Raw genomic sequence first — 57,671 nt, forward strand, 5'->3', positions numbered from 1 at the left:
ATATTTGCACGTGTAAATTCCATCATTTCTGATGCCATATCAACGTCACGAATACGTGATTCTGCAGCCTGAAGATTTTCAGATGCATTATCAAGATTTTTTATTGTATGGCTTAATCTATTTTGATTAGCCCCTAAATTTGAGCGAGCTGCAGATACACTCTCAATTGCAGTGTTTACCAATGCAATATCAGCATCGAATGAAGTACCAGTTGCTGTAACACCATCAACGCCTAAATCAGCTGCTGAAAATCCACCACTTGGTGAAGTTATAGTTAAATTAAGTTGTTGACCTGAGTTTGCACCAATTTGGAAATCAGAATCAAAGTTACCATCTAACAGTTTTTTACCGTTAAACTCTGTGCGATCTGCAATTCCAGTCAATTCAGCATTAAGTTCAGTTAACTCTTCCTGAATTGCTTCTAAATCTTCAGTTTCCAAAGTTCCTTCGTTACCTGCCTGCACGATTAATTCTCTTTGTCTTTGAAGGATAGCATGAGTTTCATTCAATGCACCTTCAGCTGTTTGAATAAGAGAAATTCCGTCTTGAGCATTTCTTGATGCCTGATCAAGCCCACGGATCTGTCCACGCATTTTTTCAGAAATTGATAGACCTGCAGCATCGTCACCAGCACGGTTAATACGAAGACCTGAAGATAGTTTCTCCATTGCATTTCCTGCTGAGTTAACGTTCATGCCCATTTGACGGTGTGCATTCATCGCGTTTAAATTGTGATTAATAATCATTGTTATTTTCCTCCTTGAGTATACCCATTCACTTCCTTGTGAACGGTAAGTTTTATAGCAAGTCTCAAAGGTCGGCCGCCCTGTAATTCCTGCTTACACTAGTTATATCGGCTGTGGGTCGAAATATTTAACTATATTTTGCACTAATAAAAATATCCGCTTAGTAAAAGCGGATTAGTCCTTAGAAAATAACTTTGTAATATCTATAATATTGTTGGCTGCTGTGTTTTCCTCCTGAATGGCAAGAAAGATTTCTTTCCTATGTATATCAATATGCTTTGGTGCATCGATACCCAGTTTGACCTGATCCCCCTGCACTGAAAGCACAGTGATTTCGATGTCATCTCCAATCCTGATTGCTTCGCCTGTTTTTCTTGTCAGCACTAACATCGAATCACCCCTTTACGGCAGCCGCTGAGACTGGCTGTTTTCTAGAGTAGTCGTTAAGAATAATCTGCTTAGCTTTCTTGTTAGTCAGGTTAAAGACAATCGGCGCCTGGAGATTGGCTGTTGATTCATTGAATGGATCTCTCACTGTTAAAATGACATAGACCATCGAATCTTCAGGCTTTTTAAGTTCGAGTGCATGTGTCACTGCATCATCGAGTTTGATTTCATACCCTTTAAAGAATGAAAACGGATTGCTTATGATAAATCCGAGTGAAGAAGTGTTCACAGATTGAAGAACGAAAAAAACATCATTATCTTCAAATGATAAAACCGTAAATTGTTTTTCGTCTTCAAAACCCGGAATTCCTTTTTCAAAATGCCAGATATCTTTTTCGTTCAGTTCGACTTCACCATGGTACTTTGTTTGAATCTTCATGGAACAAACAGCTCCTATTTTAAATTTCCTGGTTCACGACGCTGAATCTGATTGAGTTCAGCTGTTGCATATGAATTTTTACTTCCTGTGGTGTGTAATTGATTCTTGGTTTTTGTGCGCGTGTATTGTTTTCAACTCCGCCTTCTGTGAACTGAATATCTGTGGTACTAGGTCGATAATCCATTTTAACGCTGAATGGCGGCGGGACAAATCCAATGTTAAATGATGGCGGTGGGCCTTCGTAGTTTCTTTTTGCGATGGCCTTAATAGGGTCACCACCATTTTCAATTTTCATGAGTTCATCGCCTTCGGATGCTACTCGCTGCATACCTTTCAAGACATCCTGATTACCTTCTGCTGCCCACTCGCGAATGCGTCGGGAAATCGGTTTGATATCCATGGAAGCCCATGCTTCAGTCTGATCAATCGTGAGCCAGCCTTTGGTTGTTGTGATGCTCATTTTAGAAGGGGTCTGCTTTAGATCAAGTACTGCCTGTGGCTGTTCGATCTGTTGCTGACCCCGAGGTGATTCCATGCCGATTTTAGCTTGTGTCTGATCAATCAGTATCTGAGGAATTTTCATTGGTTATTCCTCCTTTTTATCTAAGGAAATCCATGAGTGACGGCTGGATGATACGAGAACCTACGCTTAATGCTGCACGATGTACACTTTCCTGAACCTTCATATCAGTAATCACTTTTTCAAAGTCGATGTCTTCATTGTCAGACATAACTCTTGTTGAAATGACTTCCTGCTCGCTGACCCGTGATTCCATCAGTTCGATACGGTTGTAACGGGCACCGAGTGATGAGCGTTCGTTGGAGAGGTTAGTCATATGAGTGTCCATGTTTGTCAGGAAATTATTAATGTCGTCGCCTGTTGAGTTCTCATTCTCAAGTGTTGAGATAATATCATCAATATCATCAAACATTTCTTGCGAGAATACCGATGTTCCATCAATATTCACTTTAATGTGAACACCTTTAGAAAGTTCAATTTCAACAGCTTCATCGTTTTCAGGATAAACACCACCTGCTACATCAAGTGGTTTTGATGTTGTATTTGTTCCATTGAACAAATACTTATCACCAAACTTTGTATTGCCAATCTCTTCAATATGCTCTTTTAATTGCTCAATTTCAGCTTTTGTTGCTTTCCGTTGTTCTGCATCATAAGTGTCGTTTGACGTTTGAACGAGCAGTTCGCGAAGACGCTGCATTGCCTGATTTGCCTTATCAAGCGATGTATCTGCGTTTTCAACCCAGTTGTAGGCTTCAGAGAAGTTTCTTTTATACTGCTCGACTTCTGTTAAGTTACGACGGTATAATACACCCTTCATCGCAACAACCGGATCATCAGAGGGGCGTGAGATTTTCTTCTGAGTTGCAATCTGCTCCTGATATTTAGCCATATCATTATAACTGTTCGATAAGTTGCGAAGCATATTTCCCGCAAGCATTGATTGTGTTACGCGCATAGATTATTCACTCCTTTTATCTGCCGACTAGTCCCATGCCGTTAATAATTTTATCTAACATTTCATCGACCATTGTGATGTTACGAGCAGCTGCGTTGTAAGCGTGCTGGAACTGAATCATATTGGTCATTTCTTCATCTAATGAAACAGAACTGACTGATTGGCGTTTTTGATTTACTGATTCACGAAGGACTTCACTGTTTCCTGAAAGACGGTTTGCCTGAAGTGCCTCTACACCAAGTCCGCCAATTACACCTTCATAGAATGAGTTCATAGAGGCGGTTCCGATTAATGTCTGATCCAGATCATAAGTTGTTGGCGTATCAAAACCTTCTAAGGTAACTTGATCTCCGTCCATCACCCAGTTTTGAATATTAGAAAGGTTAATTGCGTTTTTACCATCACCAGCGTTGACATCACCATTTGCAGAAACAGTTGTTGATGCAGCAATTTCTTTTGAAGTTAAACCTGTCATTTCAATGAGCTTAGACGCCCCTACATGTTCTTTTCCGATGTCAGTAGTAAAGTTGGAAGTATCAAAAAAATCTTTCCCTGAGGCATTCTCAAGATCAATACCCATATTGTGGATATCATTAAAAGTATTGGCAAACGTATAAGCCAGTTTGTCCAATTCATCTAACATATTAGGATAGATACCTTCCTCCACCTCAGCACCAGTTCCATCTTCATACTTGTAGCCATAAGACTCAATCAACCCACGAATTTCCCCGCGTGAAAAGATAACATTCCCATTCTCATCAGCAATATCTAACTTCTTGCTTGAGATCTTGTTGCCTTCACTCGTAAAGATATAAAGACTTTGCACACTATCAGCTACCGATGTAGAAAGCTTATCTCCACCGGCATCCGTTCCAAGCTGGTAATAGTTGTCTTTGGATACAAGAATCTCTTCTTTACCATTCGCTCCGACAATACTGATATTATAAAGACCTTCTGCTTCATCAGCAGGATCTCCTTCAGATTGAGTAGTTGTTACTTTAATATCGATATAACCTGAAAGCTCATCTACCAGATTATCACGACGGTCATAGAGATCGTTCGGAACGTTCCCGTGTGGTTCAACGTCTCCAATCTGACCGTTAATATCTGCTATCTGTTCTAACAGGGAGTTAACGCTATCTAGTGAAACCTTAATTTCATTACCGATATTGCTTTTGATCTGTGTGAGTGAGTCATTGAGGTAATGGAATGTGTCTACCACTGACTGTCCCCGTTCAAGTACAACATTTCTTGCTCCATCGTTTTCAGGATAAACCGAAAGATCCTGAAGCGACTGCCAAAACTCTCCCATAACTGCCCCAAGTCCGTTAGACGTTGGCTCGTTAATGATGTTTTCCATTTCGCTCAGTGCGGCAGAACGAGAATCCCAATAACCCAACTTGTTATTTTCCTGACGAAATTGAATGTCCAGAAAGTTATCACGTACACGCTGGATGGAATTCGCTTCAACCCCTGTACCCATTTGTCCAGGGATTTGCGGCTGATTCATTGCTGCTGGAGCGAATGGCGTTGTTGTGCCAAAATTCACACGTTGTCTTGAATAACCGGGCGTATTGGCGTTAGCGATATTATGTCCTGTTGTGTGCAGCGCACTTTGCTGAGTGAACAGTGCACGCTTTGCTGTTTCTAGCCCCATGAAAGTTGAACGCATCTTTTATCTCCCCTTTGTTATGCCTGCGAATCAAACATTGATCTGGCAGGTTTGTCGTCATCATCCTGATTGGTTTTTGAATAGTTCATTGAGTCCGGCTGTGGCATTAGCAGGTCGAGGTTCAGTGAGACAAGCTGCATGGATTGAGTTAACAGGTCCTGATTTAATTCGTTTACTGCTTTTAGATCCAGTACAACTTGCAACAACTCATCCTTTTCTGACTGAACATCCTCATTCGTCACCATCTGCTGACGCTTATTTTCTAACGCACTAATCGCCTGGATATGCTTCTGCTCATCTTTAATCAGCTGATTTAACTGATCAAGATTATTTTCTTTGATCACAGCTGTTTTTTGATGTGCAAGCTCAAGCAGGCTTCTATGCAATTTGGTTTGTTGTTGTAAGATTGTTTTAATTGATTGCTCGGGCATGTGAGTCCCCCATTTTGTAGCGAAGATGAGGGACAGTCCCGGGTCTTCGCTCTTTTGTGAAGAATTGAAGTGCCGGGACTGTCCCGGGTCTTCAATCATTGTCACGTTATATATCGGACAAATTTTGCATTATTAAAGGTTTATGAGTATACGTTAATGATCAGCCCTTGAATTTCTCCAATCGTGCCGAGGATATCAAGACCTTTTTTCTCTTTGTCGAGTACCTGGTTTGTGAGGTCAATCAATTTTGAATCGATTTCTTTAACGATTTTGTATACCTTTGTGCGTCCTCTTCGATTGAAGCCTCTCTGATCTTCAAGTTGAAGGCCGTTATTAACTGCTTCTTCCATGAACTTTTTGACGAGACCTTTATACTTGCGGAGGTCTTCTACTGTTCTGGAATCTGAAAGTTTTTTTCCCTGGTCTTCTATTTCAGCGCTCATTGCAGTCAATTTATCGATTAAAGTAGTAGTACGTTTCTTGGAGATGACATCCTGAAAAGAGACAGATTCTTTTGCGACCTGTTCTTTCTTTTGAGTTTTATTTGTCTCAGTTGTTCTGCCTACGCGTTGTACATCCATAAAGTATCCCTCCGCTGTGAAGAGTCAAGTCTTCGCTTTAAAAAATGGAGGAGCAGATTATCTACTCCTCCATTGATTGTAACATTATTGAAGCAGCTGCAGAATGCCCTGCGGCAGCTGGTTGGCCTGTGCAAGCATTGCCTGCCCTGCCTGGTTTAAGATGTTATTTCTTGTAAACTGTGACATTTCTTTTGCCATGTCGAGGTCACGAATACGTGATTCGGCTGCTGTTAGGTTTTCGTTAGCAGATTGAAGGTTAGACACTGTGTGCTCCAGGCGGTTCTGAAAAGCACCTAAATTACTTCGAGCTTTAGAGACAGTTTCGATAGCTTCTGAAATTGTCGTAATAGCACTTTGAGCGCCACTAGTAGTTTCTAAAGAAATATTTGAAGCTCCTGATCCTGTCCCGCTTGATAAGTTAAGTTCATTTGCTCCCATACGATCAAGGCTTATTTGAATATTTTCTCCATCATTAGCACCGATCTGCAGCATCACTTCAAGAGAAGTTACTCCTGAAGCTCCCGACACACCATTGAGCAGCTCTTTACTGTTAAACTGAGTGTTTTCTGCAATTCTATCAACTTCTTCAATTAATGCATCTATTTCATCCTGAACTGCTTCTCTATCAGAATCTTCTAGAGTGCCATTAGAAGCCTGTACTGCAAGTTCCCTCATACGCTGAAGAATGTCATGTGTAGAAGCCAATGCACCCTCCGCAGTCTGAATCAAAGAAACCCCATCCAACGCATTTCGCTCAGCCATCTCCAACCCACGAATCTGTGATCTCATCTTCTCAGAAATCGCAAGACCTGCTGCGTCATCTGCTGCACGGTTAATGCGTAGACCTGATGAAAGCTTTTCAAGACTTTTCGATGTGTCATTCATTGTTTGGTTTAAGTTTCTGTATGCGTTTAACGCCTGAATGTTGTGGTTAATTCTCATAATTTATTTCCCCGCTTCCATTTTGTTTGGTGAGTGGTCTTTCTCTTCTACCATGACGTGCTGTTCGTAAGGGTTTGCTTTAGACGGACGAGGCTTTGTTGTCTGGTTTGCTTTTGTAGCCTGATTCCAGGAGTCGCTGATTTCCTTCAGAAGCGTCAGCACTTCCTCAGCCTTCCCGGCATCCTTCTTCAGATTCGCCATCACAATCTCATCCGCCATAAAGTTATACACAGCATCCAATTGATCAGCGATAATACCACTTTCGTAGTTCAGCCCTGCCCCGAGGCGGTGAAGAATATCGTTCACTCTCTGGTATGACTGGTTGGCTTCTATATAATTCTGTTCTTTCGTATCCTGAATCGCTTTTTCGAGTTTCGTAATCGCTGCTTCATAAAGTAAGGAAGTCAGCTCCTGAGGTGATTTCTGATATAAAAGTTCTTTTGATAAAAAGTTCATCGTTTCCCCTCCTGCTACTCTATTTATCGGGGAAAATGGAAAATGATTAATAGGTAATTTTTCATTTATATAAAAAAGTCCGGACGTGTGTGTTTTCCACGTCCGGACTTTTGAAGACCAGGGACTGTCCCCTGCCTTCAGTACTGCTTCTCCATCTCCTCAATCAGCAGCAGGATCTCTGCAATCACTGCGTAAAGCTGTGGAGGGATGGTGTCCCCCAGATCAATGTCCAAGAGGTCAGCGAGCAGGCTGTTGTCTTCTTCAAGGTGAATATTGTGTTGTTTGGCAAGCTCCAGTATTTTTTCCGCAAGTGCGCCGCTTCCCTGGGCTACGATATGCGGGGAGTCGTCCTTTTCGTCATAGCGGATGACTGCAGCTGTCGGGCCGCTGATTTTCCGTTTTGCGGCTGGATTAAAATAATGTGGTCTCATACTGAAAAATCATATCCCTTCTCAGTCATGATTGGCACTGCCTTCTCCTGAAGTTCAGCTTCTTCCGGCTGATCTTCTTTTGTCAGACGGTCGAACTGAAGCTGCTGCACCTGATAACCGATCTGTTCAAGACGGTCTTTTGCCAGGTCAGTGATCGGTGCCATTTTAGCTTCAAAGCCTTCCTGGTCGTTTTTCATTTTAATAGAAAGATTACGTTCAGATACATTCAGCGATACACCGATCTCACCCATTTTTTTCGTATCAAAGAGGAAGTAAAGATTACAGTTTTCCCAGTCAATCTTCTGACTGCTGTTTTTCGACTGCATGTAGACTTTAAAATTCTCCACTTTTTCCTGCAGAATAAATGGAAGTGTCATGACCATGCTCTGCAAACCATTCGTATCGGTTTTACTGAGCAGCTGCTGACCGATCAGCTGGTTCATGGACTGATCCGCTTTCCCTTCCTGACTCATTTTCAGAAGCATCGCTTTTAGCGTTGAAGCCATCTGTTCATTTCCTGACCCGCGAAGCAGTGAATGAGCCTGCTCATTCTCAAATGTCATACCCATTGAACGGACATGTTCATACGCATGGCGCGCTGACGGTTCGTTGTGAAGCATCTGCATAGACTGCTGGAGCTGCATTGCCGTTGTTCGCTGCTGGGATGCAGGCTCAAGCTGCATGATTTCTTTTGAGACGAAATGCTGTACTTTGACATCAGAAGGCTTGAATTCAATTTTCTCCATCATTGATTTAACTTCAGATGTGATCCTTGCAGCCTGCGCAACTTCTCCACGTGCTAAAAGCTTTGACGCTTCAGCCAGCTGACCGCTTGCTTTCAGCAGATTTTTCTCTGTCTGCATATTTGTATGAAGCATAAAGTCACCTTTTAAAATAGCCTGATCGAGCATTTTAATCGTGGCTTCAAGAAGTGGTTTTGTCTGCTGAACGGCAGCCTGTTTCGGCTGGTTTGCAGCAAACTCAATCTGACTCAGGTTGCGGCTGATGTCTTTCTGGATATTTTTAAAATCAAGCGCGGCCTGAGATAGACGCTCACTGATTCTCGTCACAATAACGTCCCGTGACTGCATGGGAATTTGAGAAATCAGTTCATCAGACAGCTGGTACTGTTCCGAAGCAGCTTTTAAAGGATAAGCAGCTGAAGCCTGCTGGATTCCCTGCATCATTTCCTGTCGCGCCTGAAGCTCCTGTCCATTTTGGATAAACTGTTCCGCCTTCGCAGCTGATTGCTGAAGCGCCTGTTTCGTCTGTGGATCAAAGTCAGCCTGATCGCTCAGCTTTGCAAAAGATTCTACAACTGCTTTTACATCCGGAGATTTACGGATCGATGTTTTCGCTTCTTGAATCATCAGCGCCTTTGATTGATCCACTGGCTGACTTTCAACGACAGGTTTTACGAGTGAATCAAGCTTTACAGCATTGTCCAGAAATTTCGTTGCCTGCTGGTTATTTGCAAGTAATGCCGGAAAGTTCTTCTGCAACTGCGCAGCAAGTTCTTTTACATTGCCACCTGCATCAAACTGTTTGAGCAGCGACTGAACCTGTTCCGGTGCTGCTTTCATCAGTAATTGAAGTGCCTGTGTCAGTTGCTGTCTGGCTGCGCTCTCGATTTGACTTGTGCTGTGCTGACGTCCTGCAGTGATCTCAACGCCGGCACTTTTTAAAAGTGCTGATACTGCTTCACTGATTGGAGGTCCGTGCAAAGCAGAATGGATCGCAGTCAGTTTATTTGCTGTGATTGACAGATTTTTTGAGACAGCTGCCTGAATCGTTTCAAGCTTTTGACTGGACGGGGCATCAGTTTTAGATAAAAAGTTCCTAAGTGCCTGCATGACTTCTTTGTTAACAGGGACGCCTTTTTCCATTAAATGATTGACCGCCACTTTCAGCTCAGGTGTTAAAGGTTTTCCATCATTCAGTTTCACAAGATCTGGTTGTTGCTGAGACTGCTGAGGATTCTGCTGCACCTGACGAACGACTGGCATACCATCTTTCGTACCTGTTACTTCAAGTGATACGCGCCCATTAGCTGGCAGCTCGCCTTCTGTCTTTACTTTAACTTCCTGACCTTTAACCTGAAGCGTTGCCTCACCGTTGCCTTTGCTTTTCACATTAGCAGAAAATAAGTCACCTTGTTTCAGCGCTACTTCTTTCTGGCTACCTGACTGACTGCTCACCGCTGGATCCATTTTAATTTGCACGATTCATACACCTCCGTTTATACATAAAAAATTGCCCATCGAATGAGCAATTTTTTATCAGTTCTGTCTGAAGAATTTCAACAGGTTCTCAGCCGTCTGAGTAGCATCCGGTTTGTACGTGCCATTCTCAACAGATGCCTTCAGCTGATCAATTCTCTCCTGCCGGCCTTCCTGGATTTTATTTAAGCTTTGCATTTCCTTTGCTTCTGATGAAATCTCAACCTTATCAGCCTTTTTTTGCTTCTGTAGTTCTGTCTGCTCTACTTTAGCTTCCTGGCGTTTATAAGGATTGATTGGATTTTGATGAAAAGGATTAATTTTCAAAGCTCTCACCTGCTTTCCTTTATCGATATTAGTGTGTTACCCATTATATCGGCAGGCTGAACAAAAATTAAAGACGCAGGGGAAATTTAGAATAAAAGTCCCATGCGTCTGATGCTTATTTATTGCGGTTTGAAAGGTAAGTTTTCTTATTGCTGTTTGCTACTGCTTCACGAAATTCCATATTCGCTTCATGCTGCGCCAGGTCAGTTTTGATGTTATCTGTACATGATTTACAGATCTTCCCCTGAATAATCAGCGTACCGCAATTATCACACGGATAACCAAGCCCCGGGAATTGTGCCGGATGGAGTCTGCGCTTACGAACCCACTTGTGAAGCAGTCCCGCTGACGCTCCGGTAGCTTCAGTGATACGGTTAATCGATGCTGCCCTGTTTTCACGCTGTCTCAAAAAACGGTACACTACCTCAAACAAATCCTCTTCTTCTTTATGACACTTCGGGCATACATCACGTAAGCCGTTGTAGTTAAAGATTGCATTACACTTAGGACAATTTTTTAATTCTGCCATGTTTATGTCCTCCTCAGTTGTTTTCTTTAGTATAAATCGAATGAGGAATAAATGGAAGATAATATGTAGGTCTTTTTATTTAGACAATGAAACTTTGTCACCAGTTCGACCTTAAATCATCTTCCAATCGTTAAAGATCTTACTTCACCCGCTCCGGATTTTTTCAACACACTGGCAGCTCTTCTGATTGTTGTACCGGTTGTGTAGAGGTCATCAATGAGCAAAATGTTTTCTCCATTTAATACTTTTTCAGTCTGAAATGGATTTTCTCCTTTATGACGTGCAGCTTTCTGTTTTTTTGCCTGAGAAATTTCAGTATCAATTCTCTTTAAGAGATTCTCATATGAAATTCCCGCACATTCTAGCAGCGCTTCTGTCTGATTAAAACCTCTTTCTTTTAACCGTAAAGAACTGACTGGCAAAGGGATGATGATAGATTTTTTATAAAGCTTAATGTGTTCAATTAATTCCTGTCTGAAGCACCCCGCAAGCGCATAATCCCCGTTATATTTAAAGCGCTTGATGAGCTCTTTCAACGAATCATTGTATTCATAGATTGAATGATTAGAGATCAGTACGTCTGAGTAGTTAGGATGCTTTGCCCACATTTCACAGTCGCCGCAAACACCGTCCGCATTCATTGAGCGCGAACATATAGTGCAACGTGGGTCCTCAATTTCCACAAACGTACTGCGGCAATCCACACAAAACGGATCCTCCACCCTTTTAAAAATCAAGTCACTCCAGCCGACCTCTTCGAATATCCTGGCGTGACAATACAGGCACCTCATTTCAAATACCCCAGCTTCTGCGCTTCCTTATTCATCAGCACAATATGCCGCTGCGCTTTCACGATCGCATCAGTCAGTCCGGTATGAAAAAGTGTCACATCGCCGTGAGGTTTTGCCGGATCGCGTCCAACACGGCCAGCGATCTGCACAAGCGCAGCTTCAGTAAATACAGGATCACCGGCACCCACAACCGCCACCTCCACACCCGGAAACGTAACCCCTCTCTCTAAAATAGTCGTTGTCAGCATAACCTGGTGCCTGCCTTCCCGAAACGCCTGCACCTTCTGCCCGCGATCTGGATCAGCTGAGTGAACGAACGGCACATCAAGCAAATCCGCATAAATCTCCATCGATTCAATGTCAGGCATAAAGACAAGCGCCTTCGGGTGTATAGTGAGCCATTTTAAAAGGATCGGATCAACTTTCTTTTTGAGCAATGACTTACGCCAATTACCAAGCCATTTCGTTTTCGGAACAGGTAAAGGATGACCGTGGAATCTTGCAGGAATTTTAACTGTCTGATCCGTTTTAATTTTGCGGGAGGGTGTGGCGCTGAGGTAAATGAGTGTGGAATTCTTCTTGCGGGCATGCTGCGCAGCTTTTTGGAGAGCGTGGTCTGCAGCATACGGAAAAGCATCAACTTCATCAATGATCATCACGTCAAACGCTTCTCTAAACCTGATCAGCTGGTGGGTGGTTGCGATGGTGACGTGGGCATGCGGCAGACGATCTTCACTGCCACCGTAGAGGGATTCAATTTCTGAAGTGGGAAAAGCGCGTTTTAATCGCGGGGCCAGCTCCTGCACAACATCACGGCGGGGTGTAGCAATACATACGCGTAATGCGTGTTGAAGTGCATTTTCAATCGCTGGAAACAGTATCTCAGTCTTCCCGGCACCGCACACTGCGTGGATGAGGATGGATCGCTTTGAGTCAATGGATTGGATGAGAGCAGCTGATGCTCTTTGTTGCGGAGGTGACAAGCTGCCTTGCCACTGAAGAATTGGTGCTGCGGGCGGCTCTTTTTGAAATGGTGACGCGTTCCATAACACGATCCGCTCACACTCAGACGCTTTCCCCATCTGAATGCAGTTGCGGCAATAGGTACATAACCTTCCGCATTTACCGCATGCGTGAGTCGCAAACAGGTAGCGCTTGGTGTTACTACATCTATTGCATCTGAATTTTTCTACTGCCGGGATCATGGTGATTTCGTTCTGGCATTGTTCAAGCGGAAATACGTTGAGGACTTCGCATAGGAGAAACTGTCTTCCGGAGAGGAATTGCTGGGGAGTGATCATTGCGTGGACTCCTTTTATGTGGTTTTTAGATACTGGGTAGTGCCCGGGTTTTCGCCCGGGTCTACCTTCTTCACCGGCTGGGTACTTAGAGCAGGGTCAGACCCTCTACTACTTTTTCATCCACCCAAGACCCATCGACCCTTCGCCTAGGTGCGTGCCGATCACTGGTCCAAAGTGGCTGATGCGGAATGAAACGTTTGGCAGTTCGCTGCTAATCTCATTTTTCCATGCAATGGCTTCTTCTTCGCGGTTGGCATGGATAATGACTGCCTGAACTTCTTCGTATTTCTGTGCATCTTCTTTTAATAGGTCAACAATCCGCTTCATTGCTTTTTTACGGGTACGGATTTTTTCAAACGGTTCAATCTGTGTGTCTACAAAGTGCAGGAGTGGCTTTACCTGAAGGAGACTTCCGATAATCGCCTGGGCGTTTGACAATCTCCCTCCGCGCTGAAGGTGACTCAGGTTATCTACCATAAAGTACGCGCGCGTTGTTTCCTTCAGCTCGTTTAAACGCGTCATAATCTCCTCGGCACCGGCGCCATTTTTAGCCATAGCCGCTGCTTCAATCACAAACATTCCCTGAACCATGCAGGCAATCTCAGAGTCAAATGCGTACACGTTTATATTATCAACCATCTCACCGGCCTGAACCGCCCCGGCGTATGTACCGCTGATCCCGCTTGATAAATGGATCGTAACCACTTCATCGTGTTCCTGACCAAGCTCTTCAAATAACGTAGCAAATGTTCCCACTGCCGGCTGCGACGTTTTAGGCAGGTCATTGCCTTTACGGACTTCTTCATAAAACTCATCCGTCGTCAGATCAACCTCTTCCTCATACGTCTTGCCATTCATGATGACACAAAGCGGCACCATACGAATATCATACATCTCACGCAGCTCCACCGGCACATAAGCCGTACTGTCAGTAACCACTGCCGTTCTCATTGAATCATCCTATCTATTTTACATTTCCAACTGAATGGATCTTTATATATGACACTTGTCATGTTCTATTCTAGCTTACTGGGTGGGATTGTGCATCTTATTTGGGGATGTTTTTTTGGGATGAGGGTTGGCGGCTGGGGCGGATAGGACATTCAATTTGGCTCATGCGACCTTCGCCGCCGCGGATGCGACACTCAACCCGGGTGTATCCGACCTTCGCGGGGCAGCATACTACATTCAGTAGGCATAATACGACGTTCAACCTCCAAACCCTCTTCATGCTCTTTGGAAACAAGCCCTTAGTTTCTTAAAGGCATGAAGTGGGGCTGGTACCGCGAGCAAATTTGCGGATACGACCTTTGGTTCCACTAATAAGGCCTTCACCAGCTCGGGTGCGACCTCCACCACTGGTGTACCCGTACTTCGCGGAACCCAATAAAACCTTTGCTAGCAATAACACGACCTCCAGTATTTCTCCCATCATTTTCTAACTTTATTCAAATCCTCCGTCGACACTTCATGTAACGGGCTAATAAATATCTTTTGTTTGCCTATTATTTCAGATTTAAAACCTAACTTATCTAGATAGTTCCTGGCGCTTCTGGTGCTAGGAATATTCAGAAAATGTGAGATGTCGTTTGTTGTTGCGGTTGGGCCACGAAGAAGAAAATAATCGGTTATATTTTGGTGCAGCATGTCATCAACTCTTTTATTGCAACCAGGACACCGCCATCCGTTCCTGATTTGAATGGCAATTTTGCAACAGGCATAGCACATGACTCCATTTAGCAGATTTGAATAGGGAATACCTGAATTGCTTACATAGTCTTTCCAAAAAGGTCGTATATTTCTTTTCAACAATTCCTGGCAAAGAATTTTCATCTGAGCGGATGAAAGATGAGGAGTAGCGCTATTTTTCATCTTTCTATAATGATGGGTGAATCGCTCCACACGATGAATTTTCTCATAGATTTCCTGTTCGGAATCCTTCACTGTAAATTCAACATTTTTGTTAGTATAGATAACAAGATCATGTATAGGCACATTCAAATTTAAATAATTTAACACGTGTGAAATACACTCTTTATGTCGCGATACCTGAAACAATGGACAAGTAAAATATGCCGTTTGTCCATTAGAAATTCTCGTCAGGACACCACCTTTTTTATCAAAATGAAGATTGCCAACCATATTTTTGATTTCTGTGATCAGTATAAACTGTGGGGTAATGATAATAGAGTCGATTTGGAAGGTTTCTTTAAAGAGGTAGAGTGTGAGATTTTTAAGCTGAGCGCTTTGAGGGGTTAAGATTTTAGAAGCTAGTGAATCGAAGTATAGTTCTCCGTGAAGGCCGGCTTCTTCAATCGATAGCTGCTCAAGAACCCTGCCATATCCCGGATGGTGCTCAGGAATCCGCTGGATCAGAGCCTTGAGCGTTAAATGTTTGATAGATAGGACGCGAGTATTGGTATTCAAAAGTTCACTCCTTTCTGAAATTAGATTTATTATAGTGGATCCGGCAGATAAATACTAGATAAAGGAAATAGTTTTTGAATATGTCTTTAGTTCATCAAGCAGGACTGGCGCGGCTACCAAATTTGCGGATAAGACGTTCGATTCCGCTCATACGACTTTCGCAGGCGATAATACAACCTCCAATCCGGGCGTATCCGACCTTCACGAACTCAAATACGACATTCACGGAGCATTATACGACGTTTGAGGACCACACCCTCTTCATGCACTTAGGAAACAAGCTCTTAGTTTCTTAAATGCATAAAGTGAGGCCGGTGCTGCAACCAAATTCACCGATACGACCTTGGATTTTGCTCATACAACCTTCGCCGGCGCTGATGCGACCTCCAACCCGGGTGTATCCGACCTCCGTGGAGCCGAATACGACCCTCACCAGCGATAATACGACCTCCGGACACGCCTCTGCCCGGCCCGACCCCAAAACAAAAAGAGCACCCTACTCAGGCACTCTCTCCTTCAAAACCTTCTCATAATAAAACTGCTCACACTCTGTCAATGTCATCGGCTTAAAATAGTAATACCCCTGCATATCACTACACCCGTTCATTTTCAAAAAGTCACGCTGCTCCTCAGTTTCCACACCTTCTGCCAGCACGTCGAGCTCCAGACTATTAGCAAGTTTAATAATAGAAACCAGGATCGCTTCTCCCTTAATATCTGTCATGATCTGATCAGTAAAGTGTTTATCGATCTTGATTTTATCAACCGGAAACTGATTCAGATAAGACAGGGTTGAATAGCCCGTCCCAAAGTCGTCGATTGCGACGCGGATGCCGAGGTCGCGCAGGCGTTCGAGTGTCTGAACGCTTTCTTTGTGTGAGAACAGTTGAATATTCTCGGTGATCTCAAGCTCAATCTGGTCAAATGGAATTTTGTGTTCGCGTATGACCTGCTCAAGAAAAGCAATAAAGTTTTTATTGCGGAACAGGCCTGATGAGATATTAAAAGCAATCACGCCGTCAAAGCTGAAGTGCTTTCTCCAATCAGAAAATTTACTGAGGCACCAGTCAAGCTGATAGCGCGTCAGTTTTTCCATCATGCCGGATGTCTCAGCGATCGGGATAAATTCTGCCGGTGAGACCGGGCCGAGTACCGGGTGTGTCCATCGTGTAAGAACTTCAACTCCAGTAATCCAGTTTCTTCGCGAGTCGATCTGTGGCTGATAGACAAACTCCAGTTCTCCGCGTTCAATCACTTTTTTCAGCTCCTGCTGGATGATCAAATCGCGTGATACGCTTTCATGCATAACAGGATCATACATGACAGCTTTTGTGAGCTGTTTTTTCTTCGCTTCATACATCGCAATATCTGCTTTATCAATCAGCGTATCCACAAGATTACCGTCTTTCGGAAACTGACTGACGCCGACACTTGGTTCGACATGAATTTCAGGACGGTCCTGCAGCACGAAAGCTTTGCTGAACATCCCGATCAGCCGGTTGCCGAGATCTTCTACTTCAGCCTTATCAAGCAGATCGGGCACAAGAATCAGGTACTCATCCCCACCGAGCCTTGAAATGGTAATTTCTTCAGGGAGATTTTTTTGCAGCCTCATCCCGATTTTGTGAATCAGCCTGTCACCTACATCGTGACCATACAGGTCGTTGATGATTTTGAACTGATCGAGATCCAGGAAATAGATTGTAAACGGATGGTTCTTTTCTATATAATCTTTCATTAATTCATAGGAATAGCGTCTGTTCGGCAGACCGGTCAGGTGATCTGAATTCGCAGACTGCCAGAGTGATTTCTCCATTTCCTTCTGTTTATTAATATTCCGGAAATAAACAGAAAGTCCGCCCTGCCTGTTCGGGTAGGCAGTAACTTCAAACCAGCTTTTAATCGGTCCATAGTATTCTTCAAACCTTGTCGGAATCTGATCGTGCATTGTTTTAAAATAGTGTTCTTCAAAATTAGTTCCCCAGGCATCAGGAAACAGCAGCCACATATTTTTACCAATCAGTTCTTCTCTTGATTTGAATAAAACTTTTTCCGCTTCATGGTTAACATATGTAAAGCACCAGTTTTCATCTAGCGAAAAGAATGCTTCATTCATACTTTCTAAAACGTCAACTGCGTTCTCAGCAACCACACCTGAGTCGACAGCCGGCAGGACTTGAAACAGCATGCGATTTTCATTACATTTGGTAATGGAAAGCTGACAGTGATCACGCGCAATGGTCCTGAAATAATATTCGAAGGACTCATTTTTTCCGCGCCAGATTTTCTGGCACTCTTTTTTGATATGCGGTGCTCTGATCAATCGGTTCAGCTCGCTGTATTCTTTGCCGGCATGATCAACCATGGTTTCAAACTGATCCCACGCCGGGTTGGTCAGCAGCACCGTTCCACTGTCGTCCACGATTCCAGCCGGAACCCGAAGCAGCTTAATTAAGTGTTGTTCATCCATGGTCATCACCTCCAAAATTCTTATTCAAAACTAACACTTACAATTGCTATATCGTCTTTTCTGTTCAGATCTGAAACAATTTTTTCAAAATGCTCATGTATATCATCGTTCAAGTGCATTTCCTGTAAAATAAAGGATTCACCATCTGACAGACGCATATTCATAGAATCTGTAAACCCGTCTGTATATAAAAGAAGCTTTGTTTTCTCACTGACCTGCACTTTTCCTGTCTTCACGTCAGGTTCCTTAGACAAGCCGATCGGCGGGTTCGCACTGCTCAAAATAAAGCTTTCATTTCCAGAAAGCCCGACTGCTCCCGGATGCCCTGCATTGATATAGGAGATAGATTTTTCATCGGTATCAATCAGCATATAGATCCCTGTACAGAAAAAGTTCTTATACCCTCTCCCTGATTTGAAGAATTTATGGAATTGTTCGTTCAATTTAAGATACACTTTGCCAGGTTCAATCTCATCAGTAATAATCCCCTCAAGCATCGAACGGATTGCCATACTCATCATGCCGGCTGTCACACCATGGCCCATAATATCAAGCAGAATCACACCATATTGATGGGAACTGATTTTGTACCATGCATATAAGTCTCCTGAAAGCTGATCTGATGCAAGATAAAATCCTTTTACTGTAATGTTTTCCTGTTCAATCGGCTCAAGCACGACGCGTTTTTGAATCGACTTTGCCATATCAAGATCCTTCTGCTGTCTGAGCTCAAGCAGCTTCCGGTCGGTTACATCCATATGTGTAATCACGGCACCAATGATATTGTTTCTATTGAAATCCATCAGCGGGGTGACATTCATTGCAAACCAGCGTTTCTCTCTCGGGGCATGACATGGGTATTCCACCACAACTCTATCTGTCGTCCCATCAAGCACTGTTTTAATCTTCCTGACCGTTTCCCTGTCGGACACAGTAAAATAATTACTGCCAACACCAGTTTCCTCAGGGTCTCCACCATTGATCCGCGTGTAATCAGACCATGCGCTATTCACGATCAAAATATCACCCTGTTGATCGATAACCGCAATATGATGCGCCATTGATTGAATAATATTATCAGTAATTGATTCCAGACATTTTCCCTTTACATTTCCGGGGTCTACCATGTTTTATCCCCCTTTCTGTATTTTGTCTTGTTAGTAGCGGGTATTGAAGTACCGGGACTGTCCCGGGTCTTCACTCCTCACCAGCCGGGTACGTAGTGGCGGGTCAGACCCTTTACTACGTACGCAGCTACCCCACAAACGTATGCCGCCCTAAAATCTCCGGAATCTGCAGCAGGTCGAATACTTCCATGACTTCTTCACGCACGCGCCTGATGTAGACGGATACGCCTTCGTCTTTTAGTGACTGGACAAGGTTTAGCAGCAGGCCCATGCCTGAGGAGTCGACGAATTCGACTGCTCCGAATTCGATGATGACGCTTTTATAGCCGGTTAGTGCAGGGATCAGCTCGTCTTCGATTGTTTCTGTACAATCGATATCAAGGTCGCCTTCGAAGGTGACTTTCGCACGTTCGCTTTCCTGCTCGATTTCATATGAGAACATCATATTCCCCCTTTCAATAAGGCAAATATCAGCGCAGGACGATCTGACCTTTAGCGTTGATACTCGCTGTTAGTGCGTAATGATTTTCTGTCAGTATTTTTTTACGATTGCCAATCCGGAGTACGGTGCCTTCAAGTGCCGTCCCGATTTTGATTGAAGCGTTTGACGGTACGGCCAGATGCGTCGGTGTTCCACTTTCTGCACCTGTCTCACCTATATACATGCCTTTTTCAGCATAAGCCTCTCCACCGCGAAGTGTGCCGGTGATGGTCATGTAACCGCCTGAGTGAATTCTTGAATGTACACAGCTCTGACCTTGAATATAAAGGTTGCCACCAGCATGTATTCTGCTGTTTAGCACGTTTTGTACGCTAATCACTGATTTTGATTCATCAAATAATTCGAGTTCTTCTTCGAGCGAGTCCAGTTGTTGAGAAAGGTGGGAAAAGATGTTCAGTGACATCGGCTTGCTTGATAATGTCAGAAACAATGCTGAGATCTGTTCAGCCGTTTCTTCCCAGCGTTCATCGTCTAGCTGAGCGCGCCCTTCTTTTACAAGCTGGACATATTTTTTAGCTCTTGGAATAAAATCGCTGAACTTCTTTTCCATTAAAATGCGGACCAGCGGCTGGAGACCGCCTTTTGCAAAGTCAGTTGTTTTGAATCCCGGTGAATTCACCAGTTGGGTAATGACTGCGATGATTCTGTCAATGTCCTGTTTCAACGCACCGACCAGTATGGACAGCTTGGATGTCACCATATTATTCTGTCCTGCTGACAGGTCTGAAGAAATGACGTTCCCCTTCACACTGATCGCACCTGTTGCATTACAGTGTGAACCGCTGATATTTTTCGCAATGATGACATTTCCCTGTGCCTCAATCTTCATACCGTTATGCACTTCTCCGGTAATTTCCACATCCCCGAAAAATGAAATATTTCCTGATTCGAGACTTACATCACCGTTATGAAGCAGCTTTGGCATAATCGCGATTTTCACGAGCTGCCCGCGCTCTTCAATATGAGGGCGTCCGAATTCACTGGCAACGACTTTATCACCGATCAGTTTCACACCTTTACCAAGCCTTAAAATAACCGGATAAACAGGTTTTGGCGGCAGTGATTCACTGAAAACTGAATACCCTGAGCTTCCTTCTTCAGGCGGGTGAACGATCCCGATAATGTCGCCCGTTTCGATATTCGGAAATACTTTTGTTTCACGGAAATCAACCTTGCCGTGCTCGTCCTCTTTCATACCTTCTTTCACATTGGTTTCCACTTTTAATTCAAGCCAACCGTCTTTGCCGTCAGTCGGGGCAACTCCACGTGCAATTGTATATTCTTCAGGCTCAGTACTCCTGACTGCCCGCATGAGTTCGATCTTATCAACGTTTTGCAGGATTGATTTCTCCTGCATATCGGCTTTGATTTCACGCTCTGTCACATTCAGATAGGTATCTTTTTGCTCGTTGAATGAAATTGTAAGGTGTGAACTTGGTTCAGCATCAAGAATCGTTCGCGTGATTTTATAACCCGGCTCGATTTTCAAATAGGCTTTCAGTTTGTTTTGATCAATCGTGATCGACCACTCTGTCTTTTTGATTTCATCTTCAATTGACAGCCGGTATGAGTCATTTGGTGAGAGGATAAACGTTTTCTCCTCAATGAGCTTTTGATTCCGGTAAAGCTTGATCTCTTTTGGAACGGTGACGACCGGAAGCTTGTGTGACCCCGCTTCCATCAGAAGTTTTCCGTCTTCCACCCAGACTGCACCATGTTTTTCGAGTAATTCTTCACTTGTAGGCTGATTTTTTCTTGCAGATGGTTGACCTGTTTTTACTTGTTCAACCTTTTCTACATCTACCTTGTCAAAAAATGATTCCGCCTGTGAAAACCAGTCTTGAACTTCTTCATTTTCCTTTTCTGGTTCATGGATATCAGACGGCGGTGCTGGCCGCTCATCTTTTCTGACAGCAGGCTCTCCTTTTTCATTCAGCATTGTCAATCTGACAACAGCCTGTTTTGAACCGATTTTCAGAAAACCTTTTGCCGGTGTCTGAAGGATCTCGATATGTACGTCCCGCTTCGAAACTTCAAGCAGGTCGACTCCTGTCTGCACCGCTTCCTGAATCGTTTTTCCTTTTGTTACAACACTTTGCATCTATTTCACCTGCCCCTGTAGTTTTGACATGTTACTTCGTTTTAAATGTATCAATCAGCTCAGTCATCTCCTGTGATGTTTCAGCAAGTGACTCTGCCTGGCTGTGGAGTGAATGCAAAAGATCACTGATGGTAATCGTGATTTCAGTTGCTGCTTCAGACTTGGACTGAACGTGATGTCTCATCAGACTGATTTTTTCTAAATACTTATCTGCATCTTTCGGCGGCGCGTAGATTCTGACGAAGCGTTCAGCATCTTTCAGCATATGGGTGACTTCTTCACTTTCATGACGTGCCATCATGGCTGATTCAACCGTCAGCTCTGACATCCTTCGCGCCGTTTCCTTCGTTTCTTTCTCAAGCATCACAGACATTCTCTCAGCCTGCGAAGTGTATCCTGAAGCTTTTTTTAACAGGTAATTCAGCCGGTCGGTCATCCTGTTCATGCTGACTGACAGCTTTCTCAATTCACCCTGATCATCAATATCATTTTTTACCGTTAAATCTCCGCCCTCAAGCGCTGACACCTGGTTAATCAGCTTCTGAATGTGGATTGCGACTCTATTAAAAAACTTAGAAATTAAGATAATCAGTAAAATCAACGGCAGCAGTCTCGTTACCATCATGACTAGCGCATTCCGGTAGATCGGTGCTGAAATATCCGATTTATCAAGCGCTACGTATGCTGCATAAGAATCGTTAACCGGAAAGTAGATCCTGTAATACTGGTCACCGTCTGAACCCATATCTGAGCCGATCAGTGTTTGTGCCTTTTCAGTCAGCGTACGTTCACTCCCTGCAGTAAACGTCCATCCCGATTCCGCCATTTCATAAACCGCGCCTTCTTCCATGACCTTCAGATTCTCCGTCATTTCATCAATCAGTGCCTGTGGGCCCGCCTGATTCAGATAAGCTGTAATATCTTCAGCTTCTACATAAATATTTAAAAAATAATCAGCGCCTTCCGGACGGTAATAGGCATATTTGTGACGCTCATCGTTAGATATATTTGTACCTGTCACTGTTTCAGAACTGACGAGAGAGTAAGCTTCATCATTGTTTAAAATATTGACTGCTGCTTCATAATATCCTGCCTCTTTCAGGCTAAAACCCGCATCACCCGGTTCTGATGTCACAGTTGCCGTCACATCATCTCCGGTTTCCTGAAAAATGGTTACACCGTCGAGGCTGAATTCTTCTTTATATTGAAGCAGCTGATCCCTGGTCAGATTGCTGCCGTTTAATTCATCTAACTCAGTCGCAATCAGCCTGGCCTGTGCAAGCATGCGGGTGTCGAGCTCTTCTTCTAACAGTTCGAGCGCTGTTTCCGTCTGGTCAAAACGCGACAATAATTCCTTTTTAATCTCATCAGCACTATTTTCAGTCTGTGCTGCGATCTGCTGCTGGACGAGCAGCGCGTGAATGATGGCGCCAATGATACCGACCACCACGACTGCTGCAAACGTCCAGTATAAAAATTGCTTTCTAAGCGGCGTATATTTTGCCATCTTCACACCTCCTAGCCCTGTGGAACAGCTTTGACTGTATTCTGCTCCTGCCGGCTGATTTCTGTTTTATCAGGATGCTCAAATGTAAGAACAAGCGCCGAGCCTTCCTCAGAAGTGTGAAGGTGAATGAATGAAGCGATTTTCAGCATAACCGTAAACCCCTGTCCCATCGATTTCTGAGTAGAATATCCCGTGAGGAGTGTAGCTTTTGGAAGCTGCTCCAGCGGAATCCCTGTACCTGAATCTTCAACAATAAAGTGAATGGCGCTTTCATGATCTTCCACAATGGTCACTTTTCCGTGCTCAGCATGTTTAAATACATTTGTCATGGCTTCTGACAGAACGAGTAAAAAACTCATCGTTGCTGATTTCGAGTAATCGCGTTCTTCAAAACACTTACGCGCTTCATTTCTGATCTTCGAAATGTCAGAACGCTCCTCAATCCATCCCTCACTAAGAATATGTCCTTCTTTAAACGCCTCTACTTGATGCGGCTCAATCAGAATAAGCTTGTTATGCGTTGCAGCTGCAAGCACATCACGGTAGACAAACCACTCATCTTTCTGCTCACGCTTTTTAGTCTGTTCTGTAAACACACGGTGCAGAAACAAATCATTTTTATGATCGAAATGAACGTCCAGCATCGCCTTAATGACTTCTTTCTCAGCGTTAAAATGTGTGATTTTCTCAGGCAGGTCCTCACCCTTCATATCCCACTCAAGCAACTTCGCACCTGCTGACAACAGTACATCCTCATGAGCACGAAGCGCCTGAGGGTTCAGCAGAATGGCTTTGTAAAAAAGCTTATTACGCTCTTTTTTCTTATAAGAAAGTTTTCCTGCAATCTCCATCGCAAGATAACCAGTCTTTACCCCATGCAATAAATTCACAAGCGGCTGATCAGATGGCGGCACCGCAGAACGTCCTGAACGCAACCTGCTCATCAGCAAGGACAATAACCATCTCATCGCAACCCCTCCCTCATATTCATCTGATATGTATGACAATCATGTGAATACCCGTACAACATTTAAAAAGATGCTTTTATATCCAATTAAATCATTTGTTAAACATGACTAAAGTTCTATTATATTTAGTATATTTTACCCCTTTTCGATAATAAACACAATATGGTTTGACATGATATTACAAAAAATATCCATTATTTCGACAAACTAAATACCTAACATACGTATAATGAAACTTACTGATTGACAACTTGTATATACACGTTATAGGATTATAGATGCTTAATGTAAGCGCTGTTTATTTGGAGAGTGAAGACCCGGGACAGTCCCGGGTCTTCACTGGCAAGCACTGTGGCTCCAGTTGTCGTATTTTGACTGGCAGCTGTCGTATTTTGCGCTGCAGCTGTTTGATACACCCGGGTTTGCTGTAGTGAGTCACGCGTATGCCTGTGGTCATAGACAGACCGATTTTAACTCCAATTCCCAGTGTTTTTTCCCGAATATCGGGAATAGATGAAATGAAGTGCCACGGAAATGAAAACGGTTTCGAAAGGGAGGTTTTATAGATGAGCGATGTGAATCGTGAACAGGTGCGCCAGATTGTTGAGGCAATCGGCGGACAGGAAAACATCAACACAGCGACACACTGTGTTACACGTCTCCGCTTCGTCTTGAATGACGAAAGCAAGGTGGACAAGAAGAAACTTGAGTCAATTGATCTTGTTAAAGGATCATTTTCCAACAGCGGGCAATTCCAGGTCGTCATCGGCCAGGGACTTGTCGACAAGGTGTACAAAGTTTTAGCAGAGGAAACAGGTATTCAGGAAGTGTCGAAGGATGATGTAAAAAGCGCAGCGACAAAGAATATGAATCCGCTGCAAAGAGCCATCAAACTGTTAGCTGATATCTTTATTCCAATTCTTCCGGCAATCGTAACAGCAGGTTTACTGCTTGGTTTGAACAACGTACTGACAGCCGAAAATTTATTCGGTCCGGATCCACTGATCGTCACGTATCCTCAGTGGGCTGATATTGCAGAAGTTATTAACATTATAGCCAGCGCCGCCTTCACCTTTTTACCTGCATTGATCGGCTGGTCAGCAGTAAAAAGGTTCGGGGCCAATCCTTTAATGGGTATCGTGCTTGGTCTGGTACTGGTACATCCTGCCCTGTTAAGTGCATACGCTTACCCGGATGCGCTGCAGGAAGGTACAGTGCCAACGTGGAATTTATTCGGCTTAACCGTTGAATCAATCGGTTATCAGGGTCAGGTACTTCCGGTATTAGTGGCAGCTTATCTGTATGCAGTGATTGAAAAGTTCTTAAACAGACGCGTACACGATTCAATCAAGCTACTGGTTGTCGCACCGGTATCAATACTAATCACCGGTTTCGCAGCATTTATCGTCATTGGACCACTGACATTCGCAGCAGGTACAGCCGTAACTGATGCAGTTGTTTATATGTTTGAAAACTTCGGCTGGTTAGGCGGTCTGATCTATGGTGGATTCTATGCAGTCCTTGTTATCACAGGTATGCACCATACATTCCTGCCTGTAGACTTACAGCTGATTTCAGATCAGGGCGGTACATTCCTGTGGCCGATCCTTGCACTGTCAAATATCGCACAGGGTTCAGCAGCATTTGCGATTTTCGCTGCAACGTTCTTTATGAAAGGGAAAGATGAAAAGCTCAAAGGACTTGCAAGTTCTTCAGGTATCTCGGCTTGGCTCGGTGTCACAGAGCCCGCTCTATTCGGGGTCAACCTGCGCTATAAATTCCCATTCATCTGCGCATTAATCGGCTCTGCTATCGCAGGTATCATCCTTGGTGCCAACTTCGTTCTCGCCAATTCAATCGGCGTCGGCGGTGTACCGGGCATCATCTCAATCCAAAGCCAATTCTGGGGCATATTCGCAATTGGTATGGGAATCGTTATCGTCGTCCCATTCGCCCTCACACTTGCATACGCACTAATCGTGAAAAAAGGAAAGCTTGAGTAGACAATACGAACGGGCTGTGAGAAGAAATTTTCACAGCTCTGTTTTTTACGAAAAGAACGAAGAGGCGGGACTGTCCCGGGTCTTCAGTGTTCACGCATGGGCAGCGTAGACCCGGGTCAGACCCTCTACTACTTTTTAAGGAGGCATTCACATGGCACAGCCCTGGTGGAAAAAAGCAGTTGTGTATCAGATCTACCCGAAGAGTTTTAACGACACAACTGGCAACGGTGTGGGTGATCTGAACGGTATCACAGAAAAACTTGATTATTTGAATGAACTTGGTGTCGACGTCCTATGGCTGACTCCGCCTTACAAATCACCTCAGCGTGACAATGGTTATGATATTAGCGATTACTTCTCGATTCATGAAGAGTACGGATCAATGGAAGATTTCGACCGTATGCTTGCAGAAGCTCACAAGCGCGACATCCGCATCATTATGGATATCGTTGTGAATCATACTTCTACTGAGCATGAGTGGTTCGTTGAATCCCGTAAGTCAAAAGACAATGAGTACCGTGATTTCTACATCTGGAAAGACGGGAAGGAAGATGGCTCTGAGCCGACGAATTGGGCATCGAAGTTTGGCGGGAATGCGTGGCAGTATGATGATGCAAGCGGCCAGTATTACCTGCACCTATTTGACGTGACCCAGGCTGATCTGAACTGGGAAAATGAAAAGGTTCGCCGCGAAATTTACGAAATGATGAATTTCTGGGCTGAAAAAGGTGTGGATGGCTTCCGTCTAGATGTAATCAATCTAGTGTCAAAAAATCAGGACTTCCCTGATGAGACAGGTGAGGGCGATGGCCGCCGCTTTTATACAGACGGTCCGCGCGTGCATGAGTATATGCACGAAATGAATCAGGAAGTATTCTCTAAGCATGACCTGCTGACAGTTGGGGAAATGTCTTCAACGACGATTGATCACTGTATTAAATATTCGAACCCTGAACGAGAAGAATTAAGTATGACGTTCAATTTCCATCATTTAAAAGTGGATTATCCAAACGGTGAAAAGTGGACAATTGCTGATTTTGATTTCCTTCAGCTGAAAGATATTCTTTCAACGTGGCAGGTCGGAATGAATGAAGGTGGCGGATGGAATGCGCTGTTCTGGTGCAACCATGATCAGCCACGCGTTGTATCGCGCTACGGAAATGACGGTGAATTCCACCGCGAGTCAGCAAAAATGCTTGCGACAACCGTACACATGATGCAGGGTACGCCTTACATTTATCAAGGCGAAGAGTTCGGGATGACTAATCCGAAATTCACATCAATTGATGAATACCGCGATGTTGAGTCGCTGAACATTTACAATATCCTGCTTGAACAGGGTAAGAGCGAAAAGGAAATTCTTGAGATTCTGCGCCAGAAATCACGTGATAACTCACGTACGCCGGTGCAGTGGGATGATACTGAGCACGCCGGCTTCACAAGCGGTACGCCATGGATCCCTGTTGCAAAAAACTTTAAAGAGCACAATGCAAAAACTGCGCTGGAAGACCGTGATTCAGTCTTCTATCACTATCAGAAGCTTGTTCAGCTACGTAAGGATCACGATATTCTGACTGATGGCAACTACGAGCTGCTGCTGGCAGATCATCCGGCAATCTTTGCTTACACGCGCAGCACTGAAAATGAGACGCTGCTTGTGCTGAATAACTATTATGCAGAGGAAACAGTATTTGACATGCCTGAAACACTAGCTGAAAAGCTGGAAGGCTTCACGCCTCCTGATGTGATGATTCAGAATTACAGCGATGTAAATGGGGATGCAGCGCGTTATACGCTGCGACCATATGAGTCGATTGTGTTTCATTATAAGAAGTAATTGATTGAAAAATCCGCCCGGGATCGAGTCCTGGGCGGATTTTTGTGTGGTGCGGGCTGCTTTTCTGGCGCGACGGTCGCATCACCGCCCACGAATGTCGTATGTGACCGCTCGACGTTCCGATACACCCGGGTTGGAGGTCATATTATACGCCGGTGAAGGTCGTATATGCACAATCGAGTGTCGTATACACCAAATCCGGCGCAACAGTAAAACGCCGCACTTACTCCGCTTCCATCGCCATCTCCACAGCTCGCGTAACCACACGTACACCCTGCTCCAGACAATCATGATTAAATGTCATATCCGGATGGTGAAGCCCCGGCGCGAGGTCTGAACCAAGACCGAGCATGACTGCTTTCAGCTCAGGTTTTTCAATTGTATAGTAATGAAAATCATCACTACCTGGTGTCACAACGCGCGGACGCAGCGACTCTTCTCCCATTTCTGCGATAATCGCTTCACGCATGACGGCCTCTGCTTCTTCATTAATCGCAGCGGCCGGCGTGTAATCGATCCACTCACCTTCAATTTTCACACCAAGCAAGTCGCTCACTGCAGCAACCTTTTCTTCAATCATCCGCTGCAGTTCAACCATCGTCTCATTCGTCTGAGCACGCACATCGAGTGCAAACGTCGCGGAACCCGGAATGATATTATAGTTTGAAGCGCCTGCGTGAAAGTTCGTCATTTTAACAGAGTGCGGTATCATCGGTGAAAGCCGTACAGCATGCATCTGTTGAGCCAAAGCAAATCCTGCTTCAATCGCATTTACTCCCTGATGAGGACGTGCGCCGTGGAGGTCTTTACCCGTAATCTTACCTTCATAAAAAATTCCGCCACCGTGTGAAATCGCAGGAGCAGCTTCTCCGAATGAGAGTTCTTCTTTTGGTCGAAGATGAACGCCAAAAAGCATCTTCAATCCATCTGCCCCACCGCTTTTAATGACAGCAAGCGAGCCATTACCCTGCTCTTCAGCTGGCTGGAATATGCACCTGAACGTACCCCTCAGCGAATCCTCTTTTTCTTTTAAAGCTAAAAGCGCTCCAATTCCAATCGTCATATGCGCGTCATGACCGCATGAATGATTCCCCTGCATCCTGCCGTCCACTTCCTGCCATAGCGCGTCAATGTCCGCACGCAGTCCAATCACCGGCTCACCGCTTCCCACTTCAGCAATTAACCCTGTATGCTTTTTGAAAAGCTGAACGCGGATTCCTGCCCGCTCAAGCGTATTTGCAATATAATCAGTTGTCTTCACTTCCTTAAAACTGATCTCCGCAAGTCCGTGAAGATCCTGCCAAATCTGTTCAAGTTTCATTCCTTCACACCTCCACAATCGTATGACACTCACTTAATTTCTCAAGAATCTGTTCATCCACATCAACACCAAGTCCAGGCTTTTCTGCTAAATGAACGTAAGGAATCTGATACGTTAAATTACCCGGATCCTCAGAAAACAGCAGCGGTCCGGTCAGCTCAGTCGATTCAATATTCTTACGGGACATCGCGGCATGATAACCGGCAGCTGATCCGATTGATGATTCAACCATCGAACCGACCTGGCACGTGAGTCCGGCTGCTTCAGCTGTTTTTGCCATATTAATCACCGGATAAATCCCACCGCTTTTCATCAGCTTTAAATTAATTATATCAGCAGCGCGGGTGTTGATCGCCCGCTGAAGATCCTTTTCTAAACAGATGCTTTCATCGAGCATAAGCGGTGTCTTCGTTGCTCTGCGCAGTTCATTCATTTCAGCAAAGGCTTCTGGTACAAGTGGCTGTTCAACCCAGTCAAGGTTCAAACCCTCACACTGAGCAAGCGCTCGCTTAGCTGTCTCATACGTACCCCAGCCCTGATTCACATCGACCCGGATCGGAACTTCTTCTCCAACTGCTGAGCGGATTGCTTTCAAACGCTGTACATCAACTGCTGCATCTCCACTCAACTTGATTTTTAAATGCCGATAGCCGCTTTCAAGCGCAGCGCATGCAGCCTCACTCATTTTTTCAGGAGATCCGATTGAAATCACTTTTGGATAACTGAGTGACTCATGTGCTTTGCCACCAATAAGATCATAAACAGGCATCCCTGTGATTTTCCCCATCAGATCATAACAGGCAATATCCACCGCCGCTTTGATCGAAGGGTTCCCTTTAAGCCCAAGGTTCATACGGTGATGAATCTCTTCGATTTGAAAAGGAGTCAGCCCTTTTAACTGAGGTAATATGACTTTTTCCAACAGCGCATATGACCCATAAAAAGATTCTCCTGTCACATGTTCATCTGGCACTGACTCCCCAAAACCCTCATGGCCGGTGTCTGTCGTCAGCTTCAAAATAATAGAAGGCATGGACTCAAACCTTGCATATGATACGACAAACGGTTCTTTCAGCGGGAGATGAATCCCCCATATTTCAGCACGAATAATTTTCAAACCAATCCAACTCCATTTCCCGGGAAATTATGTCGATATGTATGGAAAAATGCACCTCTTTAAAGAGATGCATTTTTTATTAAGGTGCCGCAATAAACTGAATCGAAGCAATCTTCCACTCGCCTTCAACTTCCTTCATAATTGTCACCTGACGACCGCTTCTTGTTACTTCAGCTCCAGACGCCGGGTCAGTTGTCGTCAGTTCCATATTTGAAAATACCTCAGCAGACCCTTCTTCGTAGCCACTGATCGTCTGTTCGACAACTTCTCTCTGCACGTCAAACTGGGTGAACACTTCTTCAAGCGCTTCGCGTTCTTCCTCTTCATTGTAGTAATCTTCTCCAAATAAAAGCAGATCCATATAGCCTTCTAAATCTTTATTATTAAAGGTTTCGATATACTGATCGAATACCGCCATAATCTCTTCCTCTGCTTCAGCTGGCACTTCAGCACTTTCTACATTACCTTCTTCGTCGAATACAATACCTTCTTCTGACTCGATGCTGCTGTCAGGCGCATGCGTTTCCTGCCCCTCGCCTGTCAGTCCATCATCTGCTGAATTTACATTTGTATCCGTACTTTCTTCGTCACTGCATCCTGCAAGCATAACCGCAAGCAGACCGGCAGCCATTGTTGTCTTAAAAAGCTTATTCATTAAAACCGTCCTTTCTGCTTAAAAAATCTACTCTATTAAAGTTGGCTAATGATTTCCGCTACAGGGGGGACGCTTTCCGCAGGGCCGGCGGTGAGCCTCCTCGACGCTCCGCGTCTGTGGGGTCTCACCTGTCCGACTTCTCCTGTTGGAGTCGCCCCCTTCCGCTTCAATCATCTGCTGTGCAGATATAACATCTGACTTTAACAAAGTCTAAATTTATAATGTATTAACCCCTTTAATCAATACCATATCAGCTGGCTCTTGGAGTGGAGGGCGGAGACTCTCGCCCCAGGAAGGGACAGGTGAGATCCCGCAAGGCGAAGCCTGAGGAAGCTCACCGCCCGGGGGCAGGAAAGCGCAGCCCTCCACGGAAAGAGACAGCGGTATTTGAATACATATGATATATGAAAATCTTGGTACATTCACTAAAATCCTGTCCCCTCATATGATACAATAAACAAGGGTGATATATATGGCAACTACAAATAAATATATGAACATTTTTCAAGAACTCTCCTCAGAAATAAAAAATGGGGTTTTCGAGCCGAACTCTCTACTCCCTTCTGAACACGAACTGTGTGAGCGATTTAATACATCAAGAGAAACCATAAGGAAAGCGCTTACACTTTTATCGCAAAACGGTTTTATACAGAAAATGCAGGGCAAAGGCTCCCTCGTTCTTGATATAAGTAAAATGACGTTTCCTGTTACAGGTCTTGTCAGCTTTAAAGAAATACAGCAGTCGCTTGGCCGTGATATTCAGACGACTGTGCATAAGCTTGAACTCATTGAAGCAGAGGACTGGCTGTCTAATCAGCTTGAGTGTCCTGAGCACGCATTGACGTGGGAGGTTGTCCGCGCTCGAACGATTCAGGGTGAGCGGGTGATCCTTGATAAAGACTGGCTGCTTCAGACAACCGTGCCATCTTTGACTGAAGAAATCTGCGCAGATTCAATCTATGCTTATCTTGAAGGGCAGCTTGGATTAAACATTTCCTACGCTAAAAAAGAAATCACAGTTGAGCCTGCAACAGATGAAGACCGTGCGCTGCTCGATCTTGACGGTTACAGCCACATCGTACTCGTTAAGAACTTTGTGCACCTCGAAGACACATCGATCTTCCAGTACACAGAATCGCGTCACAGACTCGATAAGTTCAAGTTTGTAGACTTTGCGAGACGTCGTAAATAAGATGAAACTCCGCCGTTAATCCGGGCGGAGTTTTTGGTTTCTTAAGGGCATGGGGAGGGCGTCGTGCTGCGACCGATGCGGGAGCTCACTACAGCTAAATCACGTCTCACTACAACTGAGAACGGTCTCACTACAGTAAACCCGAGTGTATCCTACAGCTGCGGGGCAAAACACAACAGCCACCATCCAAAACACTGTAACAGCGCCAAGCATGCACGCCCCCTCACACAACAAAAAAAAGCCCCGTCTCAAAGACGGAGCCTCACTTAACAATTATCGTACCTCTACCCAGCCGTTCTTAATTGCTGTAACAACAGCCTGCGTACGGTCATTTACATTCATTTTCTGCAAGATGTTACTTACATGGTTTTTAACCGTTTTTTCTGAAATGTACAGTCCTTCACCGATACCGCGGTTACTTTTACCGTCAGCAAGCATCTGAAGCACTTCACACTCACGCTTTGTTAACAGGTGAAGCGGGCGGCGCACTTCCATCTGCTGGAAGTTACCAGTGAATTCTGCTTCTGCCAGACGGCGGAATTCGTTTACAAGGTTAACTGTTACTTTCGGATGCAGGTAAGAACCACCGTCAGCAACTGTTTTGATTGCTTCGATCAGTGCTTCTGAATCCATTTCTTTCAGCATATATCCAAGTGCACCTGATTTCAGAGCATGTGATACGTAGTTCTCATCATCATGAATTGACAGGATGATGACTTTTGCGTCAGGATGCTTTTTCACAAGCTGGCCTGTTGCTTCTACGCCGTTCACATCAGGCATGTTAATATCCATCAGTACAACGTCTGGCTGGTGTGTTTCGTACAGCTCGATTGCCTGAGAACCATCGTCGCCTTCTCCTACGATTTCAAACGTATCTTCAAAATCAAGAATGCGTTTGACTCCTTCACGGAATAACTGGTGATCATCAATAATTAAAATCTTTGTCATGTTAGGTTCCCCCTCAATCTTTAACTTTGAATTGGTACATTGATACTGATTGTCGTACCTTCGCCTGGTTTGGATTGAACATGCATCTTTCCTGATACGAGTTCAACCCTTTCTTTCATTCCGATCATGCCATATGAGCCCTGCTTTTTCTCTGAAGGATCAAATCCCTTACCGTCGTCCTTAATGATTGCATTAACGCAATCCGGACGTATCTCGACTTTCACACTGACTTCACGTGCTTCTGCATGCTTGATCGCATTTTGAACGGCTTCCTGAATCAGTCTGAAGAGCGAGACTTCATATTTTGGATCTAATCTTGATTCTTCCCCAATTTGCTTAAATGATAACTTAGCACCATTACTATACTCTTCGATAGTACTTAAGTATTTTCTGAGGGTCGGAACAAGACCAAGGTCATCGAGCGCCATCGGTCGAAGGTCGTAGATAATTCTCCGTACCTCTGACAATGCTGAGCGGACCATCTTTTTATAACTTTTGATTTCATTGATGGCTTCTTCAGTGCCTTTATCTCTGAATACACGTTCGATCAGATCGGATCTCATGAGTACGTTTGCCATCATCTGAGCCGGACCGTCGTGTATTTCCCGGGAAAGTCTTTTACGTTCTTCTTCCTGGGCTTCAATAATCTGCATCCCGAAAAGCTGTTTCTGCGCTGCATCTTCAAGCGCTGCACCGACTTTTCTTAAATCACTGTTCAGGTAGCTGAGTACAACAGTAATTTGAGTCACAAGATTTTCAGCCCGGTCAATGGTTTCAACCATGTTCTGTAAGCGGCGTTCAAGATCGTCTCTTCTTTCACGCAGCTGTTTTTCTTCCTGTCTGTTAACCGAGAGTTTCATTTGAAGATCATGCGCCGTCTCGTATGCCTGACGGACCTGTTCTTCAGAAAAGTCTTTGAAATGATGACTGACTTCCGCAAGGCGCTTTCTTGCAAATCGTGTGCGCCTTTCAAGATCGTCACCTGTATAGATCACACTTGCAATTTTTTCACGAATCAGACCAAGCTCTGAAATGAGCCGGTCATACTCATTGCGTGTCTGCTCACCGATTTCAAAAATTTCTGATTTACTCTGGTCCACAGTCTCTATCATTTTACCCAGTATCGAATCGAGTACCTGGGTATCTATACTATTTGCGGACACGTGCAGACTCCTTTCTCTCGTATACATGTCTTTACAAAAAATTATACTGTTAAACCAGTAAAATTGAAAGTATTGTGGTAAATAAACTTTACCACCGCAACATGTCGAAATTACTCAAAAAAGAAGCTATTTTAAGATACCTTTTTGGCCCCGGTTTATTAAATAAGACCTTATCTATTATAACATCATCACTTTGTCGCGATATTAAAGTTGCATTACAAATGACGCATATGACATTTCACCTTTATTTCATCTCTGCAAAAAATGACGCAGGAGCACGTTTCTTGTTATAATTGTGTAACAAACACACAGATAAAGGAGCAAAATATGCTTAAAAAGTATCTAACCGTCGCGGGAGAAAGTGAAAGTGAGATCGTTATTCAAAAGTCCCGCTTTATCACCTATACAAAACGCACTGAAACAGAAGAAGAGGCTCAGGCGTTTATTCAGGAAATTAAAAAGAAACATTCTTCCGCCAATCACAATTGTTCAGCCTATATGATCGGAGAACACGATCTGATCCAAAAAGCCAATGATGACGGTGAGCCGTCCGGGACTGCAGGCGTTCCGATGCTTGAAGTGTTAAAGAAACAGGGTCTAAAGGACACAACTGTTGTGGTGACGCGTTACTTCGGGGGTATTAAGCTTGGTGGCGGCGGTCTGATCCGTGCATATGGCAAGTCGGTTACTGAAGGATTAAAAGCAGCAGGAATCGTTGAACGGTCACTGAACAGAATCATGACGTCTAAAATGGATTACACATGGCTTGGTAAAGTTGAGAATGAAGTGCGCTCTTCTCCATATCCTTTAAAAGAGATTCACTATCTTGAAGATGTAGCAGTTGAAACGTATGTTGAAGAAGATGAAATTGATTCTTTTACAGCCTGGATGACAGAACTGACTAACGGGCAGGCTGTCATTGAACAGGGTGAAATGGTTTACCGGGAGCAAATTGTAACCGAATAATCGACAATTGTAATGAAAGTTTCATTTTACTGATAGCGGGAAAACAAGTAAAATAGAGATTGGCGATTGTTTTGCCGCTCTATGACAGGTTTTCCCGGTCATAAGAAACGAAGATCATGATTTGGAAATCCCGAGTAAAGGAGCCACTCGAAATATGGACAGAAAAACGTATAAGAAAAAGGCGAAAGCAAAGCGCATCAGGAAAGTGATGCTGATGGTGGGTATCCCGCTGCTTTTAATCGCTGTATCCGGGCTAGTATACGGTGGCTATCTGTATACGAAAGCTCAAAATGTGGCTGATGATTCTTTCGAAGAAGTTGAAGGAAGAGACCAGTCAGAACTTCGCGAAAAAGAAGTTGATCCTGATGTTGATAATGTATCGGTTTTGTTTCTTGGTGTAGACGGAAGTGATGTCCGTGAAGAAGCTGCCGGATTTGAAAACGGCACAACACGTACAGATGCGATTATCCTGGCTACATTAAATAATGATGATAAATCAGTCAAATTGACAAGTATTCCACGTGATACACTTGCTTACATTCCTGAAGTGGATTACGAAGATAAAATCAATCATGCACACGCATTCGGCGGACCTAAGGCTTCAATGGAAGCTGTTGAAGAACTGCTTGATGTACCGGTTGACTATTATGTACGTATGAACTTCTATGCATTTATGGATGTAGTAAATGCACTGAATGGCGTTGAAGTGGATGTACCTTTTAATATGTATGAAATGAACTCGGATGACCAGAAAGATGCGATCTTCCTTGAAGAAGGCCGTCAGACAGTAGATGGTGAAGAAGCACTTGCTTTTGTCCGCTCAAGACATATGGATAGTGACATTGCCCGCGGCGAACGCCAGCAGGAAGTCATTGACGCTATTCTTGATAAAGCAAAATCTGCCGGTTCGATTAACCGCTACGCTGATGTGATTGATGCAGTCGGCGACAATATGAAAACAAATATGAGATTCTCAGAGATGAGAGCATTTATGTCTTACGCATTGAACTCTAACCTGTCAGTTGATATGCATACATTGGCTGGTGAAGGCGTTATGTATGACGGTGTCTACTATTATGAAGCTTATGAAGAAGAACTCGAAACAGTCCGCGCTGACCTGCGCGAACACCTGGGACTCTCATCATTCGTCTCAAACGATGAGTCATCAAGCCTGACAGAAGACAACACGTACAGTGAAAGTGAAACAGCCCAGGAAGATGAAGACTCAGAATGGTAACAAAAAGAGCGCCCAGCCGGCGCTCTTTTTTATATCTATCTTTTATTTATTGATAAGTCTACGGTATAGTGAATTAAAATAATATATTGCTACAACCATTTTCTATAAAATAAACTGAGGTTCATTGTAGTGGAAGGTGGAGACTCCAGCAGGGGAAGCGTGACAGCTGAGACCCCGCAGATGCTAAGCGTCGAGGAGGCTCACCGGGTCCACAAGACGGGCTAGCCACTTGGAAAGCATCCGCCTGTCACGCAGCGAGCCGGTTTCTTCCACAAAAAAAGTTGAGACATCTGCGTCTCAACTTTTTTATCTATTCCCGCGCATTCCTCACGCGCATTAATTTCATTAATGGTCTGTAATCTTTCCCAACAAGTCCGATGCTTTCTGCAAAAAGCTCAATTGCAATCAGCATGACACCAATCACTAATACTGAACCCCATACTGTAGACATCGAGAAGATCAGTGCAGACATTCCGAATGTTGCAGCAATCGCATAGATGATCAATACAGTCTGCTTATGAGAATAACCAAGCGCCAGCAATCTGTGATGCAAGTGGTTTTTATCAGGTGCAGATAATGGCTGCTTATTAACAAAACGTCTCAAGATCGCAAAGAATGTATCAGAGATCGGTACACCAAGCACAATAATTGGAATGATCAGTGAGATCACTGTTACGTTTTTGAACCCAAGCAGGGCAATCACTGAAATCGCAAATCCGAGGAATAGTGCCCCCGTGTCACCCATAAAGATTTTTGCCGGATGAAAGTTGTAGACTAGGAATCCGAGTACACTTGCGAAAAGCAGCATGCCGATTGCCATAACGAAAATGTTTCCGTCAAGCAGGGCCATCAGACTGATTGTCCCAAGTGCAATAGAAGATACACCTGCAGCCAGTCCATCAAGTCCGTCAATCAGGTTCACTGCGTTTGTAATACCAACAATCCAAAGGACTGTCATCGGAATACTGAACAACCCGAATTCAAGCTGGCCGCCAAACGGCAGGTTGATATATTCAAGCTGAATGCCTCCAAGAACAACAACGAGCGCTGCAGCAATCTGTCCAAGCAGCTTCACTTTTGCAGAAAGTTCACGCATATCATCGAGCACGCCGACAATAATAATGATGATACTTCCGAAAAGCAGCGGCCAAGCAGCTTCATTTTGAGGATTGATCAATACAAATCCAATCACAAAACTGAGGAAAATCGCCAGTCCTCCGAGTCTTGGCATAATCTTCTGGTGGACTTTTCTGTAATTCGGTTTATCAGTAGCGCCTATTTTAAAGGCAAGTTTTTTTACAATCGGTGTAAGAATAATCGAGCTGATAAAGACGATCAGCAGATTCGTTAAAAAAATCATAAGTTTCCTCCTCGAAAACGGTCCGCTTTCATAAATGGAAAATGATTGATTTCACTTTCCATGCAGATTATAGCACAAGTTGTCATAAAAAGAGAACAGTTTCCCAAACTTTATATCGTTGGTCCTACCACTTCTTCATTGAACAGACGATTTAATCAGGTATAAGTTTCACTTTTTCAGTTTTTTTCTGTTAAAGCTGTGCAGATTCAACGATGACCTTTAACAACACTTATCATTTTATTGAGTAATTTCTTTGACTGATCTGTCCATATCACTAATATCAGGTAGCCTGCTGCGAGGATCAAAGCGGATAAGATAAGGCTCAGTAATCCGCTGATTGCGTGCATATACTTAAAAATACCCCCTAATGCAACAGATAAAACTAGTATCTTCATGAGTGGTTTGCCAGCATTCGGTACCAGCCCCATCTTCATTTTTGCCATCACAAGAAGCATCACAAGCTGTGTGAGGCCGCTGATCGTCATTCCCCAGGCAATAGCTGCAGCACCAATGGTTCCGGTTAACAGGAAGATCACGCTAATATTAACAGCAAAAACATTGATCGCACCAATCCATACTGCAAGCCAGTTCAGGTTATGGGCATAAAAGAATCTCGTCAGGTACACATTAAGTGCATGTGACGTCATGCCGATCACAAAGATCTTAAGAAGGTCAGCTGTAATAACTGAATCTTCACTGCTAAAGGCACCGTATTCGAACACAATCCCAATCAATGCATTTGCATGAAAATAAACAAAGACTGATGCCGGAACAATCAGCAGACATAAATATGTAATACCTTTAGTATACATCTGCTGCAGTTCCTGCGTTTCTTTTTTCACAGCCATCTGACTGATTAATGGAAATAGTACAGTTGTCACAGCTGTGATAAGAATGCTCTGAGGGATCTGTATGAGCTTTGATGAGTAGTTCAATGCTGAAATCGTTCCCTCTCCCATACCGGAAGCAAAAACACGCTGAAGCAGAAAGTAAAGCTGGATTGTTGCCCCGCCGATTAAAATCGGCAGTGCACGCCAAAGATACCTCTTCATCAGTCCTTCAGATCCGCCGCTAAAGGCCGTCTCCAGTGATAAATGGCGTTTCTTCAGCTCTGCTAAAAGATAGCCATACATCAAAATGGCCGCTGCAAGCACCGACCACGCATACGCATCAATACCGATCACCGGCATAAACGCGACAGCCCCGCCTACATACACAATGTTAAATAAAAGCGGTGCGAGTGCTGAAGCTTTATAAAATCTGTTGGCATTCAGGTAGCCGGTAAACAGCATAGACACCGTTAAAAAGAACGTGCCAAGCGACATGATCCTGAATAAATCAGCAGTCAGCGTCTGCGTTCCATCGGCCATCCCGCTGAAAAACAGACGGATAAATAAATCAGGTACTAAAAAAAAGAGCAGCGAACACCCTGCTGCTGCTAGACCTGTATATGTAAAAATAACCGATGCCGCTTTTCTTTTACCCTGATCAACTTCATTTGTATAAACGCTGATAAAAGCGGTCGTCAGCGCCCCGCCTGCTGCAAGGTAAATAAAGTTCGGAATCGTGTAAGCAGTAATAATCGCATCAGCCTCTGCACTCCTGCCAAAATGAACTCCAATGGCTACTTCCCTCAGAAAACCGATCAGCCTGGCAATCAGATTAATGACTGCCACACTGCCGATTATTGCTGCGATCTGACGTGGTGTAAATGATTTCATATGATTCATCCATTCAGTTTTGATCGATAAACTCCTCAAGAATAGACAGGATCTTCACTCGTCCGCTTTGAAACGGCTTTGGCTCAAACGTTTTCACCTGTTCAAGCACATCAGCAAAATCCTGTTCGTCATTCCATTCGAGAATATGACCAGAGTCATAAAACTGTCCGACAATCTCAAGCTGGTGATCATCATTATGCTCCCCATACTTCTTCAGACGCGGCGCAGCAATCATCTTTTTTCCGATCTTAATGCCAGTCGTAATTGAGCCTGTGCCGCCGTGTGTGACAATGAGAGACGCTTTGTCGTACATCTCTTCCATCTCTTTGTAAGACATGAAAGGAATCATCTTCATACTTTTCGTTTTAAATGAAGTATGACCACTCTGCACGATGACTTCTTCACTGATCCGTCCGGCTTTTATCTGTTCTTCAATTTGTTCAAGTAATCGTTTAAAGGGCAGCTCATGGGTGCCCAACACAACAAAAATCAATAGATTGAACCCCCATGCACCGCTTTCGGATAATGCTCTTTCATCGTCTCCCATTGCACGATAAATAAGTCGGCAATCGGATACACCATTCTTCCCGATAGCGTAGGTGTTGTAGTTTTGGCAAAGCTTTCAATAAAAACGACCTTTTTACCGAACATCTTTGCGATATAGCACATAGGTACTGCAGTATGCGCACCCGTCGTTACAATGACATCCGGCTTTATTTTAAAGAAATAAATAAAGGACATGATGACGTTGTACGAAAACTTGAATAAGTACTTAATTGGATAATTCCTCGCACCATATACGAGAAATGACATATGATACTGGGATTTTAACTCCTCGGTAATCACTGATTTCTCGGTAATAATATGATAGTCGTATTTCTCAAATAACGGTTTCAGCTGTAAAAGCTGGGTCAGGTGTCCACCCACTGATGATATGAAGAGCACCTTTTTATTCCGTGACGCCATTGTGTTACCCTCCATTAGGAAAATAAAGCTGCCCGAGCTTCTGAATGACACGCGTTTCGTCATTTTCCGCTGCACGTTGTAATCCATTTTCCCGCAGCTTTTCCCTGTAAGAAGGATCTGACAGTACAGTCCGAATTCCCTCTGCCAGTGAAGCAGCGTTTTTCGGTTCGACCAGATGTCCTGCCTGCTGATCCAGTAAATATGGCAAACCGCCAGTACGGCTTGCAATCACAGGTGTGCCGCATGACATCGCTTCAAGCGCTACAAGCCCGAAACCTTCAATATGAGAAGGCAGGACAAACGCATCTGAAGCTGACATCCATTCAGCCAGTTCCTTTTGATTTTTCGTTCCTACATATCTTACCACATCATCAAGGTTTCGTTTACTAATCTCTTCCTGAAGTTCAGTAAAATATCCGGGACTTTTCTTCGCTCCGATCAGATACAGCTTCGACTGATCAAATGCTCCGTCTTTTTTCAGCAGATCGATTGCTTCTATTAAGTCAGATAAGCCTTTTTGTTTAATCATATTCCCCACAAAAAGGATCGCCTTTTCCTGCTCATTGATGCCGAGCTTACTACGCACCTGCTGCTTTTCATGAGCTTTAAATACAGAGCGGTTTACACCCATATTTAACAGTTCAAGCTTTTGGCTCGGCGCATCAAATTCCTGTGCAATCGTGTCATACAGTTGATTACCGACTGCAATCGTATGATCAGCATTTTTAATAATATTTTTCGTCATTCGGTGAGTAATTGGTGAAATTCTCGCCATTTTATCAATATCGCCGCCGTGCGCAGTAACGATCATATTCGTTTTATAGATTTTTTTATATAGCATGCCAAACAGACCGCTCGGGAAAACGTAATGGGCATGGACCACGTCTGTTTTTTTACCTTTAGTCACGAGGTATAAAAGGTTTTTCAATGCCCATACGCCGTACTTTTTCAGAGCGTTTACTTTCCCTCCGCGCGGATCTTTAATGGCAATAACGTCTACATGATGGCCTTCTGCTCTCAGTGCTTCCACCTGGTTCTTCACAAATATCCCGAACGTCGGATGCGCTTTGGATGGATACATATTCGTGATGACTGTAATTGTTTTAGGCATTGCCGTCTCCTCCAAACCGCTGCTTCAGCTCCTCAGGAAATGCAGCAGTTTTCGCATGAAAATTTTCTGCGATTTCCCGTACGTTTTCCTGATGAGCGTGCCAGTCTTCTTCCATTAAAGAAACCTTTTCAATTAGTGTAGCTTCTGATAATTGTTCAATCTCTGTGTAATAATCATGCTGCTCAATCAGCCTTGAAAATGAACCAACCTTTTCATGATAGCCTACTGCTATGACAGGTGTACCTGTTCTCACCGCTAAAATTAATGAGTGAAGCCTTGTTCCGATCACGATATCCTGCTCAGCCGAAAAATTCATCAGAGCATGCGGCTTCATATTTTTATCGATAATCTTTGAGTCATGCGCCATCTTCAGTCTGATATCCCTGACGACTTCAAGGTCCTGAGGATATTTAGTTGCATAAAAAGTCACTTCAATCCCTTTTTCCCCAATCAGCCGGTCAAGCGCCTGCGCAAATGACGTAATATACGCCTGGTATTTCTCTTCACGGTGAACAGGCCAGTACTGGCTGCTGTAATAAGGTACCGCTGTGACAGCAACACGCTTGATCTGCTCAGTCTTTTTTCGCGGCGCTTCAGGAACGAGCCCGAATGCAGGATCCGCCGTCATCCCAATCGGTTTTTTTACTCCGATTTTTTCAAGCAATTTTTTTGAGTCTTCATCTCGAACTGTAATGATTGAAGCGGCATGTGCAATCTGCTTGATAAGCATCGTACCTGCAGGCGTAGTGATCGGCCCTGCCCCGACGCCCCATACAGCCACTTCACAGCCGAGTTTTTTACCGATCACGGCAATACTTGCATAGACCGGTGCATCTCTTTTATAAAGGTCCATCAGCAGTCCGCCGCCGCCAATGATTAACAGGTCAATATTTTTTAAGACTTTCATATGTGAACGCAGCGTAGAAGCTGCTGCGATCAGCTTATTCGATTTACGTACGAGCAGCGGTGCTGATTTCACCTGATGCTCCTCAATCGTTTTGTGCGGGTAGTTACTGAACACCGTAATATCCTTCCGGCTGATCCCGGCATAGGTTTCAAGGCTCTGCAGCATGCCTGCTAAAATTGCCTCATCCCCATTGTTATCGTGTCCATAATTTCCTGCAATTGCGACTCTCATCGTGTCATCACCCGGTTTCTCTGTTTTGTGCAATACGTCCATTATAGCAATTTAAGGCATCAGACAAAACATAAAAAAGAACCAGTTTGGAGGTGGGGCGTAGCAGCGGGTCTGACCCGGTTCTACGCCGGACGTCGTGTGATGGCTGGTGAACGTCGTATGCTGCCCCGTGAAGGTCGGATACACCCGGGTTGAAGGTCGAATATATGCCGATGAAGGTCGTGTATGCACAATCGAACGTCGCATCGGCTCATTCCATCGCAGCGACTCCCCATCGTAATGCCTTTAAGATATTAAGGGATTGTTTCTAAAGGGCTTAAAAGGCAGCTTCGCGGTTCCGGGACACCCTTGCAGTGTTGCATCTGCTGGTTACCCCGCCACCTCCCCTGCAGCAGCCTCCTATACATAAAAAAACAGTCCGGCATCATCACCGGACTGTCTCAATATTACTTAAGGCTATAGTAGTCTACGATTCCTCTGAACACAGCTTCAGCATAAATTTCCATATACTTAGAGCTTGTCAGCTTAGCAAGATCAGAAGGGTTTGTCATGAATCCAAGTTCAACGAGGATTGACGGGATATTCTGATTGCGCAGAACGTAGAATGCTTCTGTCTTAACTCCACGATTATTCATACCTGCACGTGCAACAATTTCTTTTTGCACTTCATTTGCCAGGTGGTAACTTTCAGTCGTGTTGTCATTATACTGAACATCATAGAAAGTTTCGGCTCCTGAAACAGAGCTTGAACCAATCGCGTTAGCATGAATACTCACAAAGATTTCACCATAGTTTTTATAAGAGAAATCTACACGGTCCTGAAGTGATGGGAATGTGTCACTCGTACGCGTCATTCTTACATCGGCACCTACTGATTTCAGTTTTGCCTCGACACGGCGTGCCACTTCCAGGTTAATTGCTTTTTCAGTGTAACCGCTGACAGATGCACCAGGATCTGTTGCACCGTGCCCTGCATCGATTACAATAATACGGTCTTTAAGGATATTACCTGAGTTATTGATCAGCTTCAGGTAAGTTTTATTAACAAAACCAACTTTTCCGCTGCTTGTCTTGATTTTTGCCCAGTAACCGCTGATAGAAATGACATCAACGCGATCACCCTGGTTGAGCACAGTGACTACCGGATGCGAAACGCCTGTGCCAGCTCTTACATTCAGTGAAGCAACAGTTGCTTTAGCTGAAAGTGAAGTAGCCGGTTCCGGTGTTGGAACGTTAATCGTGATATATCCTTTATGGATAAATGCAGGAAGACCATTGTGTTCAATTCTCACCCAATCTCCTGTACCACCGAACAATGTGACCGTCGTACCGTTTTTAATTTTCCCTACAACTGTAGCAGATGATGAAGGACCAGAACGGACATTCAATTCATATGCTTCAGTTACACGCGCAGTATCTGTTGGAGAACCAAGTGCGTCTCCAAGCGTGTCTAAAAATGTTACATAGTACTGGTGCACATAAGCCTGTTTACCGTTGAAATCCACTTTCGCCCAGTCGCCGTTTAACGAATAAACATTCAAACGGTCTCCATCATCAACAGTACCAAGAATCCCATGAGATGTACCTGGTCCTGAACGAACATTTAAGTCATCCTGTTTTACAACAAGCTTTGCAATCACAGGATCAGCCGGAGATGGCTCCGGTTCTGGCTGTGGTTCCGGTTCAGGTGTTGGTTCTGGATCTGGCGTTGGCTCCGGATCCGGAGCTGGCTGAGGCGCTTCAACTGCAAGCTTATACTCATCATTCAAAGCACGGCTCATAAATGCTGCGAACTGTGCACGGTCAACGTCTGATAACGGCTTGAAAAGATTGTTACTGCCGTTAGAGATCCCGTTATAGTACAAAGCGTTAATATAAGCGATTGCCCATTCACTCTGTGAAGCATCAGTGAAAACCACCGGCTCCTGAGCTGCTGCTGCAAAGTCAAGGTCAAATGCTTCTGCAATAATCTTACTCATCTGTGCTCGTGACAGATTTGCATTCGGGTTAAAGCTATCATTGCCATCTGTGAAGATACCAAGTCTGACAGCTCTTTCAACCCATCCTGATGCCCAGTGATCTGTCGGGACATCGTCAAAAGTGGCAGAAGAAACATTCAGTTCCACGCTGCCGCTTGCAACAACCAGCATTTTCGCTGCCTGTGCCCGCGTTACTTTATTGTTCCATTTGTAAAGTGTGGAACCATTTTCTTCATAGCCGGAAATAACTCCTAAACTATGTAAATATTCAATTTCACTTTTCGCCCAAAAATCTGAATCTACATCGCTGAATACGCTGGAGGCTTTCGAAACACTTCCTACTGACAAAGCACTAAACACTAAGATGAGAGCTGGAATTAATATCAAAAACCTGCTTACATTTTTCAATCTGCTTTCTCCTTTCGGGTTTTAGTCATCGACTATGGTCATTCTAGCAAACTATTTTCTTATTGGCTATGAGGGATTTACAGTCTTTTAAGACGATTTTCTATGAATCTAGTTTTATTATCGTTGGAATAGGGTATATGTTTAGCTGCTTTTATAAAAAACAGTTCTTTTTTACCATTTTTTTGTTTAAAAGGCTTACTTCGTTTCAGGCGGACGCTTATCTCCTAAAAAAAATCGACCGTATCAGATCAAAATGATTTCCGACTTTAACCATCTAGTTAGATCAGAGTTAAATATCCTCTTATTAAAGCTGATGATTGGAGCGGAAAGGGGTGACTCCAGCAGGAGAAGCTTGAGGAGGCTCACCGCACGCCCTGCGGAAAGCATCCCCTTGCAGTGGAAATCATCAGCCTCTTTCAATAAAGCTATTTTTTTACCCTCTTATCATTCCATCGTCAAAATACGATACATAAACGTACTGAACTGACTGCGGTTTACTGACTCGTTCGGTCTGAAGTTGTTGCCTTCATACGGTACAGTAATGCCTGCTTCAGCAAGTGCGTGAATTTCTTTATGTGCCCAGAATGATTCAGGCGCATCATTAATGACTGGCTCATACATTCCATCAAATCCATAAGCTCTTGTCAGAATGACAGCCATCTGAGCTCTTGTAAGTGACGCAGCCGAGTCAAATGTGCCGTCTGCTTTACCACTGATGATCCCAGCATTGGCAGCTGCAGCAATTTCTTTATAGTAGATATGGCTTTCATCAATATCAGTGAAGCCAGGATTGTCTACATTGTCAGTCGGCAGATCCATCATTCTTGTCAGAAGGACAGCTGCATGTGCTCTGCTTAACGTTGTCACCGGCTTAAACGTTCCATCCTGATAGCCTGTAATCAGTGAGCGGTCTGTTAAATAACCGATCTGCTCTCTTGCCCAGTAATCATTAGGGATGTCTCTGAACAGTGCTTCTGTGTAATCATCGCCGTATTCAGCCTTCAGGTCATCGAAGTATACTGTTCCTGTGTCCTGCTTAGCTGCGTTCGGTTCAGTTACATATAACTGATTTACTTTAATCGGCGCGATTGCTGAAGCCGGCATTTTAGCTTTGACATACTTCCAGCCTGTCCAGTTAAGCCCGCCGTCCTCTGTGAAGTCAATCGTATAAGATTGTCCTGCTGCGTCTGAAAGTTTTCCTCTCAGCCAGTGATTATTGCCGTCTCCGTATACCCACATGCCAATGTAACTTGGTTTGCCGTCTATTGAGACAGATGATGCATTTGCATAAGCGGCTGCTGTGCCGGCTTCCCCTTTAGAGAAATCGTACGACAGCTTAAGCGCTGAGCCACCTTCTCTGACAGGAACAGACACATTATTTCCCGGGAAAGATACAGATGCTTCTGCGCGTGCTGATGATGCTTTCCAGACACTTGGAGATTCAAGTGCATCCAGCTTCTTCGCACCTTTAAATACTTCTACGTTAAGACTGCCGCTGATGCCTCTGACAGTTGCTTTGACCACAGCATTTCCGGCATTGCCGGCTGTGAATGTGCCATCTGCAGTGATCGAACCGTTGCCCGATGCTTCCCAGCTGACTGCTGACGCATCTACACCTACCGCGTTGCCATTCTGATCATAGCCAGTCACTTTAAATGTCTGTTCAGTTCCTGGTGCCATTACTGTAGCAGTCGGTACGATCTTCACCGTTTTCAGATTATCTGTCACTTCAACTGAAATACGCTGCGTGACTCCCTGGTAGCTTGCAATAATCGTGCCGGTTCCTTTGTTTTCCGCAATAAATTTACGTCCTTCGATCCGGCCGATATTACCTTCTAATTCGTACTGAACGTCTTCTTGTTTAAATGAGAGTTTGTGACGATTCACATCTGTCAGATACTCAACAGAAAGCTCTGCACTGCTTCCCAATGTCACATTACTTTGACTGATCTTTGCTGACATATATGCCGGGGCTGAATATGGCGCTTTACTGACCGCAGCTAATATAGTAGAAATAGATCTCATATTGCCTGTAGATGTGCGGTTAATCATCGTTGGGTATGCATTCCCATATTGTCTTGAAACCATCGTGGTAGACCCGCCGCCATCAAGATTTAATGCTTGATACGCACCAATACTTACAAGGTACTGCGAAAATTCCGGGAGCGTCATTCCTGCACTTGATGAAGTTGCATCCACTGTCACCAGCTTTACCTTTTCACCAGTTGCATCTGTTACAACCGCTGTTCTTGCAGTTCGCTGCCTTGCACGGGCACTTGTAGAATCAATTGTCATATCCACTTTCCCATTTTGAACCAGCAGTGGACCGCTTCCGATCATATATTCTGCATTTTTCCATTTATCTTCTACATCCATCTTCAGAGTAATCTGATCCCCTTTTGCTAAAGATGTATATTGCGATACATTCGTGCCGTGAACAGAAATGACATAACCGTCAGAAGGAATTTTTGTTGAATACGTTCTACCTGGTAATTTGACGTTTTCAACAGTTCCTGTAATTTCCTTACCAAACTCCGCTCCATTTTCAAGCTTGCCTGATAATCCTTTGACAGTAATTTCTACGCCATGTTCGTTTGCACGGGTTTCCGCGTAACTCCACGAAGGTGTATAAATAATCGTTTCATTTGCTTTTCTGGCTTTATTTACTGAAGAAACTGAGAGCGTTTTGCCATTAAAAGAGACGCTTGAATCATATTTAAAAGTATCAATTTGAGCTTCCCCCTGCGCATTCACACCAAACGCTGAAGGCACACTCATATACTCAGCCATTCCATCTGAAATGACGCCGTATGTAGCCACTTTATTGTCCTCTGCTACTATATAAGACGGCATGGCACTATCGAAATGAAAGAAAGAGGCATTGACTGCTCCAACCATGTGATACAGGTTCTCGGTTCCTCCCGTTGCCTGTGACTGGACGGTTCCAAGTGACGTGAGTGGTGTTGGGACACCAAGATCAACACTTATGTACGGGGATGAAGTATCAATATCCAGAATGTTAGAAACCTGATTCCTGGCATTCATGGAAAATGATGATTGAGTATGCTGCACGCCAGGTGTTACTTCGTATGAAGCTGCCTGGGCATCTGTTGCAGCAGTACCTGCTATGGCTAAGCCAACTACTGCAGCGGCTAAGGGACGGAAAACGGTAGAAAAAGATTTTTGTAACATGTAAACCTCCAAATGTAATCTCTAAGATGAACTACTAACCTTTTCCATTTTAGTAGATGATTGCTGAAACATCAATGCGATAAAAGACATAATATATGTTACATTGATATGACTTTGATATTCTTTTGAAATAATTCTGAAATATTTTACGTGTAAATGTCATACATTAAGGGTAAATGCTTTATAATATAGGATAATTACACGCATAAGAACGGAGGTGTCTGCGTGACTTTCAGATTAATAGGTTCAATACTCATTTCTGCTCTATTTCTCTCGCTTTTTGCTCCTGCTGTCAGTGCTTCAGACGAAGAATGGATTCTCTATTTTGACCAGCCCGAACATAAAGAAACGGTAAAGACACTGCTCGAAGACCAATTGACAGGAGAACTTCCCCAGTCACTTTTAATCTCCGGCCCTGTACCTGAACATCCGCTGATCAAACGTGCTGAACGCAATGTCTCCAAACAGGCAAACGCAGAAATCACCCCTGATATTTACATAGACGACCAGTGGGGTCTTTCAGCTGTGAACCAGTCTTCCATTCAGGAACTTTATCCGGAAGCAGGTGAAAACCTGTTACAGGATCAGCCGCTGGTTGTAAATGAATCAGAAACACAGACAAATAACGGTGAATTCGATGCGCAGACGATCACTTTTTCTCCCGATCAGAAACTCTCACGTATTTCAGTAGAGATTGATGACAGTGAAACCCTCTGGGGAATTGAGGCTAAGGATCAAAACGGTAATTTAATCGGGATGAATTATGGAAGGTTTTCAAAGCTTGATTTACTTGTTTCAAGTGAAGAAACAATCACAGAGATTCACCTGACACTGCTTGATGAAAACGAGAACCCTTCTTCATTTAACGTAAAATCACTCATTGGTGTAAATAATCCGATCGTTGCAGTACTTGATTCCGGTGTGGCACTTCATGAAGATTTCTGCTCAAACATCCTTTACAGTCTGAGTAAGGATTATACGAAGGAAGCCTATTCATGGGCGCAGGATACTTACGGTCACGGAACTCATGTCACCGGCATTTTAGCATCATGTACGAACAACGGTCTGGGCACATCCGGCGTATTCGGACATGCACCGATTGATATTCTCCCAATGAAAGTCCTAAATAACAGAGGATCAGGAACCGATTTTGAGATCAGCCAGGCATTATATGATGCGATTGACTTAAATGTCAGTGCAGTGAATATCAGCATTGCCGGAAAAGGAAAAACGGAACTGCTTAAAAACGCAGTGATAGAAGCAGCTATTCATGAAATCCCTGTTATTGCAGCTGCAGGGAATTATAACGCTTCAACTGAAGACGTATATCCTGCTTCTTATCCGACTGTCATTACAGTAAGTGGTGTGAATCAGCAAATGAAAAGAGTCGGCACCTCCAACTTCGGATGGGAAGTTGACCTGACTGCACCAGGATTTGAGGTACTCAGTACTTATATTGATCCTGTCTACCGTAAAATGAACGGCACATCCATGGCTGCCCCGTTTGTAACAGGCGCAGCAGCCCTCATCAAACATCAGTATCCTGATGAACCACTTCTTTCTATAAGAAAAAGATTATTTGGTAGTTCAAAAGATATTATGTCTCCAGGGTATGATATCTGGTCAGGGAACGGGTTAGTACAATTCTCGCCTGAGAGCTGGGAAAACACAGTTCCTGCTGTAATGGAGTGGATGAATTACCGTCCGGGACAGCCATACGGCTTAAATGAGTTTCACTTATTGACAGATGAAAGCCTGAGCGGCAGTCAGCTTCAGGTATTTGTAAATGGTCGCGAAGCGTATAACGGTGAGATCAATAACAGCTATCAGTCAATTGAGATTGATGCACCCGTTCAGCCCGCATTTAAAATGTTTACAGCCATTACTGACGGCGATCAGATTCTGCACCAGGAATATTTGAATCTTGCACCAAATGCTCAGGCAAGTTTTACGTTCAGTGATACCGTTGACGGCTATTGGGCTTACGAAGAAATTATGCAGGCCAGCTCAACAGGCATCATTAACGGATACGCAGACAGGACTTTCCGTCCGGATTCGCCAATCAGCAGAAAGCATGCGGCACTGATGATGAATAGACTTTTTGAATGGGATACACTCCCTTCGATGCAGTCATCTTTCAAAGATATCGAATCATTCGATTTTATGACAAGGCACTCTATCCTCTCTGCCAGTCATGAAAACGTACTGAATGGCTATGAAAATGAACTGTTCAAACCTGGTCAGCAGCTTTCAAGATCACAGATGGCTTTAATTCTGTTTCGTGCGTTACAAATTGATGAGTCAAATAGTGACATAGATCTATTATTTACAGATGTTTCACCTGAAAATGAAATTTTTTCTGCACTTTCTGCATTAGTTTCAAAAGGAATTGTTACAAATCAAACTCAATTCAGACCATATGAATCTATCAGCAGAGCTCAGTTTTCCGCAATGATGACAAGGGCTCAGCAGTACATGAACTCAAATTAAGAAGAAGCCGGTGCATATGCACCGGCTTCTTTTTTTGCATTTATGACAGTCTTGCAATCTTTTGTTACATAACTGTAAAACGAAATTTTCAGTTATTATGCTATGATTTCCCTAGTTGATTTTTTCGAGATTCAGAAACATTACTTTTGGAGGTACGGAACTTGAAGTTATTAAAAAAGACGCTCGTATTACTTTTAGCCCTTACGTTACTTATTCCAGCGGCCCTTGACAACAACAGAGCTGAGGCAGCATCTGCATCAGACCTCACGAACTATGCCAAGAGATTCTTAGGAACACCATACGTATACGGAGGAGCATCTCCTTCAGGTTTTGACTGCTCAGGTTTTGTTCAGTACGTAATGAAAAACTCAGCAGGCATCTCCGTACCAAGAACATCAAGCGCGCAGTACGGCGTTGGAACAAGCATTTCAAAATCCAATCTGCAGCCGGGAGATCTAGTATTCTTTAACACTTTCGGAAGCGGTGTGTCACACGTTGGAATTTACATAGGTAATTCTAATTTTATCCACGCACACACATACAAAGGCATTAACATTGATTCTATTAATGACCCTTACTACTGGGGTTCAAGATATGTAGGCGCTAAGCGAGTGGGATCATTCGATGGTTCACCTACACAGACTGCACAGTCAGCACCATCTTATTCAGGTATTTATGCTGATATTACAAAAGACTTCTGGGCATATGATGATATTGCGTATTTAAAGAAAGAAGGCATTATGTACGGTAAAAACGGCGGAGCTTACTTCCGACCTTATGAAAACCCTACTCGTGCTGAAGTAGCTTCATACCTTGCAGAAGCGCTTGGACTGGCGCGTATTGACACTGCAACACCATTCGGCGATGTTGCTTCAGATTACTGGGCACGCGGCGCAATCAATGCAGTCAACAAAGCGGGTATTATTACAGGAGACCAAAACGGCAACTTCCGTCCGACTGAAAAGCTTTCAAGAGAGCACATGGCGCTTATCTTTACGAGAGCATTCAACCTGAAAGCTGCTTCATCAGAATTAGAGTTTACTGACCTGTCTTCAGATTATTATGCTTACGAAGCGATCCAGTCACTTGCAGCTTCAGGTATCACAACTGGTAAAGCAGACGGTTCATTCGCTCCACGCGAACTTGTTAACCGCAGCCAGCTTGCTGCATTCCTGACTCGTTCACTTAAATAATGTTACCTTAAAGTTTCATCCGGCTGAATCATTCTTCCGGGTGAAGCTTTTTTTATGGAAGAAATACATGTTATAATGCATTGACATGTTTTGATTGGAGGTTTTTTCCGTTGGCCAGAGAACGTATTGCCGGCATAGACTGGTTAAGAGCTTTTGCCTGTTTAAGTGTTGTATGGGTACATTCCCTTTCAAGGGCGCTCGTCACATATGATCTGCCTGAAGCGTCGGTTGAACTGGCAAAAATGCTTCAGATCACATTTATCTTTGCAACACCTATGTTTGTTATGATGTCAGAATATATATTAAGCTATTCTTATCCTGACCGTGTTCCAGACGGCTTCTGGAAAAAAAGAATTTCTTATATTCTTATTCCCTATTTTACGATCCCATTTATTTATGCCGGTTATTTCGGTTTCATTGGCACATTTACTTGGGAAGCCATTTTTGACCGTGCATTCAACTTTATACTATATGCTAGCTGGCACGGTTATTTTATTCTGATTATTTTCCAATTTTATGTGCTACATTTTATATTTAACCGGATTCACAAATACTTAAACCCTTATTTGATGATTTCTTTATCCATTTTAATCACAATGGGTTACAACCTGTTTTTCAAAAACTTCTCTTCTCCAGGCGGCAACTGGGATCTGATCTGGAATCATTATGGGATTATCTTGTTCCCGGGATGGCTGGCATTTTTTACGGTCGCTTATTTTGCTGGAAGATATGCTGGAGATATTAAGCCTTTTTTAAAGAAGGCTGGACCAGGATTTATTATTTTGACAATCATCGCACTCCTATATTGCATTGATAACGTGATGGATGGCCTTACAAGTATTTCATCCCGCAGAAATGACGTATTAATTTATACAATCCTCTTGTTTATGACGGTGCTTTCGATCTCCGTTTATATTAAAAAGGTTCCTTATTTGATAAAAGTCATTAGTAAATACTCTTTTGCAATCTACCTGCTGCATCTGCTGCTTCTTCAGGTATACGCGAAGTATTTGCCGTACGAACTGTCTGTGATTGCATTTACATTTAGTGTATTCGTATTTGGCGTAGTGGCAAGTATCGCGATCTCCTGGGTGCTGAAATGGATCCCGGGTTCACAATTTTTGATCGGTCAGTTGAAGAAATAGACGAGTTTCTACTATTATATATATGCTAATTAGAAAGCTCTGTTAAAACTGGCTGTTGATTTCCGCTGCAGGTAGAACGCTTTCCGCATGAGCCGTCTTTTGGCTCCGGTTCAATTGGACCTCCTCGAAGCTACGCTTCTGTGGGGTCTCACCTGTCACGCTTCTCCTGCTGGAGTCGTCCCCCTTCCACTTCAATCACCAGCTGTGCTAACACAATATTGGTCTTTAATATAACCAATTAGAAAAAGCTGTTATCAAATCCTGATAACAGCTTTTTCTATCTAATTAATTAGTACTTCCTATCCTCAAGCATCAACTGCAGAATCTTTGCGATCTGTGCTTTGCTCATAAACTGATTAGGCCTGAACGTGCCATCATCATAACCGGACACATATCCTGCGCTCGACAGGGCATCAACATGAGGTGCTGCCCACGCATAATTACCCTGCAAGTCTGTAAATGACTTAGGCTCACCTTCTGGCAAATCAAATGTCATATCAAATATTTTTGCCATCTGTGCACGTGATAACGAATTGTCAGGATTGAACTTTTCTGCTTTCACGAAAATGCCCAGATCAGCTAGTGCAGCAATTGCATCGTAATTTGGATGTGATACAGGTACATCGCTGTAGCCCGGGTTTGGAACGTCTGCTTGCACTTCATCCAGGTAGAGGACGTTATAAAGAGCCTGTGCTGCGTCAGCTCTTGTCAGTTGTCCATTCGGATTAAACTTTCCTTCTTCATCACCTGTTACGATTAGTCGTTTCGACAAACCGTCGATGTATTCTTTTGCCCAGTGAGTGGAAGAGACATCACTGAACATTAATGGATGATGATACGTATCAATAAACTCATTCGCCATTACGCGGTAACCAATCGTATTCGGATGGATGTCGAACTGATTCGGGAACCACTGAAAAGCATCACGTCCGAATACAGTGTCAATGTCAATGTATTTTCCGCCTGCCTGGATCACCTGACGTTCAATTGTGTTATTTAAAAACTCAAAGGTGTCGTAAAATGCCTCTTTTTGTACCGGGTCTAAAGCTGGCAGCGGGAAAGCATAGCCAAATGCGTAGACGTCTGCATCCGGGTTGATCGCATTAATCTCTTCATGCAGCATCTTTAAGCGATTATTTAACGCAAAATAAACACGCGTAATCTCCTGACTGTCAAATGACAGTTCCCCAGTTTCCTCATTTATATTAAGTATACCAAGAAGATCATTACCTCCAGCTGACAGTGTAATCAAATCAGCCTCACTAAGCTGCTGCCTCAGTTCCTGATTTGTTTTCAGATCTTCAAGCAGCTCAACTGAATCAAAACCGGATCGTGTAAACTCCTTCGTATACTCTGCAAGCTTACCTCTCTTCTCCAAATCCTGAGCAATATAATCAGTGTAACCTACATCCGGCATCCTCTGGTCATTAATCCCGGCAGCATACGAATCGCCAAGTGGAATATATGTAATCGGCTCTTCAAGCGTATGCGCACCTGCACCCGGCAAAAAGACAGCAAACAAAACAGTAAGGCTAATCAAAGCAGACATCAACTTCTTCAAACATACCACCCCTTATTACTCATTTTTTCTATTATACTATGTGAATATGGGATTGGAGAAATTTTTGGTAAATAAACTGGGTTTAGTACTTTCATGTACATGCTGCATACCCAGCACTGCACATCAAAAAAACACCCGCCTCCCAGGCGGGTGTTCACACATACTTATTTTACAATCGGCAATACTTTCACATAATGACCCGACACATAAGCTTCTTTATTTATACCTACATCCGATGTGATTTTTATCCACGGGATGTCAGATGCGCCTGATACTTCACCTTTGATGATGACCGGCATATCAGTTTTAGGATAAGTGAAAAGCTTTGTGCTGTCCGTCAGTTCAGGGGCTGTTCTGATGTTTAAGCCTTCAGTTGTCGTGATCCCGATCTGAACTGCATTTTTCAGGTCTTTTCCGCCCAATGCTTTATCGATACGATACATATGGCCAGCCGCTTTAGCACCCCAGTAAGGATCTGAAGCGTATTTTACGTTAAAGCCATATCCCTTATGACCAAATGCTGCCCCGTTTGCATGAGGGCCGGTTGGTGGAATATAGTTTTTATTCCAGAATTCATTTAAGAGCTCGTCCACATTGTCCTGTACTGTTTCGAAATGATCATTTGCAGGATTGTCATCGTAGACACGGAGTCCGAACAGGTTGTTATAAGTCTGAGCACGCTCGCTCATCCCGTAAGCTGATTCGTGCTGTGCAAGAGCCAGAATCATCAGCGCATTTACGCCATCTTCCTTTTCAACCTTTTTCAGATGTTCTCCAAGACCAACTAGCTTACTGCGTTTATAAGCATCTTTATAGACTGTGCTGTTTGGATTGCGTTCTTCTAATCTTTTTAATTCATCAATAATATATTGATCAATTTCTTCGGCTGTGTAATTTGTGGCACTTCTTGCCGGAAGGTGCTGGAAGTATTGATAGCCTTCCGCTACTTGTCTACCATTTGCATCAAAGAATGTAGCGCCATCCCAGCTGTAATAAGTCCGTCCCTGTTCAAGTCTGTCAGGTGCAGGGCCTACTACGTAACTTGCTGAAGACTCTCTGCTGTTCATATAAATGCGGTGCACAAGTTCACCTGAAGCATTTACCGAATAACTTGAACGGTCTTCAAGTACGCTGAACGGAATCAGCTTTACATTGCTATGTTTTACATAACCGATTTTGTTTCCAACCTGAACTTTCACCTTATCTTTATCCGCATCAAGGTAGCGAAGCTCAGTGTCATTGACTACATATGTCCATGCAGATGTCATTGATTCATTATATACGTTTGTTAATGAACTTGTAGGTGAAGGTACAGTTAACGCGATACCTGTGTTCATTTTAATAACGGTTTCACCAAAAGTCAGGTACTTGCCTGAACTTCCTTTATAAGCGCTGAGTGCTTCATTATATGTGGCATATTCTCTTTCCACAAACAACTCACCTGCTGAGGTGAATGAACCAATTCCGTATCGTGCTTCCGGTTTTGCCGGTTCTTCAGGCTCTTCCGGTTCCTCTGGCGTACCAGGCACTTCAGGATCTTCTTCATCAGGAACAGGCTCTGTTTCAGCCTTAATCGTGTTCAGTAATTCATAGATTACTTTAGCAGCCTGTCCACGCGTTGAAGCTTCTTTTGGCGCAAAGTACTGCTGGTTGTTAATCGTTTTACCATTGATAATTTTATAGTAAACGTTCACTGATACGTGCTCTAAATAATCCTTATTAATTAAATCATTATCCGCAAAACGAAGCGTTGCTCTTTCAGCATCAATCTGAAGATAATCAAGTGCGCGTTTCAGCATAACTGCCATGTGTTCGCGTGAGATCTGCTGGTATGGACGGAATGTGCCGTCCTGATAACCAGTAATAATTCCGGCTCCGGCAGCTCCCTGAATGCGGTTGATTGTCTCTTCATCAGACGGCATATCGCTGAAGTTTTGTGTAGTATCAGGCTCTAAGTTCAAAGACCTTGAGATCAGTGAAGCAAATTGTACGCGTGAGATTTTATTATACGCGCCAAATGATCCGTCATCGTAACCTTTCATGATATCCTGACTGATCAGCGCTCTGATCTGCTCCTCCATCGGATGACCGGTGATATCATCTTCTGCTTTTACCTGACCGGCTGATCCGATCAGTGGTACAATCAGTAGCAGTGAAAGAAATAACTTCACTGCAATATTGCTTTTTATCATTCTCCTGCACTCCCTTTATGTGTATCTTGATGCCATGACTTTTTACAAATTTACCTATCTTCTATCCTATCATACAGACAGCATTTTTCAGCTGTTTTTTACAAAAAAGAGGACTTTCTATACAGACGATTTACGAAAGAAAACAGATTCATTTTTTACAAGTGTTCACGAATTCTTTACACTGAGTGAACAGATTGTCTTGTATTTTCATTTATGTATTGATATCATCTGTCTTTATCCGCTATTATTAAGTGGATTGCTTAACTAAAGGAACAGATGAAAATCTGCGCGATATAAATCTCCATCATTATTGAAAAGGACAGGAATGAAACTATGCTCAAGTCGTTACAAACCAATGAAAAAATCATACTGCTTTTCTTCTATTTCATCGCACTTCAGCCAGTCATTGATGTGCTCACAACATTCAGTATCACACAGCTTCAGATCAGCGCGACAGTCGGTGTCCTGATCAGAGTGCTTTACATGGGTGTCAGCGCCCTCTTCCTATTAATCAATTGGAAAAATAGCAAAATCGCTAAATTTGCAGTGATTTATCTGCTAGCATGGGGTGTATTCCTGCTGATCAACCTTGGTGTCAGCTATATGGAGAAACCACTGTTCTATTTCGGTGAAGAAATCAAATACCTCGTGAAGCTCTCATACTTTAACGTTGTATTACTGAACTTTGTTTTCTTATTCAGATATTTCTCAAAACATCTGAATCTGGCAAAAGTATTTTTCCATAACATGATGATCGCTGCGATTTTTATCGGTATCGTCATGGTGGTCGCTATTTTAACAGGTACAAGTCTTGAAGCATACGAGTGGACGAAGACCGGATTTACAGGCTGGTTCTTTGCAGGAAATGAACTTGGTGCATCACTTGCCATGATTCTTCCGATCGTTCTATACTTTGCTATTTTGAAAACAGAAAAATTAAAAGA

48 protein-coding genes (1 of these 48 running past the window's edge) are annotated in these 57,671 nt (G+C 43.7%); 9 read left to right on the top strand and 39 right to left on the bottom strand.

Translation table 11 applies throughout. The annotated features are described in order from the left end of the window. The 24 genes from JOD21_RS01995 to JOD21_RS02110 all read right to left on the bottom strand — a co-directional run. Positions 1-746: flagellin N-terminal helical domain-containing protein (locus tag JOD21_RS01995; RefSeq protein ID WP_204727995.1), on the bottom strand; the 746-nt coding region annotated here is incomplete at its 3' end. Positions 747-920: 174 nt separating this feature from the next. After that, positions 921-1,136 carry a carbon storage regulator CsrA gene (csrA, locus tag JOD21_RS02000; protein WP_204727997.1) on the bottom strand — a complete coding sequence of 72 codons (216 nt, stop codon included), beginning with the start codon at positions 1,134-1,136 and terminating at the stop codon, positions 921-923. A gap of 4 nt (positions 1,137-1,140) precedes the next feature. Then, positions 1,141-1,572 (bottom strand): flagellar assembly protein FliW, encoded by a 432-nt coding sequence (gene fliW, locus JOD21_RS02005; protein ID WP_204727998.1) that lies wholly within the window; start codon positions 1,570-1,572, stop codon positions 1,141-1,143. A 19-nt stretch (positions 1,573-1,591) separates the two neighbouring features. Then, positions 1,592-2,155 carry a DUF6470 family protein gene (locus JOD21_RS02010; protein WP_204727999.1) on the bottom strand — a complete coding sequence of 188 codons (564 nt, stop codon included), beginning with the start codon at positions 2,153-2,155 and terminating at the stop codon, positions 1,592-1,594. A 16-nt stretch (positions 2,156-2,171) separates the two neighbouring features. Then, positions 2,172-3,050 (bottom strand): flagellar hook-associated protein FlgL, encoded by an 879-nt coding sequence (flgL, locus tag JOD21_RS02015; protein WP_204728000.1) that lies wholly within the window; start codon positions 3,048-3,050, stop codon positions 2,172-2,174. 16 nt (positions 3,051-3,066) lie between these two features. After that, positions 3,067-4,722 (bottom strand): flagellar hook-associated protein FlgK, encoded by a 1,656-nt coding sequence (flgK, locus tag JOD21_RS02020; protein ID WP_204728001.1) that lies wholly within the window; start codon positions 4,720-4,722, stop codon positions 3,067-3,069. 17 nt (positions 4,723-4,739) lie between these two features. Continuing rightward, positions 4,740-5,153 carry a flagellar protein FlgN gene (locus tag JOD21_RS02025; RefSeq protein ID WP_204728002.1) on the bottom strand — a complete coding sequence of 138 codons (414 nt, stop codon included), beginning with the start codon at positions 5,151-5,153 and terminating at the stop codon, positions 4,740-4,742. A 140-nt stretch (positions 5,154-5,293) separates the two neighbouring features. Then, entirely contained in the window at positions 5,294-5,734 is a 441-nt protein-coding gene (locus tag JOD21_RS02030; RefSeq protein ID WP_204728003.1) for a YaaR family protein, read from the bottom strand. 84 nt (positions 5,735-5,818) lie between these two features. Next, positions 5,819-6,676 carry a flagellin N-terminal helical domain-containing protein gene (locus tag JOD21_RS02035; protein ID WP_204728004.1) on the bottom strand — a complete coding sequence of 286 codons (858 nt, stop codon included), beginning with the start codon at positions 6,674-6,676 and terminating at the stop codon, positions 5,819-5,821. 3 nt (positions 6,677-6,679) lie between these two features. Then, a complete protein-coding gene (gene fliS, locus JOD21_RS02040; protein WP_204728005.1) occupies positions 6,680-7,132 on the bottom strand; it encodes a flagellar export chaperone FliS in 453 nt (150 codons plus the stop codon). 137 nt (positions 7,133-7,269) lie between these two features. After that, positions 7,270-7,563, bottom strand: coding sequence for an EscU/YscU/HrcU family type III secretion system export apparatus switch protein (locus JOD21_RS02045; RefSeq protein WP_204728006.1), 294 nt, complete (start codon positions 7,561-7,563; stop codon positions 7,270-7,272). Beyond that, on the bottom strand, positions 7,560-9,785 hold the full coding sequence (locus JOD21_RS02050; protein WP_204728007.1) for a hypothetical protein: 2,226 nt from the start codon (positions 9,783-9,785) through the stop codon (positions 7,560-7,562). Before JOD21_RS02050 ends, JOD21_RS02045 begins: the two co-directional genes overlap by 4 nt. Before the next feature lie 57 nt (positions 9,786-9,842). Further along, positions 9,843-10,109, bottom strand: coding sequence for a flagellar biosynthesis anti-sigma factor FlgM (gene flgM, locus JOD21_RS02055; RefSeq protein ID WP_204728008.1), 267 nt, complete (start codon positions 10,107-10,109; stop codon positions 9,843-9,845). A gap of 115 nt (positions 10,110-10,224) precedes the next feature. After that, the gene (locus JOD21_RS02060; RefSeq protein WP_204728009.1) at positions 10,225-10,638 is read right to left on the bottom strand and encodes a TIGR03826 family flagellar region protein; all 414 of its coding nucleotides are present in this window, start codon (positions 10,636-10,638) and stop codon (positions 10,225-10,227) included. A gap of 116 nt (positions 10,639-10,754) precedes the next feature. Further along, positions 10,755-11,246 carry a ComF family protein gene (locus JOD21_RS02065; RefSeq protein WP_204728010.1) on the bottom strand — a complete coding sequence of 164 codons (492 nt, stop codon included), beginning with the start codon at positions 11,244-11,246 and terminating at the stop codon, positions 10,755-10,757. A 179-nt stretch (positions 11,247-11,425) separates the two neighbouring features. After that, on the bottom strand, positions 11,426-12,730 hold the full coding sequence (locus JOD21_RS02070; RefSeq protein ID WP_204728011.1) for an ATP-dependent helicase ComFA: 1,305 nt from the start codon (positions 12,728-12,730) through the stop codon (positions 11,426-11,428). A gap of 108 nt (positions 12,731-12,838) precedes the next feature. Then, on the bottom strand, positions 12,839-13,681 hold the full coding sequence (locus JOD21_RS02075) for a DegV family protein (RefSeq protein ID WP_204728012.1): 843 nt from the start codon (positions 13,679-13,681) through the stop codon (positions 12,839-12,841). 480 nt (positions 13,682-14,161) lie between these two features. Next, entirely contained in the window at positions 14,162-15,157 is a 996-nt protein-coding gene (locus JOD21_RS02080; protein ID WP_204728013.1) for a nuclease-related domain-containing protein, read from the bottom strand. 496 nt (positions 15,158-15,653) lie between these two features. Further along, positions 15,654-17,627 (bottom strand): sensor domain-containing protein, encoded by a 1,974-nt coding sequence (locus JOD21_RS02085; protein WP_204728014.1) that lies wholly within the window; start codon positions 17,625-17,627, stop codon positions 15,654-15,656. Positions 17,628-17,647: 20 nt separating this feature from the next. Further along, on the bottom strand, positions 17,648-18,754 hold the full coding sequence (locus JOD21_RS02090; RefSeq protein WP_204728015.1) for a PP2C family protein-serine/threonine phosphatase: 1,107 nt from the start codon (positions 18,752-18,754) through the stop codon (positions 17,648-17,650). Between the two features lie 127 nt (positions 18,755-18,881). Next, positions 18,882-19,196 (bottom strand): STAS domain-containing protein, encoded by a 315-nt coding sequence (locus tag JOD21_RS02095; RefSeq protein ID WP_204728016.1) that lies wholly within the window; start codon positions 19,194-19,196, stop codon positions 18,882-18,884. A gap of 28 nt (positions 19,197-19,224) precedes the next feature. Beyond that, complete coding sequence (locus JOD21_RS02100; RefSeq protein WP_204728017.1) at positions 19,225-21,357, bottom strand: flagellar assembly protein A; 2,133 nt, start codon at positions 21,355-21,357, stop codon at positions 19,225-19,227. Positions 21,358-21,388: 31 nt separating this feature from the next. Continuing rightward, complete coding sequence (locus tag JOD21_RS02105; RefSeq protein WP_420844228.1) at positions 21,389-22,642, bottom strand: HAMP domain-containing protein; 1,254 nt, start codon at positions 22,640-22,642, stop codon at positions 21,389-21,391. 233 nt (positions 22,643-22,875) lie between these two features. Continuing rightward, a complete protein-coding gene (locus tag JOD21_RS02110; RefSeq protein WP_204728019.1) occupies positions 22,876-23,832 on the bottom strand; it encodes an ATP-binding protein in 957 nt (318 codons plus the stop codon). Between the two features lie 566 nt (positions 23,833-24,398). Between JOD21_RS02110 and treP the strand changes: the two genes are divergently transcribed. Continuing rightward, on the top strand, positions 24,399-25,835 hold the full coding sequence (treP, locus tag JOD21_RS02115; protein ID WP_204728020.1) for a PTS system trehalose-specific EIIBC component: 1,437 nt from the start codon (positions 24,399-24,401) through the stop codon (positions 25,833-25,835). A gap of 151 nt (positions 25,836-25,986) precedes the next feature. After that, on the top strand, positions 25,987-27,672 hold the full coding sequence (gene treC / locus JOD21_RS02120) for an alpha,alpha-phosphotrehalase (protein WP_204728021.1): 1,686 nt from the start codon (positions 25,987-25,989) through the stop codon (positions 27,670-27,672). Between the two features lie 223 nt (positions 27,673-27,895). Here treC and JOD21_RS02125 read toward each other — a convergent pair whose 3' ends face one another. The 3 genes from JOD21_RS02125 to JOD21_RS02135 form a co-directional block, all read right to left on the bottom strand. Continuing rightward, a complete protein-coding gene (locus tag JOD21_RS02125) occupies positions 27,896-28,993 on the bottom strand; it encodes an amidohydrolase (protein WP_204728022.1) in 1,098 nt (365 codons plus the stop codon). Positions 28,994-28,997: 4 nt separating this feature from the next. Continuing rightward, complete coding sequence (locus JOD21_RS02130) at positions 28,998-30,110, bottom strand: mandelate racemase/muconate lactonizing enzyme family protein (RefSeq protein ID WP_204728023.1); 1,113 nt, start codon at positions 30,108-30,110, stop codon at positions 28,998-29,000. 79 nt (positions 30,111-30,189) lie between these two features. Further along, complete coding sequence (locus tag JOD21_RS02135; protein WP_204728024.1) at positions 30,190-30,765, bottom strand: Cif family virulence factor; 576 nt, start codon at positions 30,763-30,765, stop codon at positions 30,190-30,192. A gap of 472 nt (positions 30,766-31,237) precedes the next feature. Between JOD21_RS02135 and treR the strand changes: the two genes are divergently transcribed. Continuing rightward, on the top strand, positions 31,238-31,957 hold the full coding sequence (gene treR, locus JOD21_RS02140; protein ID WP_041123265.1) for a trehalose operon repressor: 720 nt from the start codon (positions 31,238-31,240) through the stop codon (positions 31,955-31,957). Positions 31,958-32,230: 273 nt separating this feature from the next. Here treR and JOD21_RS02145 read toward each other — a convergent pair whose 3' ends face one another. After that, positions 32,231-32,905, bottom strand: a complete 675-nt coding sequence (locus tag JOD21_RS02145) for a response regulator (RefSeq protein WP_041123266.1) — start codon at positions 32,903-32,905, stop codon at positions 32,231-32,233. Positions 32,906-32,925: 20 nt separating this feature from the next. After that, positions 32,926-34,068, bottom strand: a complete 1,143-nt coding sequence (locus JOD21_RS02150) for a histidine kinase (RefSeq protein ID WP_204728025.1) — start codon at positions 34,066-34,068, stop codon at positions 32,926-32,928. A 327-nt stretch (positions 34,069-34,395) separates the two neighbouring features. Between JOD21_RS02150 and JOD21_RS02155 the strand changes: the two genes are divergently transcribed. Both JOD21_RS02155 and JOD21_RS02160 read left to right on the top strand, forming a co-directional pair. Continuing rightward, the gene (locus JOD21_RS02155; protein ID WP_204728026.1) at positions 34,396-35,034 is read left to right on the top strand and encodes a YigZ family protein; all 639 of its coding nucleotides are present in this window, start codon (positions 34,396-34,398) and stop codon (positions 35,032-35,034) included. 154 nt (positions 35,035-35,188) lie between these two features. After that, entirely contained in the window at positions 35,189-36,271 is a 1,083-nt protein-coding gene (locus JOD21_RS02160) for an LCP family protein (protein WP_204728027.1), read from the top strand. A 310-nt stretch (positions 36,272-36,581) separates the two neighbouring features. Here the strand turns inward: JOD21_RS02160 and JOD21_RS02165 are convergent, their stop codons facing one another. From JOD21_RS02165 to JOD21_RS02200, 8 genes are all read right to left on the bottom strand, one after another. Then, positions 36,582-37,631 carry a glycosyltransferase family 4 protein gene (locus JOD21_RS02165; protein ID WP_041123270.1) on the bottom strand — a complete coding sequence of 350 codons (1,050 nt, stop codon included), beginning with the start codon at positions 37,629-37,631 and terminating at the stop codon, positions 36,582-36,584. A 206-nt stretch (positions 37,632-37,837) separates the two neighbouring features. Next, on the bottom strand, positions 37,838-39,352 hold the full coding sequence (gene murJ / locus JOD21_RS02170) for a murein biosynthesis integral membrane protein MurJ (RefSeq protein WP_204728028.1): 1,515 nt from the start codon (positions 39,350-39,352) through the stop codon (positions 37,838-37,840). A gap of 13 nt (positions 39,353-39,365) precedes the next feature. Further along, entirely contained in the window at positions 39,366-39,845 is a 480-nt protein-coding gene (pssE, locus tag JOD21_RS02175; protein WP_204728029.1) for a PssE/Cps14G family polysaccharide biosynthesis glycosyltransferase, read from the bottom strand. Beyond that, on the bottom strand, positions 39,842-40,318 hold the full coding sequence (gene pssD, locus JOD21_RS02180) for a PssD/Cps14F family polysaccharide biosynthesis glycosyltransferase (protein ID WP_041123272.1): 477 nt from the start codon (positions 40,316-40,318) through the stop codon (positions 39,842-39,844). Before pssD ends, pssE begins: the two co-directional genes overlap by 4 nt. Before the next feature lie 4 nt (positions 40,319-40,322). After that, on the bottom strand, positions 40,323-41,429 hold the full coding sequence (locus JOD21_RS02185) for a glycosyltransferase family 4 protein (protein ID WP_239581314.1): 1,107 nt from the start codon (positions 41,427-41,429) through the stop codon (positions 40,323-40,325). Then, a complete protein-coding gene (locus tag JOD21_RS02190; protein WP_204728030.1) occupies positions 41,422-42,567 on the bottom strand; it encodes a polysaccharide pyruvyl transferase family protein in 1,146 nt (381 codons plus the stop codon). The genes JOD21_RS02185 and JOD21_RS02190 overlap by 8 nt, the downstream gene beginning before the upstream one ends. 446 nt (positions 42,568-43,013) lie before the next feature. After that, positions 43,014-44,954, bottom strand: coding sequence for an N-acetylmuramoyl-L-alanine amidase (locus JOD21_RS02195; protein ID WP_204728031.1), 1,941 nt, complete (start codon positions 44,952-44,954; stop codon positions 43,014-43,016). Between the two features lie 444 nt (positions 44,955-45,398). Next, the gene (locus JOD21_RS02200; protein ID WP_204728032.1) at positions 45,399-48,146 is read right to left on the bottom strand and encodes a phosphodiester glycosidase family protein; all 2,748 of its coding nucleotides are present in this window, start codon (positions 48,144-48,146) and stop codon (positions 45,399-45,401) included. Positions 48,147-48,371: 225 nt separating this feature from the next. Between JOD21_RS02200 and JOD21_RS02205 the strand changes: the two genes are divergently transcribed. The 3 genes from JOD21_RS02205 (at position 48,372) to JOD21_RS02215 (ending at position 52,974) form a co-directional block, all read left to right on the top strand. Continuing rightward, on the top strand, positions 48,372-50,636 hold the full coding sequence (locus tag JOD21_RS02205) for a S8 family serine peptidase (RefSeq protein WP_204728033.1): 2,265 nt from the start codon (positions 48,372-48,374) through the stop codon (positions 50,634-50,636). 161 nt (positions 50,637-50,797) lie between these two features. After that, positions 50,798-51,829 (top strand): C40 family peptidase, encoded by a 1,032-nt coding sequence (locus JOD21_RS02210; protein ID WP_204728034.1) that lies wholly within the window; start codon positions 50,798-50,800, stop codon positions 51,827-51,829. 110 nt (positions 51,830-51,939) lie between these two features. After that, positions 51,940-52,974, top strand: coding sequence for an acyltransferase family protein (locus JOD21_RS02215; RefSeq protein WP_204728035.1), 1,035 nt, complete (start codon positions 51,940-51,942; stop codon positions 52,972-52,974). A gap of 289 nt (positions 52,975-53,263) precedes the next feature. On the opposite strand, the gene JOD21_RS02220 is transcribed toward JOD21_RS02215, so the two are convergent. Next, positions 53,264-54,535, bottom strand: a complete 1,272-nt coding sequence (locus tag JOD21_RS02220; protein WP_204728036.1) for an S-layer homology domain-containing protein — start codon at positions 54,533-54,535, stop codon at positions 53,264-53,266. A gap of 164 nt (positions 54,536-54,699) precedes the next feature. Then, on the bottom strand, positions 54,700-56,727 hold the full coding sequence (locus JOD21_RS02225; RefSeq protein WP_204728037.1) for an S-layer homology domain-containing protein: 2,028 nt from the start codon (positions 56,725-56,727) through the stop codon (positions 54,700-54,702). 333 nt (positions 56,728-57,060) lie between these two features. Between JOD21_RS02225 and JOD21_RS02230 the strand changes: the two genes are divergently transcribed. Continuing rightward, positions 57,061-57,671 carry the 5' portion of an O-antigen ligase family protein gene (locus JOD21_RS02230; RefSeq protein ID WP_204728038.1) on the top strand. The gene runs 754 nt beyond the window's last position, so only the first 611 of its 1,365 coding nucleotides appear in the window; its start codon is at positions 57,061-57,063; its stop codon lies beyond the right edge, outside the window.

Origin of the sequence: Jeotgalibacillus terrae (assembly GCF_016908195.1) — a bacterium.
In the GTDB taxonomy this organism is placed as follows: Bacteria; Bacillota; Bacilli; order Bacillales; family Jeotgalibacillaceae; genus Jeotgalibacillus; species Jeotgalibacillus terrae.

Excerpts from the sequence above, each read along its gene's own strand:
- csrA (WP_204727997.1), bottom strand. The coding sequence starts at position 1,136 with ATGTTAGTGCTGACAAGAAAAACAGGCGAAGCAATCAGGATTGGAGAT.
- fliW (WP_204727998.1), bottom strand. The coding sequence starts at position 1,572 with ATGAAGATTCAAACAAAGTACCATGGTGAAGTCGAACTGAACGAAAAA.
- JOD21_RS02010 (WP_204727999.1), bottom strand. The coding sequence starts at position 2,155 with ATGAAAATTCCTCAGATACTGATTGATCAGACACAAGCTAAAATCGGC.
- flgL (WP_204728000.1), bottom strand. The coding sequence starts at position 3,050 with ATGCGCGTAACACAATCAATGCTTGCGGGAAATATGCTTCGCAACTTA.
- flgK (WP_204728001.1), bottom strand. The coding sequence starts at position 4,722 with ATGCGTTCAACTTTCATGGGGCTAGAAACAGCAAAGCGTGCACTGTTC.
- JOD21_RS02025 (WP_204728002.1), bottom strand. The coding sequence starts at position 5,153 with ATGCCCGAGCAATCAATTAAAACAATCTTACAACAACAAACCAAATTG.
- JOD21_RS02030 (WP_204728003.1), bottom strand. The coding sequence starts at position 5,734 with ATGGATGTACAACGCGTAGGCAGAACAACTGAGACAAATAAAACTCAA.
- JOD21_RS02035 (WP_204728004.1), bottom strand. The coding sequence starts at position 6,676 with ATGAGAATTAACCACAACATTCAGGCGTTAAACGCATACAGAAACTTA.
- fliS (WP_204728005.1), bottom strand. The coding sequence starts at position 7,132 with ATGAACTTTTTATCAAAAGAACTTTTATATCAGAAATCACCTCAGGAG.
- JOD21_RS02045 (WP_204728006.1), bottom strand. The coding sequence starts at position 7,563 with ATGAGACCACATTATTTTAATCCAGCCGCAAAACGGAAAATCAGCGGC.
- JOD21_RS02060 (WP_204728009.1), bottom strand. The coding sequence starts at position 10,638 with ATGGCAGAATTAAAAAATTGTCCTAAGTGTAATGCAATCTTTAACTAC.
- JOD21_RS02065 (WP_204728010.1), bottom strand. The coding sequence starts at position 11,246 with ATGTGGGCAAAGCATCCTAACTACTCAGACGTACTGATCTCTAATCAT.
- JOD21_RS02070 (WP_204728011.1), bottom strand. The coding sequence starts at position 12,730 with ATGATCACTCCCCAGCAATTCCTCTCCGGAAGACAGTTTCTCCTATGC.
- JOD21_RS02075 (WP_204728012.1), bottom strand. The coding sequence starts at position 13,681 with ATGAGAACGGCAGTGGTTACTGACAGTACGGCTTATGTGCCGGTGGAG.
- JOD21_RS02085 (WP_204728014.1), bottom strand. The coding sequence starts at position 17,627 with ATGGATGAACAACACTTAATTAAGCTGCTTCGGGTTCCGGCTGGAATC.
- JOD21_RS02090 (WP_204728015.1), bottom strand. The coding sequence starts at position 18,754 with ATGGTAGACCCCGGAAATGTAAAGGGAAAATGTCTGGAATCAATTACT.
- JOD21_RS02095 (WP_204728016.1), bottom strand. The coding sequence starts at position 19,196 with ATGTTCTCATATGAAATCGAGCAGGAAAGCGAACGTGCGAAAGTCACC.
- JOD21_RS02100 (WP_204728017.1), bottom strand. The coding sequence starts at position 21,357 with ATGCAAAGTGTTGTAACAAAAGGAAAAACGATTCAGGAAGCGGTGCAG.
- JOD21_RS02105 (WP_420844228.1), bottom strand. The coding sequence starts at position 22,642 with ATGCTTGCACAGGCCAGGCTGATTGCGACTGAGTTAGATGAATTAAAC.
- JOD21_RS02110 (WP_204728019.1), bottom strand. The coding sequence starts at position 23,832 with ATGAGATGGTTATTGTCCTTGCTGATGAGCAGGTTGCGTTCAGGACGT.
- treP (WP_204728020.1), top strand. The coding sequence starts at position 24,399 with ATGAGCGATGTGAATCGTGAACAGGTGCGCCAGATTGTTGAGGCAATC.
- treC (WP_204728021.1), top strand. The coding sequence starts at position 25,987 with ATGGCACAGCCCTGGTGGAAAAAAGCAGTTGTGTATCAGATCTACCCG.
- JOD21_RS02125 (WP_204728022.1), bottom strand. The coding sequence starts at position 28,993 with ATGAAACTTGAACAGATTTGGCAGGATCTTCACGGACTTGCGGAGATC.
- JOD21_RS02135 (WP_204728024.1), bottom strand. The coding sequence starts at position 30,765 with ATGAATAAGCTTTTTAAGACAACAATGGCTGCCGGTCTGCTTGCGGTT.
- treR (WP_041123265.1), top strand. The coding sequence starts at position 31,238 with ATGGCAACTACAAATAAATATATGAACATTTTTCAAGAACTCTCCTCA.
- JOD21_RS02145 (WP_041123266.1), bottom strand. The coding sequence starts at position 32,905 with ATGACAAAGATTTTAATTATTGATGATCACCAGTTATTCCGTGAAGGA.
- JOD21_RS02155 (WP_204728026.1), top strand. The coding sequence starts at position 34,396 with ATGCTTAAAAAGTATCTAACCGTCGCGGGAGAAAGTGAAAGTGAGATC.
- JOD21_RS02160 (WP_204728027.1), top strand. The coding sequence starts at position 35,189 with ATGGACAGAAAAACGTATAAGAAAAAGGCGAAAGCAAAGCGCATCAGG.
- JOD21_RS02165 (WP_041123270.1), bottom strand. The coding sequence starts at position 37,631 with ATGATTTTTTTAACGAATCTGCTGATCGTCTTTATCAGCTCGATTATT.
- murJ (WP_204728028.1), bottom strand. The coding sequence starts at position 39,352 with ATGAAATCATTTACACCACGTCAGATCGCAGCAATAATCGGCAGTGTG.
- pssD (WP_041123272.1), bottom strand. The coding sequence starts at position 40,318 with ATGGCGTCACGGAATAAAAAGGTGCTCTTCATATCATCAGTGGGTGGA.
- JOD21_RS02185 (WP_239581314.1), bottom strand. The coding sequence starts at position 41,429 with ATGCCTAAAACAATTACAGTCATCACGAATATGTATCCATCCAAAGCG.
- JOD21_RS02190 (WP_204728030.1), bottom strand. The coding sequence starts at position 42,567 with ATGAGAGTCGCAATTGCAGGAAATTATGGACACGATAACAATGGGGAT.
- JOD21_RS02200 (WP_204728032.1), bottom strand. The coding sequence starts at position 48,146 with ATGTTACAAAAATCTTTTTCTACCGTTTTCCGTCCCTTAGCCGCTGCA.
- JOD21_RS02225 (WP_204728037.1), bottom strand. The coding sequence starts at position 56,727 with ATGATAAAAAGCAATATTGCAGTGAAGTTATTTCTTTCACTGCTACTG.